At 65.3% G+C, this 51,830-nt stretch carries 41 protein-coding genes and 1 tRNA gene (1 of these 42 cut by a window edge); 21 read left to right on the forward strand and 21 right to left on the reverse strand.

The features are described 5' to 3' along the window. The 9 genes from A7X12_RS00995 to A7X12_RS01035 form a co-directional block, all read left to right on the forward strand. Nucleotides 1-1,475, forward strand: partial view of a glycoside hydrolase family 3 C-terminal domain-containing protein gene (locus A7X12_RS00995; protein WP_064309760.1) — the 3' portion only. It extends 1,087 nt beyond the left edge of the window; 1,475 of the gene's 2,562 nt are visible here — the last part of the coding sequence; its start codon lies beyond the left edge, outside the window; the stop codon is at nucleotides 1,473-1,475. Nucleotides 1,476-1,483: 8 nt separating this feature from the next. Further along, the gene (locus A7X12_RS01000; RefSeq protein WP_064309824.1) at nucleotides 1,484-2,911 is read left to right on the forward strand and encodes a glycoside hydrolase family 125 protein; all 1,428 of its coding nucleotides are present in this window, start codon (nucleotides 1,484-1,486) and stop codon (nucleotides 2,909-2,911) included. Beyond that, the gene (locus A7X12_RS01005; protein WP_064309761.1) at nucleotides 2,908-5,232 is read left to right on the forward strand and encodes a GH92 family glycosyl hydrolase; all 2,325 of its coding nucleotides are present in this window, start codon (nucleotides 2,908-2,910) and stop codon (nucleotides 5,230-5,232) included. The genes A7X12_RS01000 and A7X12_RS01005 overlap by 4 nt, the downstream gene beginning before the upstream one ends. Next, nucleotides 5,232-7,433 (forward strand): hypothetical protein, encoded by a 2,202-nt coding sequence (locus A7X12_RS01010; protein WP_064309762.1) that lies wholly within the window; start codon nucleotides 5,232-5,234, stop codon nucleotides 7,431-7,433. Before A7X12_RS01005 ends, A7X12_RS01010 begins: the two co-directional genes overlap by 1 nt. Further along, on the forward strand, nucleotides 7,430-9,352 hold the full coding sequence (locus tag A7X12_RS01015) for an alpha-L-fucosidase (protein ID WP_064309763.1): 1,923 nt from the start codon (nucleotides 7,430-7,432) through the stop codon (nucleotides 9,350-9,352). Before A7X12_RS01010 ends, A7X12_RS01015 begins: the two co-directional genes overlap by 4 nt. 257 nt (nucleotides 9,353-9,609) lie before the next feature. Beyond that, nucleotides 9,610-10,599 carry a N(4)-(beta-N-acetylglucosaminyl)-L-asparaginase gene (locus tag A7X12_RS01020; RefSeq protein WP_064309764.1) on the forward strand — a complete coding sequence of 330 codons (990 nt, stop codon included), beginning with the start codon at nucleotides 9,610-9,612 and terminating at the stop codon, nucleotides 10,597-10,599. A gap of 48 nt (nucleotides 10,600-10,647) precedes the next feature. After that, complete coding sequence (locus tag A7X12_RS01025; RefSeq protein WP_232318216.1) at nucleotides 10,648-13,398, forward strand: TonB-dependent receptor; 2,751 nt, start codon at nucleotides 10,648-10,650, stop codon at nucleotides 13,396-13,398. Between the two features lie 172 nt (nucleotides 13,399-13,570). Next, nucleotides 13,571-13,646 (forward strand) — tRNA-Thr (locus tag A7X12_RS01030). 161 nt (nucleotides 13,647-13,807) lie between these two features. Beyond that, complete coding sequence (locus A7X12_RS01035; RefSeq protein WP_064309766.1) at nucleotides 13,808-14,992, forward strand: tyrosine-type recombinase/integrase; 1,185 nt, start codon at nucleotides 13,808-13,810, stop codon at nucleotides 14,990-14,992. 462 nt (nucleotides 14,993-15,454) lie between these two features. On the opposite strand, the gene cobA is transcribed toward A7X12_RS01035, so the two are convergent. From cobA to A7X12_RS01075, 8 genes are all read right to left on the reverse strand, one after another. After that, entirely contained in the window at nucleotides 15,455-16,306 is an 852-nt protein-coding gene (gene cobA, locus A7X12_RS01040) for a uroporphyrinogen-III C-methyltransferase (RefSeq protein WP_084444936.1), read from the reverse strand. Continuing rightward, complete coding sequence (locus A7X12_RS01045; RefSeq protein WP_064309767.1) at nucleotides 16,299-18,884, reverse strand: nitrate reductase; 2,586 nt, start codon at nucleotides 18,882-18,884, stop codon at nucleotides 16,299-16,301. The genes cobA and A7X12_RS01045 overlap by 8 nt, the downstream gene beginning before the upstream one ends. Further along, a complete protein-coding gene (nirD, locus tag A7X12_RS01050; RefSeq protein WP_064309768.1) occupies nucleotides 18,881-19,207 on the reverse strand; it encodes a nitrite reductase small subunit NirD in 327 nt (108 codons plus the stop codon). The genes A7X12_RS01045 and nirD overlap by 4 nt, the downstream gene beginning before the upstream one ends. A 5-nt stretch (nucleotides 19,208-19,212) precedes the next feature. After that, entirely contained in the window at nucleotides 19,213-21,714 is a 2,502-nt protein-coding gene (gene nirB / locus A7X12_RS01055) for a nitrite reductase large subunit NirB (protein WP_064309769.1), read from the reverse strand. 191 nt (nucleotides 21,715-21,905) lie between these two features. Next, entirely contained in the window at nucleotides 21,906-23,111 is a 1,206-nt protein-coding gene (locus A7X12_RS01060) for an alginate export family protein (protein WP_064309770.1), read from the reverse strand. A gap of 58 nt (nucleotides 23,112-23,169) precedes the next feature. Next, nucleotides 23,170-24,417, reverse strand: coding sequence for a nitrate/nitrite transporter (locus A7X12_RS01065; protein WP_064309771.1), 1,248 nt, complete (start codon nucleotides 24,415-24,417; stop codon nucleotides 23,170-23,172). 230 nt (nucleotides 24,418-24,647) lie between these two features. Then, the gene (locus tag A7X12_RS01070; protein ID WP_064309772.1) at nucleotides 24,648-25,862 is read right to left on the reverse strand and encodes a CmpA/NrtA family ABC transporter substrate-binding protein; all 1,215 of its coding nucleotides are present in this window, start codon (nucleotides 25,860-25,862) and stop codon (nucleotides 24,648-24,650) included. Continuing rightward, nucleotides 25,859-26,443, reverse strand: a complete 585-nt coding sequence (locus A7X12_RS01075) for an ANTAR domain-containing response regulator (RefSeq protein WP_064309773.1) — start codon at nucleotides 26,441-26,443, stop codon at nucleotides 25,859-25,861. Before A7X12_RS01075 ends, A7X12_RS01070 begins: the two co-directional genes overlap by 4 nt. A gap of 351 nt (nucleotides 26,444-26,794) precedes the next feature. On the opposite strand from A7X12_RS01075, the gene A7X12_RS01080 reads away from it, so the two are divergent. Beyond that, nucleotides 26,795-27,427: a tyrosine-type recombinase/integrase gene (locus A7X12_RS01080; protein WP_064309825.1), complete on the forward strand. Its 633-nt coding sequence runs from the start codon at nucleotides 26,795-26,797 to the stop codon at nucleotides 27,425-27,427. Nucleotides 27,428-27,592: 165 nt separating this feature from the next. Here A7X12_RS01080 and A7X12_RS01085 read toward each other — a convergent pair whose 3' ends face one another. Then, the gene (locus A7X12_RS01085) at nucleotides 27,593-28,390 is read right to left on the reverse strand and encodes a Crp/Fnr family transcriptional regulator (protein WP_064309774.1); all 798 of its coding nucleotides are present in this window, start codon (nucleotides 28,388-28,390) and stop codon (nucleotides 27,593-27,595) included. Nucleotides 28,391-28,570: 180 nt separating this feature from the next. Between A7X12_RS01085 and A7X12_RS01090 the strand changes: the two genes are divergently transcribed. The 3 genes from A7X12_RS01090 to A7X12_RS01100 are packed head-to-tail and all read left to right on the forward strand — an operon-like array spanning nucleotide 28,571 to nucleotide 31,884. After that, complete coding sequence (locus A7X12_RS01090) at nucleotides 28,571-29,521, forward strand: ferritin-like domain-containing protein (RefSeq protein WP_064309775.1); 951 nt, start codon at nucleotides 28,571-28,573, stop codon at nucleotides 29,519-29,521. A gap of 27 nt (nucleotides 29,522-29,548) precedes the next feature. Continuing rightward, nucleotides 29,549-30,541 (forward strand): ferritin-like domain-containing protein, encoded by a 993-nt coding sequence (locus tag A7X12_RS01095; RefSeq protein WP_064309776.1) that lies wholly within the window; start codon nucleotides 29,549-29,551, stop codon nucleotides 30,539-30,541. Between the two features lie 20 nt (nucleotides 30,542-30,561). Then, complete coding sequence (locus A7X12_RS01100) at nucleotides 30,562-31,884, forward strand: Nramp family divalent metal transporter (protein WP_064309826.1); 1,323 nt, start codon at nucleotides 30,562-30,564, stop codon at nucleotides 31,882-31,884. Between the two features lie 188 nt (nucleotides 31,885-32,072). Here the strand turns inward: A7X12_RS01100 and A7X12_RS01105 are convergent, their stop codons facing one another. Continuing rightward, nucleotides 32,073-32,909: a helix-turn-helix transcriptional regulator gene (locus A7X12_RS01105; protein WP_064309777.1), complete on the reverse strand. Its 837-nt coding sequence runs from the start codon at nucleotides 32,907-32,909 to the stop codon at nucleotides 32,073-32,075. A 97-nt stretch (nucleotides 32,910-33,006) separates the two neighbouring features. Here A7X12_RS01105 and A7X12_RS01110 point away from each other — a divergent pair, with 97 nt between their 5' ends. The 3 genes from A7X12_RS01110 to A7X12_RS01120 all read left to right on the forward strand — a co-directional run bounded on the left by A7X12_RS01110 (nucleotide 33,007) and on the right by A7X12_RS01120 (nucleotide 36,621). Further along, nucleotides 33,007-33,909 carry an SDR family oxidoreductase gene (locus A7X12_RS01110; protein WP_064309778.1) on the forward strand — a complete coding sequence of 301 codons (903 nt, stop codon included), beginning with the start codon at nucleotides 33,007-33,009 and terminating at the stop codon, nucleotides 33,907-33,909. A gap of 1,082 nt (nucleotides 33,910-34,991) precedes the next feature. After that, nucleotides 34,992-35,378: a MarR family winged helix-turn-helix transcriptional regulator gene (locus tag A7X12_RS01115; RefSeq protein WP_232318218.1), complete on the forward strand. Its 387-nt coding sequence runs from the start codon at nucleotides 34,992-34,994 to the stop codon at nucleotides 35,376-35,378. A gap of 40 nt (nucleotides 35,379-35,418) precedes the next feature. Next, the gene (locus tag A7X12_RS01120) at nucleotides 35,419-36,621 is read left to right on the forward strand and encodes an FAD-dependent monooxygenase (protein ID WP_064309779.1); all 1,203 of its coding nucleotides are present in this window, start codon (nucleotides 35,419-35,421) and stop codon (nucleotides 36,619-36,621) included. A gap of 147 nt (nucleotides 36,622-36,768) precedes the next feature. On the opposite strand, the gene A7X12_RS01125 is transcribed toward A7X12_RS01120, so the two are convergent. The 3 genes from A7X12_RS01125 to A7X12_RS01135 form a co-directional block, all read right to left on the reverse strand. Next, entirely contained in the window at nucleotides 36,769-37,353 is a 585-nt protein-coding gene (locus tag A7X12_RS01125) for a class I SAM-dependent methyltransferase (RefSeq protein WP_232318220.1), read from the reverse strand. Nucleotides 37,354-37,644: 291 nt separating this feature from the next. Next, a complete protein-coding gene (locus tag A7X12_RS01130; protein ID WP_064309780.1) occupies nucleotides 37,645-38,367 on the reverse strand; it encodes an ABC transporter permease in 723 nt (240 codons plus the stop codon). A 12-nt stretch (nucleotides 38,368-38,379) separates the two neighbouring features. Continuing rightward, a complete protein-coding gene (locus A7X12_RS01135; protein WP_064309781.1) occupies nucleotides 38,380-39,264 on the reverse strand; it encodes an ATP-binding cassette domain-containing protein in 885 nt (294 codons plus the stop codon). 91 nt (nucleotides 39,265-39,355) lie between these two features. Here A7X12_RS01135 and A7X12_RS01140 point away from each other — a divergent pair, with 91 nt between their 5' ends. From A7X12_RS01140 to A7X12_RS01160, 5 genes are all read left to right on the forward strand, one after another. Continuing rightward, nucleotides 39,356-39,814: a DUF2975 domain-containing protein gene (locus A7X12_RS01140; protein ID WP_010546115.1), complete on the forward strand. Its 459-nt coding sequence runs from the start codon at nucleotides 39,356-39,358 to the stop codon at nucleotides 39,812-39,814. Then, nucleotides 39,814-40,044, forward strand: a complete 231-nt coding sequence (locus tag A7X12_RS01145; RefSeq protein ID WP_064309782.1) for a helix-turn-helix domain-containing protein — start codon at nucleotides 39,814-39,816, stop codon at nucleotides 40,042-40,044. The genes A7X12_RS01140 and A7X12_RS01145 overlap by 1 nt, the downstream gene beginning before the upstream one ends. A 451-nt stretch (nucleotides 40,045-40,495) precedes the next feature. Beyond that, nucleotides 40,496-40,768 carry a PadR family transcriptional regulator gene (locus A7X12_RS01150; RefSeq protein ID WP_064309783.1) on the forward strand — a complete coding sequence of 91 codons (273 nt, stop codon included), beginning with the start codon at nucleotides 40,496-40,498 and terminating at the stop codon, nucleotides 40,766-40,768. A gap of 17 nt (nucleotides 40,769-40,785) precedes the next feature. Further along, entirely contained in the window at nucleotides 40,786-41,403 is a 618-nt protein-coding gene (locus tag A7X12_RS01155) for a hypothetical protein (RefSeq protein WP_232318221.1), read from the forward strand. A gap of 24 nt (nucleotides 41,404-41,427) precedes the next feature. After that, on the forward strand, nucleotides 41,428-42,975 hold the full coding sequence (locus tag A7X12_RS01160; protein ID WP_064309785.1) for an alpha/beta hydrolase family protein: 1,548 nt from the start codon (nucleotides 41,428-41,430) through the stop codon (nucleotides 42,973-42,975). Between the two features lie 532 nt (nucleotides 42,976-43,507). On the opposite strand, the gene A7X12_RS01165 is transcribed toward A7X12_RS01160, so the two are convergent. From A7X12_RS01165 to rlxS, 8 genes are all read right to left on the reverse strand, one after another. Then, nucleotides 43,508-44,086 (reverse strand): NAD(P)H-dependent oxidoreductase, encoded by a 579-nt coding sequence (locus A7X12_RS01165; RefSeq protein ID WP_064309786.1) that lies wholly within the window; start codon nucleotides 44,084-44,086, stop codon nucleotides 43,508-43,510. 72 nt (nucleotides 44,087-44,158) lie between these two features. Then, on the reverse strand, nucleotides 44,159-45,970 hold the full coding sequence (locus tag A7X12_RS01170) for a glycoside hydrolase family 15 protein (protein ID WP_064309787.1): 1,812 nt from the start codon (nucleotides 45,968-45,970) through the stop codon (nucleotides 44,159-44,161). Further along, nucleotides 45,963-46,775: a glucose 1-dehydrogenase gene (locus A7X12_RS01175; RefSeq protein WP_064309788.1), complete on the reverse strand. Its 813-nt coding sequence runs from the start codon at nucleotides 46,773-46,775 to the stop codon at nucleotides 45,963-45,965. The genes A7X12_RS01170 and A7X12_RS01175 overlap by 8 nt, the downstream gene beginning before the upstream one ends. A gap of 65 nt (nucleotides 46,776-46,840) precedes the next feature. Next, nucleotides 46,841-47,698 carry an SDR family oxidoreductase gene (locus A7X12_RS01180; protein WP_064309789.1) on the reverse strand — a complete coding sequence of 286 codons (858 nt, stop codon included), beginning with the start codon at nucleotides 47,696-47,698 and terminating at the stop codon, nucleotides 46,841-46,843. A 14-nt stretch (nucleotides 47,699-47,712) separates the two neighbouring features. Further along, nucleotides 47,713-48,195, reverse strand: coding sequence for a MarR family winged helix-turn-helix transcriptional regulator (locus A7X12_RS01185; RefSeq protein WP_064309790.1), 483 nt, complete (start codon nucleotides 48,193-48,195; stop codon nucleotides 47,713-47,715). A gap of 419 nt (nucleotides 48,196-48,614) precedes the next feature. Next, nucleotides 48,615-49,049: a helix-turn-helix domain-containing protein gene (locus A7X12_RS26675; protein ID WP_064309791.1), complete on the reverse strand. Its 435-nt coding sequence runs from the start codon at nucleotides 49,047-49,049 to the stop codon at nucleotides 48,615-48,617. After that, complete coding sequence (locus A7X12_RS01195; protein WP_064309792.1) at nucleotides 49,046-49,471, reverse strand: hypothetical protein; 426 nt, start codon at nucleotides 49,469-49,471, stop codon at nucleotides 49,046-49,048. Before A7X12_RS01195 ends, A7X12_RS26675 begins: the two co-directional genes overlap by 4 nt. Nucleotides 49,472-49,546: 75 nt before the next feature. After that, nucleotides 49,547-51,508, reverse strand: coding sequence for a relaxase/mobilization nuclease RlxS (rlxS, locus tag A7X12_RS01200; RefSeq protein ID WP_064309793.1), 1,962 nt, complete (start codon nucleotides 51,506-51,508; stop codon nucleotides 49,547-49,549). Nucleotides 51,509-51,830 lie beyond the last annotated feature (322 nt).

The raw sequence follows: 51,830 nt of genomic DNA on the forward strand, positions 1-51,830 counted from the left end.
CCGGCGGCCGCATCGCGGTGATCGGCGCCAATGCCGACGATCTCGGCGTGCTGGAGGGCAATTATCACGGCACCGCCAAGGATCCGGTGACCCCGCTCGACGGCATCCGCCGCCAATTCGGCGCCGATCGCGTCGTATATGCGCAAGGCTCGCAGCTGGCCGAGGCCGGCGCGGTGATCATGCCCGAAACCGCCTTCCGCGCCGGGGGCAAGCCTGGCCTGAAGGCCGAGTATTTCGCCTCGCCGACGGTTACCGGCACTCCGGTGGCCACCCGGCAGGACCGACGCATCGACTTCAACTATACCCGCGCAGCACCGCTGCCGGGGTTGAACCCCACCGGCTTTGCGGTGCGCTGGAGCGGCGAGTTTACGCCCCCAGGCGCGGGCGAGTATGAGCTTGCGGTCGACATCCCCGCCTGCTGGAAGGACTGCACCACGCACGACGCGGTACGGCTGTGGGTCGACGGCAAACTCCTCCACGACGGTCCGCTCGGCAAGGCGCGCGTCGCGGTGAAGGTCGCCAGCGAGGGCCGCCCCGTGCCCTTCCGCATGGAGATCGACCATCGCAGCGAGGATTTTGGCGTCCGCCTGATGTGGCAGCCCCCGGCCGAGCCGATGCTCGCCCAGGCACTCGATGCCGCCAAGAACGCCGACACCATCGTCGCGGTGCTCGGCCTGTCGCCCGATCTCGAGGGCGAGGCGCTCAGCGTCTCGATCCCCGGTTTCGTCGGCGGTGACCGGACCGACATCGCGCTGCCTCGCCCGCAGCTCGAATTGCTGAAGGCGCTGCGCAAGACCGGCAAGCCGCTCGTCCTCGTCCTCACCAGCGGCAGTGCGGTGGCGGTCGACCCGAGCCTCGCCGACGCGATTCTGGAGGCCTGGTATCCCGGCGAAGAGGGCGGCACCGCGATCGCCGAGACGCTGGCGGGCAAGAACAACCCGTCGGGCCGTCTGCCGCTGACCTTCTACGCCTCGGTAGATGATCTGCCGGCGTTCGTCGATTACGGCATGAAGGAGCGCACCTATCGCTACTTCACCGGCAAGCCGCTCTGGGGCTTCGGCCATGGTCTGAGCTACACCAAGTTCGCCTATGGCGATGTGGCAGTGAAGGCCGCAGGCATCGGCCAGCCGGTGCAGGTCCGCACCACGCTCACCAACGCGGGCAACCGCAGCGGTGAGGAAGTGGCACAGGTCTATGTCGTGACGCCGGCCGCCGGCAAACCAGGCGGGTTCACGACGCCGGTCCTCCAGCGCCAGCTCGCGGGCTTTCAGCGGGCGTCGCTCGCGCCGGGCAAGTCGGCCAGCCTGTCGTTCACGCTCGATCCGCGCAGCATCAGCAGCGTCGCGCGCGACGGCACCCGCCGGGTGCTGCCGGGCAGCTATCGCGTCTGGATCGGCGGCGGCCAGCCTGGCGACGGCGCCGGCCAGTGGGCCGAATTCACGCTAACCGGGGACGCGCAGGTGCTGCCGAAATGATCGCCGAAATGATCAATCGCCGCACCCTGCTCGGCTCGGGCCTCGCGCTCGCCGCCACCCCCGCCTTTGCCGCGAACGAGGCTGCGTTCGTCAGCAAGCGGCCCGCGCCGGCCGAACGCCGCTTCGTCAGCAAGGCGGTGGAGCGCGAAATCGTGCGTGTTTCCAGCAAGATCGCCGATCCCAAGCTGCGCTGGATGTTCGGCAATTGCTATCCGAACACGCTCGACACCACCGTGAAAATGGGCGTGGTAGACGGCAAGCCCGACGCGTTCGTCATCACCGGCGACATTGATGCGCTCTGGCTGCGCGACAGCTCAGCGCAGGTACGGCCCTATCTGCATCTGGCAAAAGAGGACGCCGATCTCCGCCGCCTGTACCAGGGCCTGATCGCTCGTCAGGCCCGCTGCATCCTGCTCGATCCCTACGCCAATGCCTTCCTCTCGGATCCGCATGCCCACACCAAGCTGAGCTGGGCACTGCACGACAAGACCGAGATGAAGCCCGGCGTCGCCGAACGAAAATGGGAGATCGACAGCCTCTGCTATCCGATCCGGCTCGCCCATGACTATTGGAAGGCGACCGGCGACACCACACCGTTCGACGCGCAGTGGGCGGAGGCCGCGCGCGCCATTCTCCGCACGTTCCGCGAGCAGCAGCGCAAGGACGGCCCTGGCCCCTATCGCTTCCTGCGAAGCAGCGACCGGCCGACGGAAACGCTGATGCTCGATGGCTATGGCCCGCCCAGCCGGCCCATTGGTCTCATACATTCGGGTTTCCGCCCATCGGACGATGCCTGCGTCTATCCCTTTCTGATTCCGTCCAATTACTTTGCGGTGACGACGCTGCGTGAGCTGGCCGCGCTGGCGGCGGCGGTGCGGAACGACGTGGCGCTCGCCAACGACGCCAAGGCGCTGGCCGATGAAGTCGCGGCGGCGCTGCGCGAATACGGCACGATGCGACTGCGCGACGGGCGCGAGGTGATCGCCTTCGAAGTCGACGGCTTCGGCAACGCAATCTTCATGGACGACGCCAATGTCCCGTCGCTTTCCAGCCTCGCATATCTGCGCTGCGTCGATCGCGAGGACCCTCTGTGGCAGCGCACGGCGGCGGCGGCGTGGAGCGCGGCCAATCCCTATTGGTCCCGCGGCAGTGTCGTCGAAGGCATTGGCGGGCCGCATGTCGGCCTCGACCATGTCTGGCCGATGTCGTTGATTATGCGCGGATTTTCATACGACAGCGATCCGCGAACGCTTCGCAATATCCTGCGAATGCTTAGCAATAGCGATGCCAGGACAGGCTTCATCCATGAAGCCGTGGATCAGAACGATCCCTCCAAGTTCACGCGCGACTGGTTCGCATGGGCCAATGGCCTGTTCGGCGAACTTCTTCTCCACCTCGCGACGGTGCAACCCAAACTTCTCCAGGAAATGCTGTGACTCCTACCCGACGGCACCTTCTCGCCAGCAGCGCGGCCGGCTTGGCTGCCGCAGCCGCGCCGCGAACCGTTCTGGCAAAACCCATAGCTGAAAATGCGCCTAACCTGTTCGTCGGCACCGGCGGGACCGGCCACACCTTTCCTGGTGCCACCCTGCCCTTCGGCATGGTGCAGTTGAGCGCGGACACGGGCGTGGAGCGCTGGGAAACCTGTTCGGGTTATTATCACAGCGACGGATCGATCCTGGGCTTCTCGCACACCCATCTTTCCGGCACCGGCATCGGCGACCTGCTCGACCTGCTCGTCACCCCCGGCCGGGGCGCGGTGCTGTTGCAGCCGGGAACGCGCGAGAAGCCCGAAACGGGCTATCGCCAGCGCTACCATGACGAGCATGCGCAGCCCGGCTATTACCGTGTAGCCCTCGCCAACGGCGTGCTCGCCGAGCTTACCACGACCGAGCGAACTGGTTGGCATCGTTACACTTTCCCGGCCGGCTCCGGACATTTGCTACTTGACCTGTCGCACCTCGTCCTGGACAGTTCGGATAGCCCGCCGCTGATCGCGGACGCGCTGATGGAATTGGAACCGGACGGCACGATCACCGGTCGGCGACAAGTTTTCCGCTGGGCCAAGGGTCGAAAGATCTTCTTCGCGCTCCAGCTGTCGCGCCAGCCCGATCGGATCACATTCTACGGCGATGACGATGCGGAGCAGCCGACGGGGAGCAGCAAGGTCACCGGCCGGAGATTGAAGGCGGTCCTGCATTATGCGGATGCCGGAAATGCCCCAATTCTCGTACGTTGCGGGATCTCGGCGGTGGACGTCGCGGGGGCCCGCGCCAACCTCGTCACCGAGGCGGGACATTGGGACTTTGATCGGACGCGCCGCGATGCCACCGCCCGGTGGCAACCGGCGCTGGATGCCGTCCGTGTCGAGGGCGGCACGGCGGATCAGCGAACGATCCTCGCAAGCGCGCTCTACCACGCCCAACTCGCACCTACCCTGTTCTCGGATGTGGACGGCCGCTATGCCGGACTGGACGGTCAGATTCACACCGTTCCGAAGGGCGATGCAGCCTACAGCACCTACTCGCTTTGGGACACATATCGGGGGCTGCATCCGCTGCTCACGCTGATCGCGCCGGCGCGCGCCAAATCGCTTGTCGACGATCTGATCCGGCAAACGGCGCAATCGCGGTATGGCCCGCTTGTCTGGCCGCTGCAGGGCAAGGAAACGGGAACGATGATTGGCTGGCACGGCGTGGTGCCGCTCGCCGAAGCGCAGGCCAAAGGCATCAAGGCCGATTACGCCGCCGCCTGGCCCGCGATCCGCCGCCGCAGCTTCGATTTCACCGCGCCGGACAAGGACAACAGCAAGGGCCGCGATCTCTACGATCGCATGGGCTATGTACCTGCGGACAAATGGTTCGAGAGCGTGAGCCGCACCCAGGAATATGCCTATGACGACTGGGCATCCTCGCATCTGGCGGCCGCTATCGGCGAGAAGGGCGATGCCGAACGTCTGCGCAAGCGCTCGCGCAACTGGCGCAATGTGATCGACGGCAACATCGGCTTCGCGCGACCGCGCTTCGCGGACGGCAGCTGGTGGACACCCTATGATCCCGTCCAGCTCGGCCACATGCCCAAGCCCTGGTGGCGTGACTATACGGAGGCGAATGGCTGGCAGGCGACTTTCCTCAACCAGCACGACATCTACGGGCTGATCGCCCATATGGGCGGGGACTCGAAATTCGAGGCGAAGCTGGATGCGCTGTTCAACGCGCCTTCCACGTTGCCGGCCAATGCGCCGCCGGACATTTCGGGACTGGTCGGCCAGTACGCGCACGGCAACGAACCCGACCAGCACGCGGCCTATCTCTACGCCTATGTCGGCGCGCCGTGGAAGTCGCAGGCGATGGTGCGCCGGCTGTGCACCGAGATGTACAAGAACGATCCCGACGGGATCATCGGCAACGACGATTGCGGACAGATGAGCGCGTGGTTCGTCTTCTCGGCATTGGGGTTCTACCCGGTCGATCCCGTAGAGGCGATCTATGTGTTCGGCTCGCCGCTGTTCGAACGGGCGGAAGTCATCGTCGGCGAAGGCAAGCGGCTGGTGATTGAGGCGCCGGGCAACCGCGCCGATACACCCTATGTCGCGGCCGTCCGCTGGAACGGCAAGCCGTGGCGCAAGAGCTGGATCGCCCATGCCGATTTGGTGAAGGGCGGCACGCTGCGTTTCACCATGTCGGACAAGCCCAACCCCGCCTTCGGCCGCACGCTTGCCGATCGGCCGCCCTCCAATGGGCGCGCGCCCGGCTGATGCTGGTCGCCGGCGCGCTCCTGGCATCGGCCTCCTGCGTCACGTCCGGCGCAGGCGGTGAGGTCGCCGCCGAGCTGCTGCGCAGCCGGCTTGAGGAGCGCCATGCGCCCTGCGCGCATGTCCTGCTGGCACCGCGGCAGCGCGTGGAAGCGGCCCTGCCCGCGTCCCGACGCGCGGCGTGGCGGGACGTGGCGCCTCGGAGAGTTGCAAGCGACGGCTTTGCCGTCCGCAGGGTCGGCGACACGCTGGTGATCACAGCGCAGGGCACGCGCGGGCTGGTTTATGGCGCTGGCTGGTACCTGCGGAACGGCGCCCGGCCGCTCCGCTACGACAGCGCACCCGCGCAGCCGGTGCGACTGACGCAAATCGGATATCGCGCCAAGAACAACAGCTACGATGCCTGGACGCTGGCGATGTTCCGCCGGCGCATCGAGGACTTTGCGTTATGGGGCGCGAGCGGCGTGCAGGTTATCGCGCCGGTATCGGACGACGATGCTACAAGCCCACTGTTCCCGGCCCCACCGCTGGAGACGCTGCGCGGCATTGGCGTGCTTGCACACCGGCTGGGCATCGACTTCGCGCTCTACTATCCGAACCTGCGCGACTATGAGACGCAGGAAGAACGCAGCGCCGAGCTGGAGCGCTTCCGCGCCCTGCTCGGCGAGCTTCCGCAGGTGGATGCGCTGTACGTACCCGGCGGCGACCCGGGGCACGCCACGCCCGACCGGCTTTTCCCATTGGTCGCGGCGGAAGCCGCGGCGTTGCGCGCGCGCAATCCCGCTGCCACGGTCTGGATCTCGACCCAGGGCTTCGACGCGGCAGGGCTTGATGCCTTCTACGCCCAGTTGGCCCGCCGTCCGCGATGGCTCACCGGCATCTTCGCCGGCCCACAGACGCGGGATCCTGTGGCCGTGCAGCGGCGACATGTGCCAGTCGGATATCAGCTGCTGCTCTACCCCGACATCGCGCATACCATGCACGCGCAAGTGCCCGTCGATCGCTGGAGCCCTGCCTTTGCGCTGACCGAGGGTCGCGAGCCGATCAACCCGCGTCCGCGGGCAATGCAGGAGTTGTTCACCCGTCTGGCACCCGACAATGGCGGTTTTGTCACCTATTCGGAGGGCGTAAATGACGATGTGAACCAGTTCCTCTGGTTCCGGATGGGTTGGGATCCAACCGTGAAGCTCGATGCGTTCGCACGGGCGTATGCGACGACCTTCATCGGCGATCCCGCTGCGGCCCAGGCGCTGTTCGCACTCGAAGACAATTGGACCGGCGATCCCGCCGCGAATACCGGCATCGACGCGACGCTGAGACTGGTGGATGGCCTGGTACCCGCCGCCTGGGCCGACTGGCGGGTCGACGCACTCCGCTACCGTGCGGTCTATGACGCGATCGTTCGCCATCGCCTGATCGCGGCGCGCGCCCGCGAGGCAGCGGCGCGGGCCGCGCCGGATGCAGCGAGCGCCCGCGCGCTGCTCGCCGAGGCCGATCCGACGCCGGTTTCGGCGCTCCGCACGCGGCTGTTCACGCTCGCCGAGCGGTTGTGGAAGGGCGCCCGGCTCCAGCTCAGCGTGAAACGCTACGGTGCAACCAGTATCGAGCGCGGTGCCAATCTGGACCGAGTCGATGTCGACCTGAACGATCGCGTCTGGATCGAGCGTCAGCTCGCCACCCACTCCCCCGCCCAGCTCGCCGACTATGCGCGGGCGAAGGAAGGTGCGCTCTACGACGATCTCGGCGATCCCTGGAACGCGCCCCACCTCGTGCGCGGCAGCAGCCCGCTCGCCGATCCGCTGCGCTTCCACGGCGCGGTGGAGGGCATTGCCGACCGCACGCCGAACGACGGCTGGCGGATGTCGTGGATCAGCTATGCCGAAAGCCTCTACGACGCACCGCTGCGGCTACATTACACCGGCCTTGATCCGAAGCGGCGCTACCGACTCGTCGCCACCTATGCCGGCGAGGACTATTGGCTGCCGATGCGCCTCGTTGCCAATGGCGGCATCGAGCTCCACCCTCCGCTCGATCGCACGACCAACCCGATGACGGTGGACATCCCCATCCCCGCCGCCGCCACGCGCGGCGGCACGCTCGATCTCGCCTGGACGCGGCCCGCCGGCATGGGCGGCAGCGGCCGTGGTCATCAGGTCGCCGAGACCTGGCTCATCCCCGAACCCCTCTCCGGAGAACGCAAATGACGACCCTTTCCCGCCGCGCGCTCGTCGCCGCCGGCATCGCCACCCCGGCGCTCGCCCATGCCGCGACCGGTGGCGCCACCAGGACGCCCGCTCCCCGACCCTTTGGCGCCACGCCCAGCGAGCGCCAGTGGAAATGGCACCAGCGCGAGCAATACGCCTTCATTCATTTCTCGATGAACACCTTCACCGACAAGGAGTGGGGCTATGGCGACGAGGACCCCAAGACCTTCAACCCCAGCGACTTCAACGCCGACCAGATCGTCGCGGCAGCCAAGGCGGGCGGGTCGAGGGGCCTGATCCTGGTCTGCAAGCATCATGACGGCTTCTGCCTCTGGCCGACCAAGCTGACCGAGCATTGCATCCGCAACAGCCCCTACAAGAATGGCCAGGGCGACATCGTCCGCGAGATGTCCGATGCGTGCAAGCGCGCCGGCCTGCCCTTCGGCGTCTATCTCTCGCCCTGGGACCGCAACCATCCAGACTATGGCCGCCCGGGCTATATCGCCTATTACCGCGCCCAGCTGACCGAGCTGTGCACCCAATATGGCAAGCTGTTCGAAGTGTGGTTCGACGGCGCCAATGGTGGCGACGGCTATTATGGCGGCGCGCGCGAGACGCGGAAGATCGACGCACCGGCCTATTACAACTGGCCGTCGATCGTCGCCCTCGTCCACCAGCTCCAGCCCGATGCCTGCACCTTCGATCCGCTGGGAGCGGACATCCGTTGGGTGGGCAATGAAGATGGCGTGGCGGGGGATCCTTGCTGGCCGACGATGCCCAGCCACCCCTATGTCCAGAGCGAGGGCAATTCGGGCGTGCGCGGCGGCGCGCTGTGGTGGCCGGCGGAGACCGATGTCTCGATCCGTCCCGGCTGGTTCTATCACGCGGACGAGGACTCGCGGGTCAAAAGCCCCGAACGTCTGATCCAGCTGTACGACGAGTCGGTCGGCCGTGGGACCAATCTGAACCTCAACCTGCCGCCGGACCGCCGCGGCCGCATCGCCGACCAGGATGTGAAGATACTGAAGAGCTATGGCGATGCGATCCGCGCCACCTTTGCACGCGATCTGGCCAAGGGTGCGGTCGCCCATGCCAGTGCCACCCGCGGTACGGGCTTCGAAGCGGCCCGCGTACTCGACGGCAACCGCGAGACCTACTGGTCCACTCCGGAGAGCACGACCAAGCCGGTGCTGACGCTGGAACTCAAGCCGGGAACGCGCTTCGACGTGATCCGGCTGCGCGAATATCTGCCGCTGGGCGTGCGGGTGACACGCTTTGCGGTGGATGCGGAAATCGACGGCCGCTGGCAGCTATTGGCGGAGAAGGAATGTATTTCCGCCCAGCGAATCCTGCGCCTGCCCCAGCCGATCGCCCCGCGCCGGGTGCGGCTGCGCATCCTTGACGCGCCGGCCTGCCCCGCCATCGCAGAGTTTGCGCTGTTCCGGTCGGTCGCGCCGGTGCCGGTTGCGCCGATCGTCTCGTCGGATCCTACCGTGCTCGACACGCGCAGCTGGAAGATCGTCTCGGCGAGCGCGCCGGGCGCGGACAAAGTGATCGATCGCGATCCCGGAACGATCTGGATGGCAGCCGCGCCCACGCCGGGCGCACCCGTTGATGTGACCATCGACCTCGGCCTGGAAACCACGCTCGCCGGGTTCAGCCTCACGCCGTCGCGCCACGTCATGACCGACGCCGCCCCGCCCAAAGGCTATCAGGCCGAAACCAGCCTCGACGGAAAGCAATGGCAGCCGGCCGCGAGCGGCGAGTTCGGCAACATCGCCTATGCGCTTTCCACGCAGCGCATCGCCTTCGGCGCGCCGCGTGCTGCGCGATATCTCCGCCTTCGCTTCGCCGAGACGGCGCTGCCGGAGCCCAAGCTGGCCATTGCCGAGATCGGCGGCTTTACCGCACCGCGCTGATCGTCGGCACCTTTCCGGCGGACCGCTGCGTCGGCGCTTGCATCCGTGAGCGCCGACGCGTTGCGTTTGGGCAACATTCGGAGAGAAAAATGGTATCGAGCGCTACCATCTGCTGTCATATATAAAACCAGTTTCTCCATTTGGTATTGTATACCGATAGAACCTATGACAGCATCCCTTCCAAGCGGTGACAGACAGATGACGCGCCGCCTTTCAACCAGGAGAGCGGTGCAGCGGCGCCGCGTGGGGATGCATCGATGGGACTGGGTCGACGCGAGGCTTTGAAATTGGGGTTGGCTGGCGCGGCGGCGCTGCCGGCCGGGACGGCGCTGGCGCAGACTGACGCGTCGCGCGCGCTGATCGTCTCAACCTGGGACTTCGGCGCGGCGGCGAATGCGGCGGCCTATGCCCAGTGGAAGAAGACCGGTTCGCTGATCGATGCGGTCGAGGCCGGCGGCTGGGTGCCCGAGGCCGATCCGAAGAACCATTCCGTGGGCTTGGGCGGCTATCCCGACCGAGACGGCCATGTCACGCTCGATGCGATCATCATGGACGATCGCGGCAATGTCGGGGCCGTGGCGGCGCTGGAGGACATTCTTCACCCCGTCTCCGTGGCGCGGCGCGTCATGGAGAAGACCCCGCATACCTTCCTGGTCGGCGAAGGCGCGCGTCAGTTCGCCCTCGAACAGGGCTTTCCGAAGACGCGCCTGCTAACGCCCGAAGCGGAGGCGGCTTGGCGCGACTGGTTGAAGACCGCCAAGTACAAGCCCATCGCCAATATCGAAAACCAGCGTGGTTCAGCGCTCGATCACGATACGATTGGTATCGTCGCCTGTGATGCCAATGGACGCCTGGCAGGCGCATGCACCACCTCCGGCATGGCGTTCAAGCTGCGCGGCCGTGTGGGCGATTCGCCTCAGGCCGGATGTGGCCTGATGGTGGAGCCCGATGTCGGTGCGGCGACGTCCACCGGTGTCGGCGAGGAAGTGACGCGGATTGCCGGTTCGGCGCGCGTCGTCTCGTCGATGCGCGCGGGCATGGATCCGATGGCGGCCTGCCGCGAGGCCGTGCTGCACATCGCGAAATTGCGCGGCGATGCCGTGAAGGACGCGCAGGTCGCGTTCCTCGCCATCGACCGCAACGGCCGGGTCGGCGCCTATGCGCTCCAGCCCGGCTTTACCTATGCGGTTACCGATCTTGGGGGGGCGACGAGCGTGCTCGCCGCCGAAAGCCTGCGCAAGAAATAACAGAACTTGCAGCAGCACAATAGCAGCCTGGGGGCGAAGGAAGGAAAAATGATGAGGGGTTTTCGTACGTCTTTGATGGTTTCGTCGAGCATTACCCTTGCGCTGGGCGCAGCGGCGCTCGTCGCAGCCGCACCGGCCGCCGCGCAGACGGCCGACCAGTCCGCTCCCGCAGCGGATTCCGATCAGATCGTCGTCACCGGCTACCGCAAGTCGCTGGCGGACTCGGCCGCCACCAAGCGCAAGGCCAATGCGATCGTCGACGTGATCAGCGCCGAGGACGTGGGCAAGTTCCCCGACCGCAACATCGCTGAATCGCTGTCGCACCTGCCGGGCGTGACCGTCGACCACCAGTTCGGTGAAGGCGAGCAGGTCTCGATCGCCGGCCTTGAGCCCGCGCTCAACCGCATTCTGATCGACGGCCACTCGGTCGCCTCGGCCGATTGGGGTGGCAATCCCTCGGACCGTTCGAGCCGCAGCTTCAACTATTCGCTGCTCTCGCCCGAAATCATCAGCCAGGCGATCGTCTACAAGACGCCGGAGGCCCGTCTGCAGGAAGGCGCGATCGGCGGCACCGTCGACGTCGTGACCCGCAAGCCGCTGGACCTGAAGCCGAACACCATCACGGCCTCGGGCGGTTATGCCTATAACGACCGTTCGTCGCGCGGCAGCCCGCGCGCGTCGGTGCTCTATAGCTGGCATAACGACTCCGGCACGTTCGGCGTGCTCGGCTCGGTCGGCTATGACCGCCAGTACCTCGCCCGCGCCGGCGTGGCGGTCTATGGCTATCTGACGGGCAAGAGCTTCTTCCAGCAGGACAAGAACGGCAACGTCATCAACGATGCCAACGGCAATCCGGTGCCGACGAACCCGAACCTGCAGGTCAACGGCGGCAACTACAAGGATCTGGTCAACGCCCGCCTGCCCGCGTTCCTGGCCCACGAATATTTCCAGCAGACCCGCCAGCGGCTGAGCTTCTCGGGCGCGATGCAGTGGAAGCCTGCCGACAATCTGACGCTGACCGCCACCGGCCTCGTCATTCGCGGCAATTACGACAATTTCAGCACGTCGGAATATAGCTACAACACCCGGGGCAACCTGATCCAGCAGGCCACGATCTCCAATGGGCTGATCACCTCGGCAACCTATGGCGCGGGTACCGGCACCAACTGGACCGGCGAACTCGACACCAACTTCCGCCGCACCCGCATCAAGAACGACAGCGGCACGTTGGCGATGGACTGGGACGTCAACGGCTGGAAGGTCACCGGCAATGTCGGCTGGACCCGCGCGTCGGGCGGCAAGCAGCCGGAATATCTGCTGAACTTCCGGACGCTGCAGGGCTTCACGGTTGGTGCCAACGGCCGCAACACGCTGCTCAACTGGCAGTATCCGGCCAGCGATGCCACGCGCTGGGTCAGCACCTCGCCGGGTGAATCGAGCCTGCAGACCGAGCCCGCGGTGCTCGCGGCGACGAACGGCGCTGGCTTTTTCGGCGCTCAGATCGGCGGCATCACCAATGCCGACCAGACGCTGGACAAGGAGAAGTACGGCCAGCTCGACTTCGAGCGCGACATCGCCTTCGGTCCGTTCGTCAAGATCCTGTTCGGCGGTCGCTACAACGACCACCTGAATCGCCAGCTCACCTATGGCGGCGCGACCTTCACCAACCGTGCCTTCACCTTGGCGGATCTCGGCTCGTACACGCTTGCCAGCGACCTGTACGATGGGCTTTCGACGACCGGTAACGGCACGCCCTACGCGACGCTTAACCAGGCCAATGCGATCGCCGCGCTCACGGGCCCGGGCACGCTCAACGTCACGCGTTCGCTCGACACCGGCAGCTACTTCCGCGTGAAGGAGAAGATCTACACCGGCTACGTCCAGGCGAACTTCGAGTCCGGCAAGTTCCGCGGCAACATCGGTGGGCGCTTCGTCAGCACCAAGGATGACAGCTTCTATTATCTGAGCTCGAACGGCCAGACGATCCCGCAGACCTCGTCCAGCACCGACAACCGCTTCCTGCCTGCGTTCAACATCGCCTATGATGCCGCACCGGGCGTGGTGCTGCGCGCCGCCGCGGCGAAGGTGATGGCGCGCCCGCGCTATTCGCAGCTCGCCGGTTCGTTCTCGCTGGACGACACGCAGAGCACCGGCAGCGCAGGCAACCCGGACCTGAAGCCCTATGCCGCGACCAACTTCGGTTTGTCGGCGGAATGGTATTTCACCAAGACCGGCTATATCTCGGCGGAAATCTTCTACCGCGATATCTCGAACTACATCTCGAACAGCAACGTCACGGTTCGCCTGACCAACCCGCTGACGCAGCAGACTCGCGACTACGCGATTTCGCAGCCGATCAACGGTGGCGGGGCATCGGTAACCGGCTTCTCGCTGACTGCGCAGACGCCGATCGCCTATGGCTTCGGTATCCAGGCAAACTACACCTTCGCCGACGCGGATACCGGCGTCAGCGGCCAGGGCCTGCCCTATCTCTCGCGCGATACCTACAACATCGTGCCGTATTTCGAGAGTGGCCCGTTCCAGGCGCGCGTGAGCTACAACTATCGTTCGAAGTACTTCTATGTCTTCGGTCGACTGTCGTCGGCGGACTATACCGACTCGTACCGCCAGCTCGACTTCTCGGCATCGTACAAGGTGCTCGAGAATTTCACGCTCACGGCGAATGCGTCGAACCTGCTGGACGAGACCTATTATCAGTACAGCGCGACGCCGCAGGCGCCGACCGCCCTGTACAAGAACGGCCGGACCTTCTCGATCAGCGCGAGCTTCCGGATGTAATTTCGCATCGGGCGCCGGTGAAAGCCGGCGCAATACGTTCCCAAGCACCTGCGCCTGTCCAGTCCGCTGGGCAGGCGCTTCTTTTTGGGGTGCGCGCGACGGTGACGCCCCTTCGCGCTTGACCCGCGCAGCCAAACCGCTCAGATGCGCTTCCCACTTGCAAGCAAGTCCGGCCGGTTTAGCTCAGCTGGTAGAGCAGCGGTTTTGTAAACCGAAGGTCGCGGGTTCGATTCCTGCAACCGGCACCATCCACCTTTCCACAGACATTCAAGGGCATCCAAAACTGGCGGATTTCCGCGGGTTTTGGCGGTATCTGATCCACCCAAATCCGGGCCGATCCATTGGAACCCGCGGCCCTTGACGGTATATTTGACGGTATCAGCACTGCGCCAGCGGAGGAGATACCGTCATGCTCACCGATGCAGCCGTCCGTCGAATCAAACCGCGGGACAAAGCGTTCAAAACCCAGGACATGCACGGCATGTACCTCCTCGTTCAGCCTGGCGGTGGTCGGTACTGGCGATGGGACTATCGTCACGACGGCAAGCGCGGCACGTTGGCGCTGGGCGTATATCCTAACGTCTCCCTAAAGGAAGCGCGCGAGCGCAGAGAGAACGCTCGGAAACTGCTCGAGAAGGGCATCAACCCCTCCTCCTACGGCAAACTGACGCGCGGGGTAGGCAGCATTTCGGCCGGAGATACGTTCGCCACCGTCGCCGACGAATGGCTGAAGAAGATCGAGGCGGAAGGGCGAGCGGCGAAGACCCTCGAAAAGCTCCGCTGGCTGATCGCGTTCGCCAACCCGCTGATCGGCACTCGACCGATCGGCGACATCAGCGCGCCAGAGCTGCTCACAGTATTGAGAACCGTGGAGGTTCGGGGCCGCTATGAGACGGCACGACGCCTCCGCAGTACCTGTAGCAGCGTCATTCGCTACGCGATCGCCACCGGACGGGCGCAGAGAGATGTGACCGCCGATCTCCAGGGCGCCCTGATCACGCCCAAGGTCAAACATCATGCTGCGATCATCGAGCCCGACAAGGTCGGCGCACTCTTGCGCGCCTTAGACGGGTACGAGGGCCAGCCATCGGTTGCCTTGGCGCTTCGGATCGCCCCACACGTGTTTGTGCGTCCGGGCGAACTGCGCGCTGCTGCGTGGGCAGAGTTCGACCTGTCAGCGAAGGTCTGGACCATCCCCGGCGAGAAGATGAAGATGGGCCGCCCGCATCGGGTCCCCCTCTCCAAGCAGGTGCTTGCGCTCCTAGCGGAGCTTCGAGAGATGCGCGGCAGGTCGCAGCTTCTGTTTCCAAGCGTCCGCTCAGACGCTCGCCCGATTTCCGACAATACCATCAACGCCGCCCTGCGCCGGCTGGGGTACGACAAGGCGCAGATGACGGGCCATGGCTTCCGCGCGATGGCCAGCAGCCTTCTCAACGAGAGCAGGAAATGGCACCCCGATGCGATCGAACGGCAGCTCGCGCATGTAGAGAGAAATGACGTGCGTCGAGCCTATCTCCGCGGCGAGCATTGGGACGAGCGCGTTCGGATGATGCAATACTGGTCAGATTATCTCGAGCGCTTGAAGGCAAGCTAGGACGCTAAAAGGTCGAAGCTCACATCACTTGTTGCTGACCGTTAATCAGCCATATCGTTCCGAAGGCAGAGGCCACAGGTTCGAATCCTGTCGGGTGCACCATTTTCAATGGCTTAGCTGGCTAAGCAGCAAACTTGTCAAATACACGTCAAATATACACGGCCGGACCCCTGCGGTTGCGGGCGCACGCCTCTGTCCGACTCTGACCGGTTGCAGCTTCGACCGGTCTCAGATTCGTCAGGCGGAGCGGGTTGGGAAGCGCCAGATGATGAACTGCCAATCTGCCCTTCGGACGCCCGAATCCAGACGCCATGGCGCGGGAATGAGTACGGAACCCGAAGGGCCGGACGTGGGACTTACCTGCCGTTCCCAAGTGATATGCGGAACAGCAGCTTCGTTCAGGAGCCGTCGTTCCAACGTCCGCCCGACCCGTATCGTAAACGACGCCGTAAGCCCAATCCATCAGAGTCGCTTTGATGCAAACAAGGTGGGAGGCATATCGACTTTACGTACCGGACTCTTGCTTTGGGGTAGCCCATCGCGAGGGGAGTTCAGCCCGGACCCGGCGATTTGCATACTACCCCCGACAGCAAGTGCTTCGCCCACCAGAATGAGAGTCGGCTGATCGCTGGGGAAGGCCGATATCGCGATATGGAGCAGATCAAGGCGAGTGTGCAGGAGCCGCTCGCTGGCAAGGCTCACATCGCACGCGACCAGAACCGGCGTGGCACCCGAAAGCCCCGCGGTCGTGAGATTGCGGCTGATCTCTGCAGCCGCACTACGCCCCATGTAGAACACGGTCGTGCAATGCGGGTCCGCCAAGGCTGCCCAGTCTAGATCGAGCGGTGCATCGCCGCGCTTGTGCGCGGTGGCGAACTGCACGCGCCGCGCCAGTCCCCGCAGCGAGAGCGAGACGCCCGCCGAGGCCGCTGCCGCGCTGGCGGCGGTGATGCCGGGGCAAATTCGCACCGGCACGCCGGCCTGAACGAGGGCCGAACACTCCTCCATCGAACGGCCGAAGATCGAGGGGTCGCCGCCCTTCAGCCGGACCACCCGTTCGCCCGCCTGGGCCGCGGTGACGAGAAGCTCGTTGATCGCCCGCTGCTCCTTGGAATGCCGGCCGGCGCGCTTGCCGACCGGCACCCGGCGCGCCGTTGCGGGGATCAGCGCCAGAACAGCCTCGCCCACCAACGCGTCGTAGAACACGATCGTCGCGGTACGCAGCAGCCGCTCGGCCTTGCGGGTCAGCAGGTCGGGATCGCCGGGCCCCGCGCCGACCAGCCAAACGCTGCCTGCGGGAAATTCGTCAGCCATGTGCGGCCTCCTTCGGCATGGTGGTGAGAATGCGGGCAAGCGCCGGGCGGCACGATCCGCAATTGGTGCCGGCTCCCAGCGCCGCGCCGATCGCGGCAACGTCCTGCAGCCGCTGATCGCGGATGGCTGCAGTGATGGTGTGCAGGCCGACGTCGAAACAGGCGCAGACGATCGGCCCCCGATCGCTCCGCCGCCCCGGTGCGCGGCCGGCGAGGACCTGCGGCCCTTGGGGCTGGTCGAGTTGCGAGATCAGCCAGTCGCGGCTCGGTAACTCGCCGCTGCGGGTGACGAACAGCACCGCAGCAAGTCTGCCCTCCCGCAATACCGCCACGCGCAGGGTCCCGCGCGCAGGATCGCTCGCCTCGATCCGTTCGCCCGGCGGAAGCGCCCGGCCAACCGCGGCGGCGTCGCCGATTCCGGCAAGTTCATAGAGCGCGCCTCCCAGCACCGCCACGCGGGTCGCCCACAGACAATCCGGGGCCAGCACCTCGCCCCGCACGATCAGAAAGCCGCGCCAGTCGACCGCCACCGGCAGGATCCGCGCAGGCGAGAGCTTGAACCCTGGTTGGCCCGAATGCGGATCGGCGAGATCGCGGGCGAGCAGTCCCGTGCGGCCGGCACGCGACTGCTGGTCGGTCCAATGAATCGGCGTGAACAGCTCGCCCCGGCGCTGGCCTGGCTGATGGGCGACACGGAACAGGCTCTCGCCCTGCGGCGTCGCCACCCGTGCGAGCGCGCCATCGGCGAGCCCCAGGGCGGAGGCGTCTTCCGGGTGGATTTCGACCAGCGGCTCCTCCCGATGCCGGGCGAGCTTGGGCGACAGGCCTGTCCGCGTCATCGTGTGCCACTGGTCGCGGTACCGGCCGGTGTTGAGCGTCATTGGCCAGTCGCGCAGCGGCGGCTCCAGCGGGCGCTGCGCCACCGGGACGAGCCGCGCGCGGGCGCTCGGCGTGGGATAGTGCCCCTCGGCGAACGGCGCGGCATTCCACTGGAACGGCGCCATCGCGTCATAGGCGTGATTGCCGATCGCGGCCTGCGCCTTCAGGTCGAGCATCCGTGCGCCATCGTTGCGATAGGCGGTCAGGCGGGCGTGCTCGCGCCAGATCTCGGCAGGACGATCATAGGCGAAGGCGGTGCGGAACCCCATCCGCCGGGCGACGTGGGTGACGATCCACCAGTCGGGCTTTGCCTCGCCGAGCAGCGGCAGGAAGGCGCGCTGGCGGCTGATCGTGCGTTCGGAGTTGGTGACGGTGCCGTCCTTCTCTCCCCAGGCGGCAGCCGGCAGGCGCACATGCGCGTGGACGCTGGTGTCGGTCTCGGCGATGACGTCGGACACGACAACGAAAGGACAGTTGGCCAGTGCCTCGCGCACGCGGCCCGCATCGGGCATCGACACGGCGGGGTTGGTCGCCATAATCCACAAGGCCTTGATCCGCCCTTCGCCCACGGCGCGGAACAGGTCGACGGCCTTCAGGCCAGGCTTGGTCGCCATGCGCGCGGCGGCCCAGAAGCGACCGACATCGGCGATGTCCTCCGCCCCGAAGCCACGATGCGCCGCCAGCGTCGAGGCCAGCCCGCCCACCTCGCGCCCGCCCATCGCATTGGGCTGGCCGGTAATCGAGAAGGGCGCTGCACCGGGCGTGCCGATCCGGCCGGTAGCGAGGTGGAGATTGAGGATCGCATTCACCTGATCGGTGCCGCGGATCGACTGGTTGATGCCCTGGCTGAACAGCGTGACGGTGCGCGGATTCGCGGCGAACAGCTGATAGAAGCGCTGGAGATCGGCAGGCGCCAGATCGCAGGCCTGGGCGGTGGACCAGAGATCGTGCCCCTCGCCCAGCGCTTCCCAGAACCCTTCGGGCACATCGAGGTTCGCGGAATCGGCCAAGCCCTCTGCGCGGCAATAGGCGAGCAGGCCGTTGAACAGCGCCACATCGCTGCCGGGACGCAGGGCCAGGTGAAGGTCCGCCTCGTCGGCCGTCTCGGTACGACGAGGATCGATCACGACCAGTTTCGTCCCACGCTCGGCCCGCGCAGCCATGATCCGCTGATAGACGACCGGATGGCACCAGGCGGTGTTCGAACCCACCAGCACGATCAGATCGGCGGCGTCGATATCGGCATAGCTGCCGGCCACCACATCCTCACCGAACGCGCGCATATGCCCCGCCACCGCGCTCGACATGCACAGCCGCGAGTTGGTGTCGATATTGGCCGAGCCGATGAAGCCCTTCATCAACTTGTTGGCGACGTAATAGTCCTCGGTCAGCAGCTGGCCCGAGACGTAGAAGGCGACGCTGTCCGGGCCATGTTCGGCGATCGCCTCGCGGAAGCGGCGGGCGACGAGGTCGAGCGCCTTGTCCCAGCTGGCGCGGCGATCGCCGATCATCGGATGGAGCAGGCGTCCCTCCAGCCCTACGGTTTCCCCGAGATGCGTGCCCTTGGAGCAGAGCCTGCCGCGATTGGCCGGGTGGTCGGGATCGCCCTCGATGTGGACGGTCCGCTCGGCGGTGACGGTCGCGCGGATGCCGCAGCCGACGCCGCAATAGGCGCAGGTGGTGCGGGTGGCCGTGCTCACGCCGCCGCCCGCACCGGGCTGGCGAGCAGGATCCGCTCGCCCTCCATTCGTACCGGCACCACCGGCGTGCAGCCGGCATCCTGTTCCAAAGCGGTGCCGGTCGCGAGGGAGATTCGCAGATTGTGCAGCGGGCAGGCCACCGCATGGCCATGGACGATGCCTGCGCTCAGCGGTCCGCCCTTGTGGGGGCAGCGGTCGATCAGCGCGAAGACCTGGTCGTCATGGGTGCGGAACACCGCCACCGGTTCCCCGGCAAGGGTAAGCGTGCGGCTGCCCCGCAGCGGCAGGTCGGCGAGCGTGCCGATATCGGTCCAGTCGGTCATCCGGCTTACTCCGCGGCGGCGAGAAGGGGCTGGTGCAGGCCGGCGTCGGCGCCCGCCACGCGCTCGGCCCAGGGGTCGTCCTGGCTGAAGGACTGGGAATGCAAGAAGCGCGCGGCCAGCGCGTCGCGGCCTGCTTCGTCCTCGACGACGCGGGCCTTCAGATAGGCGAGCCCAACCCGCTCGATCCACGGCGCGGTGCGCTCGAGATAGCGCGCCTCCTCGCGGTAGAGCTGCACGAAGGCGGCGGCATAGTGCATCGCCTCGTCCTCGGTCGTTACCTTCACCAGCAGGTCGGTGGCGCGGACATGGATGCCGCCATTGCCGCCGACGTGCAGCTCATATCCAGAGTCCACGCATACCACGCCGAAGTCCTTGATCGTCGCTTCGGCGCAGTTCCGCGGGCAGCCGGAGACCGCCATCTTGAACTTGTGCGGCATCCAGCTTCCCCAGAAGCCGCGCTCCAGCTTGATGCCGAGCCCGGTCGAATCCTGCGTGCCGAAGCGGCACCATTCGGAGCCGACACAGGTCTTCACCGTCCGCAGCGCCTTGGCATAGGCATGGCCTGAGACCATTCCGGCCGCGTTCAGATCGGCCCACACCGCCGGCAGATCCTCCTTGCGGATGCCGAAGATATCCAGCCGCTGGCCGCCCGTCACCTTCACCATGGGCGCGTTGAACTTCTCCACCACATCGGCGATCGCGCGCAGCTCGGCGGGCGTGGTCACTCCGCCCCACATGCGCGGCACCACCGAATAGGTGCCGTCCTTCTGGATGTTGGCGTGCAGCCGCTCGTTGACGAAGCGGCTCTGCTGGTCGTCGACATATTCGCCCGGCCACGCGCAGAGCAGATAATAGTTGAGCGCCGGCCGGCAGGACGAACATCCGTCGGGGGTCGACCAGTGCAGCCGCTGCATCACCTCGGGGATCGCACGCATACCCTGCTCGACGATCGCCCGGCGCACTTCGTCATGGCCGTAGCTGGTGCATTTGCACATCGTCTTCGGTCCCGCCTGCACGGCTTCCTCGCCCAGCGTCAGCGCGAGCAGATGCTCGACGATGCCGGTGCACGATCCGCAACTGGCCGAGGCCTTGCAGGTTGCGCGGACGGCATCGAGGCTGCACGCGCCGCCCGTGATGCTCGCGACCACCTGCCCCTTGGAAACGCCGTTGCAGCCGCAGATCTCGGCATCGTCCGAGAGCGCCGCAACGGCGGCTTTAGGGTCCGCCTGCCCCCCTCCCGAGGCGAAGGCCTGGCCGTAGATCAGCACGTCGCGGATCGGGGCGACGTCCTCGCCCTTCTTGAGCAGGTCGAAATACCAGCCGCCGTCGCCGGTATCGCCGAACAGCACCGCGCCGATGATGCGGTCGTCCTTGAGCACCACCCGCTTGTAGATGCCGCGCGCCGCGTCGCGCAGCACGATGTCCTCGCAGCCCTCGCCGCCGGAGAAATCGCCCGCCGAGAACACGTCGAGCCCGGCGACCTTGAGCTTGGTCGAGGTCGCCGATCCGCGATAGGGATTGGCGCGCGCCACCAGCCCGTCGGCCAGACTGCGGCACATGTCCCACAAGGGCGCGACCAGGCCGTAGCACTGCCCGTCATGCTCGACGCATTCGCCCACCGCAAGCACGTCGGCATCGCTGGTCACCATGTGATCGTCGACCTGGATGCCGCGGCCCACCGCAAGCCCGGCCTCCCGCGCGAGCTTCACCGAAGGGCGGATGCCGACCGCCATCACCACCAGCTTGGCCGGGAGCACGCGCCCGTCCTTGAGCTGCACGCCCTCGACCTTGCCGTCGCCGAGGATCGCGGCGGTATCGGCGCCGGTCAGGATCGTCTGCCCGCGTGCCTCGAGCGCCGACTTGAGCAGCCAACCCGCCGCCTCGTCGAGCTGGCGTTCCATCAGCGTTGGCATCAGGTGGAGCACCGTGACCTTCATGCCGCGCAGCGTAAGGCCGTGTGCCGCTTCCAGCCCGAGCAGCCCGCCGCCGATCACCACCGCTTCGCCGCCGCCGCACGCTGCCGCCAGCATCGCGTCGACATCGGCCATGTCGCGGAAGCTGATGACGCCGGGCAGGTCGTGCCCCGGCACGGGAATGATGAACGGATCGGAGCCGGTGGCGATCAACAGCTTGTCATAGCCGGTGACGCGGCCGGACTTCGCAGTGACGGTCCGCGCGGCGCGGTCGATCGCCACCACTGGATCGCCCGCCACCAGCTCGATGCCGTGCTGCGCATACCAGGCATGATCGTTGATCACGATCTCCTGAAACGTCTTCTCGCCGGCCAGCACCGGCGACAGCATGATGCGGTTGTAGTTAACGTGCGGCTCGGCGCCGAAGATGGTGACGCGGAAGCGCGTGCCGTCGCGCGCGAGCAGCTCCCCCACCGCGCGACAGCCCGCCATGCCGTTGCCGATGACGACCAGATGCTCGCGCGCCTCGGGCGGCGAGACGGTCCCGGCGGGACTATCGTCGGCGAGGATTGCCGTGCCTTCGAGAAACTCCATCCGCTTCGCTCCAAAACGAAAAAGCCGCCATCCGGCGCCCGGAACTTGCGAACCGAGCGCTGGATGGCGGCTTTGCCATCAACAGGACCACGTTTGCCCATCTTCGGGCTGGCGTGGCTATGTGCGAAGGACGGCCTTGTCCTTCGCGTTGCAACATAAACCGATTCGCGGAACCGCTCAAGCGATTCCGCTCAATAGCTCCAATCCAGCTGCAGCCAGAATTTGCTGGTATCGGTGGCGAGGCGATCGGCCGTGTACCGCGCATAGCGCGCCGACAGCAGCGTCTTCTTCATCTTCACCGTAGCGAGCAGGTCGATCTCGTCGCCATAATGCCGCTCCAGCCGGTCGCTTTCGAACCGATGCCATGTCGCCTGCAGCGTCAGTGCATCCACCTTGCCCAGCTTCTTCCAGCCATAGCCGCCGCCGGCATAGAGGTCGCGCACGCCGTCCGGCGGCGTGGTCAGGAACTTGTCCGCCCAACCCTGGAACTTGAAGTTGGTACCGAGCGGCGTCTGGAAACTGGTGAGCGCTGCGCCCTTGTCCGCGCCCAGGACTTCATAGCCGCCGTTGAGCTTCCAGCCACGCACGTCCAGCGTCGCGTCCGCCAGCCAATAGCCGGCGGAGTAGCGATTGGGGTTGCGGTGATAGTCGGATTGCGTCGCCCAGCTGAGCTGGTAGCTCAGCTTCACCTTTGGTCCCAGGGCCCGGCCGCCCGCCAGCCGCCCGCCATAGGTCTGGCTGGCGAGACGATAGCCCTGCACTTCGGGCTCGTCCTGGTCGACCAGATAGGCGAAACCGGTCAGCGTGCCGATCGGGGTCGCTGTGGAGAGATTGGCGAACACATTGTCGCCGCCCACACCCCGCTGCCGCGCGCCGCGACCATCGGTGCCCCAGATGGTGCGGACGTCCCAGGCATAGGCGATGTCGAGCTTCACGCCCTTGAGCGGTACCAGCTCGCCGCGCACCGCGTCGAACGTCTGCGCGTTGTTGCGAAAGCCAACATTGCCGACGAAACGCTCATCGTCCAGCGCGATCCGCTGGCGCCCGGCGGTGACGGTCAGCGGCCGCGTGCGGTATTGCAATTGTGCGCGGTAGATCGCGACATCCTGCGGATCGGCGACCAGCGGCCGGGTCGCGGCACCGTGCAGCCCGTCATAATAGTTGCCGACCAGCGCCAGATTGCCCTGCGCCTCGCCCAACACCGCCCATGGGCCGCTGTGCAGCTCGGCACCGGCGCGCACGCGCAACGTCCACGTATCCGCCGTCTGGGCGAGCCCATCCTGGTCGACATGCTCATAGCGGGTGCGCGCCTCGATCAGCGGCTTCACCGCAATGTCCTGGGCACAGGCCGGCCCTGCGACGGCCAGCGCGGCCGCCGTCGTTAAGATCGTTCGCATGAAAGTCCCCCCAAAAATGGGGCGGCGCATTTGGTATCGCGCCGCCCTCCCCTCCGACTTAGATGCGCGCGCCGCTCGTCCAGCGCGCGCGCCACGAGGCCTTGACCAGCGTCAGGCCCAGCAGCGCGACCAACGCGAGTCCGGCGAAGATCAGGAAGCCCGGCGCGAAGCTGCCCGCCAGCTGCTTGGCAACGCCGAGCGACGAGGCGAGATAGAAGCCGCCGATCCCGCCGGCCATGCCGACCAACCCGGTCATCACGCCGATCTCCGCTTGGAAACGCTGGGGCACCAGCTGGAACACCGATCCGTTGCCGGTGCCCAGCGCCAGCATGGCGACGACGAAACAGCCCAGCGCCGCCGGCAGGGTCGGCGCAACGCTGACGCCCGTCAGCGCGGCGGCGGCGACCAGAAACACGACCGAGAGCGTTTTCACGCCACCGATCTTGTCGGCGAGTGCGCCACCCAGCGGCCGCACCAGCGATCCCGCGAACACGCAGGCGGCAGTGCAATAGCCGGCAACGATGGTCGTCAGCTTGAACTGATCGGTGAAATAGATCGGCAGCGACGCCGCCAGCCCGACGAACCCACCAAAGGTGACCGCATAGAAGCCCATCAGCCACCAGGCGTCGGCCGATTTCAACGGATGCAGATATTCGACGAGCGACTTTGGCGCAGGCGCGTTCGGTGCGTCCTTGGCCATCGCCAGATAGAGTATGAAGACAATGCCCAGCGGAACGCACGCCAGCCCCAGCACGGCGTTCCAGCCGAACAGCTTGGCGAGCGCGGGGGCGAACAGCGCGGCGAGCACGGTGCCCGAATTGCCCATTCCCGCCAGCCCCATCGCCTTGCCCTGATGCTCGGCCGGGTACCAGCGACTGGCGAGCGGCAGCGCGATCGCGAAGCTCGCGCCGGCAAAGCCGAGGATCACGCCCAGCGCCAGCGTGCCGCCGAAGCTGTTCACGCCGAGCAGATAGGCGGACAGCAGCCCGCCGATCACGATCATCTGGCTGATCGCGCCCGAACGTTTCGGCCCGATGCGATCGACCAGCAGCCCGTTGACCACGCGCAGCAACGCGCCGGCCAGCGTCGGCGTCGCCACCATCAGCCCCTTTTGTGCGGCGGTGAGATGCAGCGTCCTGGCGATATCGGGCGCGAGCGGGCCGAGCAGCACCCACACCATGAAGGCGAGATCGAAATAGAGAAATGCGGCGACCAGCGTCGGCCAATGCCCGCTGCGCCAGAAGCTGCCGCCGCTTGTCGTGCTGGTAGATTGGTGCACGCGTCGATCCAGAAATGCCGTTGCCATGATGACTTCCCCAATGCCGATCTGAAAAGGACAAGAAAAAAGCCGCCCGCCGGACGTTCGCGTGGGTGCGAAATCCGGTCAGCGGCTTTGCTGGGTTCAGAGGGGGAGGCAGGCCCCGGCGTTGGGGTGCCCTCCCGATGGGCGCGCATCCTTGCGCGCGACTCATGGATCATCGCCCGAAACGAGCTTTGCTGCAAGCGCGAAGTTATAGCGGGTGGAGCGCTTGCTCTTTACCCGCGCGGACCGGCGAATCCCGCCAGATACGCGTCCAGCTGCTCGGGATCGAACACGCGGCCGTCGAAAAACCGGTCCGGCCCGAGCGTCAGCGCGCCGCGATGCGCGCCGACGCCGATCGGCGAAGTTACCGCGCCTTCCAGTTTCATGCTCGCCCCCGGCATCGCTTCGCCGCTGGCGCCCAGTGCGCGACGATAGATGTCGGGCCGGAACACCGCGCCGGCCGCAGCCTCTGCCTCGGCGCTCGGCTCGGCCTGCTTCCAGCGGACGAGCTGCGAATAAATCCACAGCGCTTGGCTGCGCCACGGAAAGGCGGTCGCCTCGCGGTGGAACAGCAGGAAATCGGGTTGCTCGACCACCGGCGCATCGGCGCGCGGGAGCACCTGTCCTGCAAGCCCCGCCTCGATCAGCTCGGCCGGTTCGCCGACATAGGCGGGCCGCGCCAGCAACGCCGCCAATTCCTCTCGGTTCGCAGGGTCGTCGCACCAGCGCGACGCTGCCGCCAGCGCCAGCAGCAGTCGGTCGACCGTCTCGGCATTGGCGTCCATCCAGTCGGTGCGCAGCGCCAGCACCTTCTCCACGCCGCGCTGCCAGATCCGCGCGCCGATCGCCACCGCCTCGGCCAAGCCTTGCGCGATCGCCGCCGCCGGCCACGGATCGCCGGCGATAAACCCGTCAATCTCGCCCAGCCGCATCGCCTCCACGGTCAGCGAGGGCGGCAACACGCGCAGCACCACGTCGCGATCGGGGTCGATGCCCACGCTGCCCAGCCAGTAGCGCAGCATCAAAGCGTGGCCGGAGAAGCGGTGAACGATGCCGATGATCGGCTTGCGCTTGAACAGCCCGATCGCCGCGGCGAAATCATGCCCCGTGCCCAGCGGATCGGCGAGCCGCGCCGGCAGGTCCTGCTCCAGCGCTGCGGCGAATTCGCCCGACATCACCAGCATGTTGCCGTTGCTATTGAGCTTGAACGGCGCCGACAGCGCCGCCGGCTGCTGGCTTAGCCCCAGCGTCACCGCCACGGTGAGCGGGGCCAGCATCTGCGCTGCCTGCACCTGGCCATAGACCAGCCGGTCGCGCAGGGTCGCCCAGCTGGTCGTCCGCACTAGTTCCAGATCGATGCCCTGTGCCTCGGCGAACCCCTTTCCGCGCGCGGCGACCAACACCGCGCTGTCGGTAAGCGGCAGGAAGGCGGCGCGGATCGGTGTCATGCATTGCCTCCACCGAGCAGACTGCTGGCGGTGATCAGCGCCTCCGCCACATCGACGAGCCGGCGGCCCTGGTTCATCGCGGTTGAGCGCAGCAGCGCATAGGCGTCGGCTTCGTTCAATCCGCGCTGTGCCATCAGAATCGCCTTCGCCTTGTCGATCGTCTTGCGGTTGGCGAGCGCGGTGCGCGCCTCGTCCAGTTCGCTCTGCATCCGGGAAAAGGCGGTGAACCGCCGCACTGCCAGTTCCAGGATTGGCTTCACCCGATCCTTGCGCAATCCGTCCACGACATAGGCGGACACGCCCGCATCGATTGCTGCGCCGATCATCATATCGTCGGATTGGTCCACGAACATTGCGATCGGCTTGGCGAGCGCACGGCTCACGAGCAGCATTTCCTCCAGCGTGTCGCGGCTCGGGCTGCCCAGATCCATCAGAACGACGTCGGGCGCCATGCGCTCGATCCGCGCGACAAAAGCCCCGCGCGGCGGAACGAAATGGATATCGTCATACCCCGCCTCGCGCAGGCCCTCTTCGAGGACCGATGCGCGGGCTCCGCTGTCATCGACAATGACGATCCGCACCCCAGCGCCTTTCGCAGTTGCAAAATGAACTGGCAGCAAAGCGCAGGCGCGTCAAATGGGCACCGACCGAGCAGGACACCCGCCGAGTGCAGGCGGCGTCAAACTCAATACCGATTTATGCCGTTAAAAACGGAAACTTGACACCCACGCCTCCGCGCAACTGCTGGCGGCGGCGCGCGGCTAAACGACCGACTGGTTTGCGCGACCGGAATGGCGGCTTCCAGCCAGAGCCGCCGCTCGCATCAACGACGCTGAATGTCTTGAGTTGGTCGGTAGGTGCCTCGGGGCATTCCCGCTTCTGAGGCTCGAAAACGTTCTTCGGACGGCCGCTCTGGCCATCGGAGAATGATCATGGAGATGTCTGAAACCGAACTCACCGCGACAAAGCGCCCAGTCTGGAATGCCGGACGGACGGTCGGCGCGAAGCGCGCGCTGAAACCGAAACAGATATGGGAGATCCGATTTTACCTCAATCAGCGCCGCCGCTTGCGAGATCGGGCGCTGTTCGACCTGGCGATCGACAGCAAACTGCGGGGCTGCGACCTGGTACAGATGAAGATCCGCGACTTGGTCAGCGGCGGGCAGATCCGAACGCGTGCGATCGTGATGCAACAGAAAACCGGTCGGCCGGTTCAGTTTGAATTGCTTCCAGACGCTCGGACTAGCCTGCTGGCGTGGCTTGAACGGCGGGGCGGCGCAGTGGACGATTATGTCTTTCCGAGCAGAATTGATCATAATGGGCATCTCAGCACCCGCCAGTATGCACGGCTTGTCGATGAATGGGTGACCGGCGTCGGTCTGATGCGAAGCGAGTATGGCACGCACTCGCTTCGCCGAACGAAGGCTTCGATCATATACAGGGCGACCGGCAACCTTCGTGCAGTCCAAATTCTTCTCGGTCATAGCAAGATCGAGAACACGGTGCGCTATCTCGGCATCGACGTGGAAGACGCGCTTGCTTTTGCAGAGAACACCGAAATCTGACCCGATGGCTCCTCGCCTCCGGCGAGGGGCCTCTTCACCGTGCTGTGGGACAATCGTGCCATGGCCAGTTTGCCTGCCGAGTAGCCGGTGTTGGGTGAAAAATCGTTCGATGCCAACGTCTTCGCGCTGAGGAAGTTTAGAACGGAATCCGACGCATCGGTACAATCAAGGCAGCCAGGCGGGCGGCGAGAAGCGGACTTGACCCTGCGAGAGAGGAGGAGGCTGCAGTTCCCGCGGCCAAGGCGCAATTTCCGCAGCATACCGCGCCTCGGCAGCGCCATAGGAAAATCCTGCCAGCACCATTAGGCGCTCGCGATCACAAATGGTGACGCGCGCTCGCTCGCAGCGGAGTATCTTCTCGCCCTCAAGCACATGGAAGCATTCGGTCACGCTCGCCCGCCGTGTGTGAAGCGCGCGTGCGACGTCGTCATGCGTCAACAACAGCGTGTCGCCTTGACTGCGGTCGTGGAGCATCAATATCCATCGGGCAACGCGGCGTTCCAAGGGATCGATCGTGTTCGAACCGAGCATCGAGGCCATCTGCTCGAGAAAATTGTCGGCGTACCGCAGCAGATTGGCGCGTAGCGTCACACTCTTTGCGCAAGCCTCCAGCAGGGGCCCAGCCGCAATGGATAAAGCCGTACCGCCCTGCATCTCCACGGTTGCGAGCGTGAAGCTTTCTTCCACCCCCATCAGCAGCGACCAACCCAACACGCCCTCATGGCCGACCAAGCCCAGGGCTGGCTGGCGATCGCCGAGAAGCGTCTGACGAACACAGAAGACCGCGGTCTCGGGGAAGATCATCTGCACCGACCCGCAGGACGTGCGGCCCACGCTTTCCCGTGGGCCGAAGGGAAGGCGGGAGAGGTGCGGGATCAGCAACCACGCGTCGCTTTGCGCGAGCGATCGCAGCAGCAGATTGCCGCGGATGTCTGGCGCATAGTGGGCGTTCGGTTTCGACATCGGCGCGACCCGCTCCCTCTCCTCGTTGCGTGTAAGCTTCGGAACGTGCGGCGCCACGGATGCATGAAAACGCGTGGCAGGGGACATTTTGTACGACACCGTACCCAGCCCGTGCCGAACCGGAACTGCTTGAAAACGCCCCGGGTTCGAACCCTCGCTACCATCAGGGAGGCATGCGCCGTGAACCAGGAAGTCGAGCTTATCGAAGCTTTCCAGCAACAAGCCCAACGCCGAAAAGATCGCCGCGAATTCTTCAAGGCGTTCGCGCTAACCGCAGTGGCCGGTGGCGGGCTGGCCATGGCAACAAGCGTCCAGCGGGCTGCCGCTCAGGCAACGCTCACGGATGGCGACGTCCTCAATTTCGCACTGAACCTCGAATATCTCGAGGCGCAATTCTATGCCTATGCGGCGAACGGCGTTGGCCTTTCCGCCGACCTGTTGACCGGGTCCGGCAAGATCGGTGCCGCCGTGGGCGCACGCCAGGCGACTTTCAAGGATCCGGCGGTCGCCGCCTATGCTCAGGAAATCGCCGCGGACGAACGCGCCCATGTCGCGTTTCTGCGCAGTGCCATCGGCGCTACCGCCGTGGGGCAACCCCAAATCGACATCGGGGTTTCACCCACCAGCGCCTTTTCCAACGCGGCCCGTGCCGCGGGACTGATCGGCGCGGGTGACTCTTTCGATCCCTATGCAAGCGACGAGAACTTCCTCCTCGGCGCGTTCATCTTCGAGGATGTCGGGGTCACTGCCTATAAGGGCGCTTCGCCGCTCATTACCAACAAGGTGTTCCTCGAGGCCGCGGCAGGCATTCTTGCCGTCGAGGCCTATCATGCCGCGCTCGTCCGCACGACGCTCGACGCCAAGGGGATCGCAACCCCCAGCCTGGTGGACGCGACCGAGGCGATCTCGAACGCGCGCGACAGTCTCGACGGGGCGAGCGACGATGATCAGGGCATCCGCGCGATCGGCACCTCGAGCAACATCGCGCCGCTCGACGCCAACGGCCTCGCCTATAGCCGCTCGACGGGCCAGGTGCTCAACATCGTCTACCTGAACAAGGCGGCCGTCACTGCCGGCGGATTTTTCCCCAACGGCGTCAACGGCACCATCGTCACCAGCGCAGCGAACTGATCGCTCGGTCCTAGGGAGGCTTCAGCCATGAACCATGATATCGTTCTCCAGGTCCTGGATGCATGCGACGCTCGCCGCGCCGAGCGCCGGGCTTTCATGAAAAATGCCGGCTTTGCGGTCGCGGGCGCTACCATGCTCGCCGCGTGCAGCAGCAATGACGATGGGCCGGGATCCATGATCACGCCTACGCCTACGCCGACCCCAACCCCCAGTCCGTCCGGCGCGCTCTCCGATCAGGACGTGCTGAACTTTGCGCTAAATCTGGAATATCTGGAAGCGCAGTTCTATTCTTTCGCCGCCAATGGCGTTTCGCTGCCGGCCAGCCTGCTGTCGGGTACAGGTCAGGCCGGCGCACCGAACGGCGCGCGGCAGGTCACCTTCAAGGACGACGCCGTGGCCCGCTATGCCCGGGAGATAGCCGGCGACGAACAGGCGCACGTCGCCTTTCTGCGCAGCGCCCTTGGTAGCGTCGCGGTCGCTCAGCCCAATCTCGATCTGTCCGCCGACGTAAACGGCGCATTTTCGACCGCGGCACGCGCCGCCGGACTGGTCGGTGCCAATCAAGCATTCGATCCCTATGCGAGCGACGAGAATTTCCTGCTCGCAGCCTTTATCTTCGAAGATGTCGGGGTCAGCGCCTACAAGGGCGCTTCGCCGCTGATCACCAACAAGACCTATCTCGAGGCAGCAGCCGGCATCCTTGCCGCAGAGGCCTATCACGCCGGGCTGATCCGCACGACGCTCTATCGCAAGGGGCTGACGACGCCCTCGCTCATCGATGCCACCGAAGCCATTTCCAACGCGCGCGACAGCCTGGACGGATCGAGCGACCTTGACCAGGGTATTCGTCCGATCGGCACTGCCACCAACATCGTGCCGACCGACTCCAACGGCGTGGCGTTCAGCCGATCCGCCGGCCAGGTGCTCAACATCGCGTATCTCAACAAGGCATCGGTCGATCGTGGCGGCTTCTTCCCCACCGGCGTCAACGGCACGATCAAGCTCAGCGCTGCCAGCTGATGCCGCCGTTCGAGGGGGACATGGGCGCGTCCGGGGGCTCGACCGCAATCCGCGCGGCGAGCCTGCCCGGCGCGTTCCGGAGCGTCGTGGTTCCCGCCGGCGCGGGGTTCTGGCGCAAGCTGGGAGCCTTTGCGGGCCCCGGCTATCTCGTCGCGGTCGGCTATATGGACCCCGGAAACTGGGCGACCGGCCTCGCCGGCGGTTCCGCATTCGGCTATTCGCTGTTGTCGGTCATCTTGCTTTCGAACCTGATGGCGATGCTGCTCCAGAGCCTTTCGGCGAAACTGGGCATCGTCACCGGCCTGGACCTCGCCCAGGCATGTCGCGCCCGCTATTCGTTGGCTCCCCGGATCGGCCTCTGGCTGCTCTGCGAACTGGCCATCATCGCCTGCGATCTGGCGGAAGTAATCGGTACGGCGGTGGCGCTCAAGCTGCTGTTCGGACTTCCGCTCGTGGGCGGGATCGTCGTCACCTCGCTCGATGTGTTTCTGATCCTCATGCTGCAGCGCCACGGCTTTCGACAGCTGGAAGCTTTCATCGTCGCGCTGCTGATCGTCATCGCCCTCTGCTTTGCCGTGGAACTCCTCTGGGCGCAGCCAAGCATCGGGGCGATCGGCGCCGGGCTGCTGCCATCGCCGCAGATCGTCACCAACCCCGCGATGCTGTACGTCGCGATCGGCATCCTCGGCGCGACGGTGATGCCGCACAATCTCTACCTCCATTCCTCGATCGTACAAACCCGCGCCTTCGACCGCAGCGACCGCGGCAAGCGCGAAGCCATTCGGCTTGCCACGATCGACAGCACGGTGGCACTCAGCCTTGCACTTTTCGTCAATGCAGCGATCCTGATCCTCGCCGCAGCCGCGTTTCACGGATCAGGCCAGACCAAGGTAGCGGAAATCAGCGACGCTTATGCCTTGCTGGCGCCGGCGCTGGGCGTAGGGTTGGCAAGTACGCTTTTTGCAGTGGCGCTGCTCGCGTCCGGTCAGAACGCCACGATTACCGGGACGCTGGCCGGGCAGATCGTGATGGAGGGCTTTCTGGACCTGCGACTGCCGCAATGGCTGCGGCGCATGATCACGCGCGGGCTCGCCATCGTGCCCGCCGCTGCGGTCGCGGGCGTGTATGGAGACAGCGGCGTGGCGAAGCTCCTTGTGCTGAGCCAAGTGGTGCTAAGCCTGCAACTTCCTTTCGCCGTCGTCCCACTGGTGCGCTTCACCGGCGACCGGGCACTAATGGGGCGCTTCGCCAATGGCCGATTGATCCGAACCGGTGCGCTTCTTGTCACGACCATCGTGATCACGTTGAACGGCGTTCTGATACGCCAGATGATGGTTGGTTGATGCCGCGCGTTCGACTGACTGAGAAAAGGCTGAGCGAGCGAAGAGGCCGGCACGCTTCCGTCCTGCCGCGTCTGATCGGGTTTGACCTGAGGCGTCTTCAGAACGGTAGATTTTGAAGTGACCAGACGATCAGATGCAATAAATCAACGACGCATTCTGGTCGATTACTGCGCTGAATGCAGGCGGCTTCAGTCCCTTCGTTGGTCCAGCAGCACGCGTAGCCGCTCCGCATCCTCCGCTGAAGCGGGATTGTAGATGATCATGCCGAGCTCTGGCCTGCCTTCAACGGCAAACGATGAGTATTCCATCGCCAGCAGACCGGCGTCGGGATGGTAGATGCGCTTTACCCCCTCACCGTGCGACACCACCTCGTTGTCCTGCCACAACGCCGCGAACTCGGGGCTGAGGCGGGACAACTCTGCGACCAGCTTCGTGACTTCGGCGCTCATGCTGGCGCCAGCGCGCGCCACATCGGCGCGGAAGGCGCCCACCACGAAACGCGCGATGCTGTCGAAATCGGCATTCCGGGCACGGATGCGATCGCTGCCGAACATCAGCCGCAGGATGTTGCGTCCCTCCCGCGGAAGCTTGGCATAGTCGGTGAGAAGTACCGCGGCCGCCCGGTTCCAGCCGACGACGTCCCACATCGCGGTCTTCACGATTGCCGGGCTCAGCGCCATTCCGTCGAGCACCCGTTGCAAGCGAGGGGTTATGCCGTCGACCGGCTGGTATCGTGCCTCGGGCGGGCGGCCGAGGCCGAGCATGTAGATGTGCTCGCGCTCAGGCTCGGTAAGCATCAGGCCCCTGGCAATGCGGTCCAGCACATCCGGTGACGGCGCGCCGCCACGGCCCTGCTCGAGCCACGTATACCATGTCGGGCTGATGTTGGCGCGGCTCGCCACCTCCTCCCGGCGAAGACCCGGCGTGCGGCGCCGCCCGACAGCCAAGCCGAATGCCGCAGGGGCGAGGCGCGTACGGCGGTCCCGCAGATAGGTACCCAGCGGATTGGGTGCATCATCGACCATGGCAGATCCTGTTGCAGCTTATACTAGGATAACGTCACTACTTTAACATGTTCCATGCGGGGCGGATACGTCGTTGAGGCTATAAGGAGATTCTCCCGTGCGCGTATTCCTGACTGGTGCAACCGGCTTCATTGGCTCTCACATCATCCCCGAACTGCTTGGCCGTGGTCACCAAGTGCTCGGCCTAACGCGCTCCGAGGCGGGGGCCCAGCGGCTGAGAGCGGCGGGTGCCGAAGTCCATCATGGGGATCTGGAACAACCAGAAACGCTCGCGAAAGGCGCGGCGGCCGCGGACGCGGTCATCCACTGCGCGTTCGACCACAATTTCGATGCGTTCGTCGAGAATACCCAAAAGGACGCGCGCAATATCGCAGCGATGGGGGAGGCGCTGGCGGGCTCCAACAAGCCGATCCTGATCACGTCGGGCGTTGGCATCGGCTCGCCGCTACACGGCGGACCGGCGACCGAGGACGTCTTCAACCCCTTCCACGCCAATCCGCGCATCGCGACGGAACTAGCCGGCGCGGCACTGATGGCGCGCCGCATCGACGTGCGGACGATCCGCCTGCCACAGGTGCACGACACCACCAGGGCTGGGCTGATTACGCCGCTGGTTGCGGAGGCACGGCGTGCCGGGGCGGTGGCGTATGTGGATGCGGGGCGCACGCGCTGGGCTGCGGCGCACGTCAGCGATGTCGCCAGGCTCTACGTGCTGGCGCTCGAAAAGGGCGAGCCGGGGGCACGGTACCACGCCGCGGTCGAGGAAGGGGTTGATGCACGCGCCATCGCGGACGCAATCGGTCAGGGCACTGGCCTGCCGGTCCGGTCGATCGCGAAGCACGACGTCGCACACTATTTCGGCTGGATGGCGCCTTTCGCTGCGCTCGACATGGTTGCATCGAGTTCTTGGACGCGGGAACGGCTGGGTTGGCAGCCGGCAGGCCCCGATCTGCTTACCGACCTCGCCGCGATGGACTATGCGGTGCCCACAGCCGCGTGATCGACAGCCGTTGCGGGCTGGCCGGCGGGTCGCCGCGCTGGCTCGTATCGGTGGCGGTGCCTCCAAGACGCATCGTTCTTTACCGCGTGCATGCGCCACCCGTTTCAGGACTGCGCCGGGTACTTCGAGTGATTGACTCTGGGCCCTGACTGCCGAGGGATACATCAGCCTTGCCAATGACCGCTTCCGGCGCAAGCGGTCGTTCGCGCTAGCAAATCGGAACGACGCATTTTGGTCGACTGCTGCCGGGCAGCTTCCCTTGAGACTGTTACCCGCCTGCGCCTTCCATGCGCGCGCTCTCACGGCGAAAACACGGGTTCGAGTCCCGTAGGGGTCACCAGCCTTTTCAAAGGCTTAGCTGCTGAACGGCTGCACGAACGTGCAATTTACTGCAAATTTACTGCAAAACCGTAGCTGGAAATCGGCGGACTTTCACGGATTGTTCTAGGGCCAGTGGCGTCTGCATCCGTAGCTGCTCGAACGCTGGCGAATGCCTGATTAGCACCCCAAACTCAATCTTCCACCTTCCTTCGGCGAACTCGCCGGCATCATCATTGGGCGCATCGTTCCCGGCAGCTGGCGACCAACTCAATCCGTCCCCATCACCCGCCGGGAACGAGTGCTCGGGCCGAAAGCGGCCACAGGCAGCTCTAATCGCTCCGTCGGCGGCAGCGCCCTGAGATCGTAGTCCCGCTCTGGCGGTTCCCGCCCAAACCCGGTCGTTCAGTCTGTACGCGCACGATCCTGGAACCCGCCTTTCGAGCCATCATCAGACTCCCAGTTTTCCATGTCCGGCAGGCAATTTCGGGGAAACGCAATTGGGAGCATATTTTGAGAAAGCGGCTCGTGCGGCGACGATGAAACCACTGCCGCGCCACGCCTTTCCCGCTGGACCTTCCAATCGGGAATGCCGTCCCTGCGTCGGCGCCTAATCGGTCGTTGGATGGATTTTCAAACAGGACGGCTCAGCCTACCGTCTCCCCGTGACAGAGGCGATCAAAAATATCATCGAACCTGATGCTGAAGCCGTCCATCCGGAGGCCGCAGTAGCTCCAGGCTACCTCGCCAACCATGCTGCGCGCGTGTTCAACAGGCTGGTGGACGGCCGCCTTCGCGAGCATGGCCTTACGCTATCGCTGATCGGACCGTTGCTGCTGCTGTCGTGGAAAGGGTCGATGCTCCAGCGCGACCTCGTGCGACACTCCGCGGTAAAGCAGCCCGCGATGGTGGCGCTGCTCGATAAGCTGGAAGCGGCGGGGATGATAACACGTCTGGCGAGCGCGGCGGACAGGCGCGCCGCGACGGTCGATCTGACGGACCGCGGCCGGGACGCAGCGGCGATCGGGCGCGCCGCGCTGTTGGAGATGAACGCCAAGGCGGTGAGCGGCTTTGCACCAAAGGAAACGGCGCTGGTCGTAGACTTGCTCGCGCGCGTCATCGCCAACCTGGAAGGCCTTCACGGAACATAATATCACGCGTGATGTTCATGGCCGGGAAGGAGTTTAATCCATGTCCCGACGCATTCTCGTGACTGGCGCTAGTGTCGCCGGCTGTACCACCGCATGGTGGCTGACCCGCTTCGGCTTTGAGGTCGATGTAATCGAGAAGGCGCCTGCCTTCAGGGAAGGTGGTCAGAACGTCGACGTGCGCGGCAACGCGCGTGAGGTGCTGCGCCGCATGGGCCTTGAGAAAGCCGCGTTCGAGCGCAGCACGCCCGAACTCGGCACCGAGTGGGTTGATGAGGACAACAACACGATCGCGCGCTTCGAAGCCGGCGCCACGGGAAGCGACAACGCTCCCACGGCCGAGCTGGAGATCCGACGCGGCGATATTGCGCGGCTGATCTACGACGCCGCGCGTGAGCGCGCGTCCTTTCGGTTCGGTGACAGCGTTGCGGCCATGTCTCAGAACAACGTCGGCGCCGAGGTGATCTTCGAGAGCGGAGGGAGCTCGCGCTACGACCTGGTCCTGGTCGCCGAGGGCGTGGGATCACATACCCGCGAGCTGCTGTTCCCTGGCGAGAACCAGCCACGCTGGATGGACCTTACGATCGCGTATTTCAGCATCCCGCGGCAGCCGCACGACACCGACTATGCGCGGGTCTACAACACGGTGGGCGGGCGTGGCGCGACGCTCAAGCCGTCGCGAGACGGGCTGCTTGGGGCCTATGTCGGCATCCACAAGAAGCCCGACGGCGAGCAGGATTGGAGCCCCGCGCAGCAGCGCCAGTATATGCTCGACCAGTTCGCCGGCGATGGCTGGGAGTTTCCCCGCATCCTCGAGGTCATGAAGGGCGTCGATGACTTCTATTTCGACGTCCTAAGGCAGGTTCACATGGAGCGCTGGTCGAACAATCGTGTGGTGCTCACCGGCGATGCCGCCTGGGCTCCGACGCCGCTCTCGGGGATCGGGACGTCGCTTGCGATCGTGGGAGGTTACGTCCTCGCCGGAGAGATCGCGAGGCAGGCCGATATCGCCTCGGCCTTGGATCGCTATGAGAAGGTGATGCGCCCGTTCGTGAAGGAGGGGCAGAATATTCCTAAGATCGTGCCGCGCATGCTGTGGCCACATAACGCGCCGGAGCTGATGCTCATGCGCGGCGCGATGCGGATGGCCGGTACGCCGCTGGTGAAGAAGGTGTTCTCGAGCGCCTTTGCACGAGATTCCAACCGGATCGAGCGTCCCGATTACACAAGCCAGAGGAGCGCCTGAAGCTCATCGCAGCATTCCCATTTTCACCATCGTTTTCGGGACGGCAGCTATCGCCAACGCCCTCCCCAAAAGCGATCATGTCCGCTTCCCACCAATGCCGGCCGTTGCAGATCAGCGATTGTTTGTGGGATTTCCTATGGCGGCGGGTCAGATGGGTTTGACCGCATCGTAGTAGTTGTTGCCGCCTTCGTCGGACCGGCAGTCGTCCAGCCGCAGCCCCACGTTGTTAAGATGCGCGGCATATGCGTCTGCCCCCAGCGACATTGATGCACGGTCCGTTAGCGTATCAGTCCAACGGCAGACCTCGCGTGGGGCGCTGAACAGAAATCGTCCGCCGGGTTCCAGCACATGAGCGACACTGGTGAGAAGCCTTCGCTGGTCCTCCTCCCCAAGCAGGAAGATAAGCCCAATCGAGATTACCCCGACGAAGTTTCTGTGGAAGAAGGAGCTGTCCTGAGCCGGTTCGCAGGTGGCGGGCATGGCGGGGAGGTTTAGCCGGTATGCTGCAATGAGCGAAGGCGATGCATCGACGCCCCATACTGAGAAACCGTCGTTCACCAATGATTGAGCGATTGGCACGCCGGAGCCGCACCCGATGTCCAAGATCGCAGCCGACCGGGGCAGGCGGTCTTTGGCCCAGGATCGAACCAACGTCACGCCGATCGGTGAGCGAATGGCCATAAACTGAGCGGAGGCTGCCTCCCAGCCAGCGGAGTGGTCCGTCGTCATCATTCACCTCGCGATGATTGCTCTCATAGCGAATCAGGCTATGGCGTGCGCGATTCCCAATCCACCATCGTTTTTTGGACGGCAGCTATCGCACGCGCCTTCCCGAAAGCTGCCTGTCCGTTTCCCACCAGAATGCGATAATCGGCGCCGACGGCTCCCGACCAACATACGTCGTTCTGATGCGGCAGCGCCAATGTCTGCTTGCGTCAGAACCGCTCATTCGCTTCGATGAAGCAGACGGACACTACGCGCCCAACTTAGGCCGCCCCGCTGCTTCAGGAAGGAGAGAAGGGGTTAAGCCTCCCGCCGGCTCAAATGCGCCAGCATCGCTCCGAGTACGGCGAGCCCTCCGATCCCTCCCAACAGCAACCCCATCTGCCGGACCTCGGGCCTGGTCGCCAGCACACCCGTCGCCAGCAGCCACGGAAACCACGCCGCCTTGGCTGCGCCGATCGTGCTGATCGCCACAAACGTCCCGCCGATCCCGAACACCAAGGGCACCACAAAGCTGCGATAGGCGAGCGCCACCCAGAGCTGGAGCATCGCCACCAGTGCCGAACACACGGTCATCAACGCCAACACACGGGCAAGCCGTGCCGTATCCACCGCGCCGATCACCCCGGCCGGATGCAATGCTGTCAGTACCACCGCGCCAACCAGCATGAACGCCCACAGCAACGCCGACATCATCGCGACCAGCCCGAGCATCACGATCGCCTTGGCGAGGAACACGTTCGGCCGCGCGCGCGGCAAGGTGAGGAGATGGTTCCAGTTCCGCGAACCATGCTCCATTTGCGCCATCAGCACGCTGAGCGCCGTCACCGCCAGCGGCAGCATCACGAACGACCAGATGCCGGGGCCGCCGAGGGCAAAAGTATCGAGCTGCACCGGCGTTTTTCGGTCGAAGGCGATGACCGTTCCCAGCACGGCTACGCACGCTGGCGCGGCGACGCAAAGCATCAACGCAAGGCTGCGACGCAGCTTGAGGATTTCGGCAAACAGATAGCGGTGCAGCATGATGCGAAGCCCTCAGGCGGCCAAGGCGATGTGGCGGTGATAGATGCCCTCGAGCGAGGGACGATGGCGGGTAAGGTGTGACAATCTCTGCCCCTCGCGCATCAGCAGTGCTGCGATTTCGGCCGGGTCGGCAGCCGCGACGAGCAGCTTGTCGCTTGCCGCCGTCACCGCGAACCCGGCATCGATCAGGATCGTCGCTGCCCGCACCCGATCATCCGTATCGACCTCGACCGACGCTATCCCGCCAAGCAGCGCGTCGAGCGGCGACTCCAGCAACAGTCGCCCCCGGTGCAGCAGTCCGACATGCGTCGCCACCTGCTCGACTTCGCTGAGCAGGTGGCTCGACACGATCAGCGTCACGTCGCCGGCCTCGGGAAGCCGGCGCAGCAGCACGCGCATATCGCGTATGCCGTCGGGGTCGAGCCCGTTTGTCGGCTCGTCGAGAATCAGCAGGCGCGGATCGCCGAGCAGTGCCCGCGCAATGCCCAGCCGCTGGCGCATGCCTAGCGAATAGCTGCCGACGCGCTGGTCGGCGGCATGCGCCAGGTCGACAATCGCCAGAACCCGCCCGATCTCGCGCCTCTCCAGCCCCAACAGGATTCGGGTGATATCGAGGTTTTCCCGCCCGGTCAGATGGTCGTACGAGGAAGGGGTCTCGATCAGCGACCCAACCCGCCCGCGCTCGCGCGCGGCTTCCTGCCCGAACAGCCGAATGCTCCCTGCATCGGCGCGCAAAAGCCCGAGAACCAGCTTGAGCGTCGTTGTCTTGCCAGCGCCATTGGCCCCGAGAAAGCCATAGATCGCGCGCCGCGGCACGTTCAGCGACACTCCATTCACCGCCGGTGCGGCCTTGCCAAAGGCCTTGGTCAGGCCATGGGTTTCGAGGGCAGCGATCATTTCCGAAGCGCTCCGATTTAACTCAGGATTAAATTTGTATAGTGCTGGAATTTAAGTCAAGGTTAAATTATCGAACTGCCATGGAGCCGCTATGCCGATCGAAACTCTCCGCCGCCGCGCCCGCCTGCTGATGTGGCTGGTGACGGTCCCCTTCGTGCTGCTCTTTGCCGCCGTCGCGATACTTATCCTCGCGCCGATATGGACGGGGCGCCTCTCGGGGCCGATGCTGATCTTCCATCTGCCGATGTGCATTTACGTGTGCGCGATCTGGATGGTGCGTCAGGCGCTAAAGTCGATCGCATCGGGCGCTGCATTCGGCCAGGTGCTGCCGCGGCTGTTGTTGCGGATTGGCGCGGCTTTGTTTGCAGGGGGGCTTGCTAGCGTGTTCGGCGTAACCTTGCTGACCAGATTGCTCTACGGTCGCGGCGCCTTTGCAAATTTCGACGGCGCGGCGATCACCCTCGGCGTGGTCGGTGCCACCCTCGTCTTGCTCTCGCATCTCCTCGCCCAAGCCTCCGAGATGCGCGAAGAGCTGGACGCGTTCTTCTGATGCCGGTCAAGGTCACGTTGGACGCCGCACTCGCCAGGCGCGGCATGACGGGCAAGCAGCTCGCCGAAAAAATGGGGCTCAGCGAAACCCAGTTATCACTGTTCCGCTCGGGCAAGGTCCGAGGTATTCGCTTCGCCACTTTGGCGAAGATGTGCGCGGTGCTGGAATGTAAGCCGGGTGAATTGCTCGATTACGACGCCGACGCCTCGGACCTCGCTCTGAAGGATTGAGGTACGCGTGGAGCCACTCGACAACGAATGCCTCCAGTTGCTGGCGGCAGGGTATGGACTTTTCTCCAGAAGTTACTGGTATGCAATCGGCCCGAAGTTCGTCAATCAACGATGGCATTCCTTCAGGGCTGGAGCGTCTGTTATCGCAGAAGGCCGCTATTCAATTGGCGATTTGAACCGCGCCGGGCCTGCCGGACAAAGCCTCTTATGGTCGCTGGCGAAGGGGGCGGCCGGTTCGAGCAGCGGTGGCGCTATCCGGACGAAGATGGAGCCTATGAGGCGCCGAAGCTGGACGCTGCAGGGTTGTAGCGCACGTCCTATCCTCCGCCATTTGCGCTATCGGACGGCTGCAATTCGCCATGCGCTTCTACCGAACCAAAAGACGCTTGATCAATAACTCTACATATGTTGTTATATGGTAATGCGTCGCCTTCGCCGTCCCTCTTCGCAAATGCGCCTGCTGCTGAAAGCACTCGTGACGCGAGCCCCTGCGTGGTGCCATGGCTACGAATTGATGAAGGAAACCGGCCTGTTGTCCGGCACGCTCTATCCGCTGCTGATGCGCATGACGGATCAGGGGCTCGTCGAGGCGGTGTGGCAAGCGCCCGAACAACCCGGACGGCCGCCTAGGCATGCATATCGCCTCACCGCAGAAGGCGTGCGGCTGGCACAAGCGCAGGTCGAAACATCCGAAGCGGTCGACGGGGGTCTGGCCTCCGCATGAGACAGGCGCTGCCCCGATTGCTGCTGGCCCTGGCGATGCAACTGCTGGGATCCCACCGCCGCAACTGGGCGCTGGCGATGGCGTCCGAGTTCGAGATCGCAGCCCGCGACGGGCAGGCATTCCGCTTTGCGTTCGGCTGCCTGCTGGGTGCGTGCCGCTCCTTGCCGGACCATGCCGAGGGCCGCTTCACGCTGGCGAGCTACGCCCTGGTCTTCGGGCTGTTCCTGCCGATGGCAACGGCGCTGTCGATGGCGGCGGCGTCCGGCTTTCCCTTCGTCGAAGCGCGCGACGGCATCCATGGTTTGGTTTTGGGAAGCGGATCCCATCGCGTGCTGCTGGATGCAGGCTCCCTGGCGTTGGGGCCCGCGCTGACGCTGGTGATGCTGCTGCTCGCCACCTGCCACCTGCCGGCGGCGTGGTGGGTGCTGGAGCGCGACTGGCACCGCGTCGCAACGGCCCTGCGCCTCGCCGCAGCGATCATGGCGACGCTCGCGATCGTCACCGCCTGCGCGGCGCTGGACGCCGCGGTGTTGCTGGTGCCGTTCCTGGCGCTGGTCGCCGAGGCCGTCACCATCGCCGGCCTGGCGCGCTTCGAGGACGCGGCTCCCGCCGAGGAGACGACCGCGATTTTCTGACTGTACGGGACAAGGAGGGGACGGATGCAGCGCATGGTCGCAATTGCCGGGAGCTGGTTCTTGGAGGTCGTCCGGCCGATCGCGCGTGCCGTGCCCCTCGGCATCGCGTTGCTGGCGACAAGCCCGGCAGCGGCGCAGACGAGCGCGGCCCTGGGCGTGAATGAATGGGCTGTCTATGGCGCGCCCTACGGCCATGCGCGCGATTCCGCCGTGCCGGGATCCGCAATCCTCGTCGTGGCGCCGGGGACGCCGTCACCCACGCCATGGTCGCGCGGCGCCGTCGTTCCGATACCGGACGCGCTTGCCGCGGGCGAGCGGATCACCGTCGTCTTCTGGGCGCGCGCCGCGCGTCCGACGCACCTGACAATCGCAGTGCAGGGGCCTGCGCCGGACTATGCCCGCGTGACCGCCGCCGACGTCAACCTGACGACACGCTGGCAGCGCATCGTCCTTCGCGGCACTGCGCCGCATGCTCTCGCAGCGACGTCGCAGTCGCTTTCGGTGCCGTTAGGCCAGGCGGCCGCGCGGGTCGAACTGGGGCCCGTCGCCGTGCTTCGCGGTACCGCCGACGATACGGCGATCGCCCGTGCCTTTGCCAAGTTCCAGCCGTCCGAAATCACGACCGACGTCCGCATCGCCAGTGCCCCGGGTGTGACCCTGGCGGGCACGTTGCATTTCCCGACCGCGACCGCGCAGGCGCGCGTCCCCCTGGTCGTGGTGATCCAGGGCCATGGCCCGAACGGGCGGGGCGGCTTTACGGAAATCGTCAAGCGGCTGACCGCCCACGGCATTGCCGTGCTCGAATATGACAAGCGCGGCGTCGGCCAGTCCACCGGCACGTACGAGGAGGATGCCGAGAAGCTGACGGCGGATGCTGCCGCCGTTGTCGCCGCCATGCGCCGCCGCCCGGACATCGACGGCCGCCGTATCGCCCTGGTCGGCCACAGCCAGGGCGGCGTGATCGCGCCGGCGGTCGCTGCCGCCGATCCGAACGTCGCCGCGATTGTGATGCTGGCAGGATCGGTCGGGGACGGCTTGGCCTATCTTCGGCGGGCCATCTACAATCAGATGATCGTCGCGGGGCGCCCGCCCGAAAGGGCCGCGACGGCCGCCGATGCGGCGACGACGCTGCTGCAGGCACGGGTCGACGGCAAGGACGCGGAGACGATAGTGCGGCTCCGGGCGACGGTGATCGAGCGGTTCGAGGCCGCGGGCTTTCCGCGTCCCCAGGCGGAAGCTGCCCTGGCGATGATCGACACCGAGGAGGCCGGAAGGGCGAGCAAGCTGCGCTCCGCGTCGGACCTGCGATCGCTCGTCATCCCCGTCCTGGCCGTGTTCGGCTCCAAGGATCCGCTGGTCGTCGCGTCCGACGAGGCGGCCGAAGCTCGCAAGGCGCTGGCGAACAACCCACGGGGGCAGGTGGTGGTGCTGGAAGGGCTCAGCCACTGGTTCCAGGAAGGTACCGTGACGGGCGGCGAAGAGGAAGTGGCAAGGCTGGGGCCGAACGCCGGTTCCCCGCGCCTAGTGACGCTCGTCGGTGACTGGCTGCAGAACGTCCTGACGGCGAAGTGATGGTGGCAGGCTGGGAACCGGGCAGGCCGCGCAGAGCAATCATCGCACATGAGGACGAGGCTCTCTTGACGCAACGTGAAACGCCGCGATTATAGATCACGGCTGACAACTTGAACCATCGCGGCATTCTCTGAGCTAGCCGATAGGGAACATGCAAAGCTGAATGCCCGGTCATGGCAATACCTGACGTTCAACTTATAGCTAGGGAACGGCAGCAACGTCCCAATATCGGCTGGTTCAACCGCCACTCACAGCATCTGACGAACGGCAGGCTTCAGGACCGCCGCAAGAACGTTTGAATGACCGGGATCGGGCGCGCTGCTGCCTGGTGCCCCCACCCGCCGCCCCGTGGCCTCTCCCGACCAGATCATTCCGTAAAATTTTGAGGATACGATGCCCGCTTCTGCCGAGAGCTGCCATCCAAGCTCGCCCCCTCGAATCCATGCCAGCCTGCGACCAACATCTTTTTAGACTTCGCCGATGCATACATAGACGAACAGCACCGAGCCGGTGGCGAAGCTGGCCTCATCGCTTACATCAGCTTCTCGAGCAGAGCCTGAGCAGCGCGCTGCAGGAGCAACACCGGATCGGCGCCGTCCGTCGTCAGCAACTGCGACGTTGCGACCGGCGCGCCGCAAAAGTCGAAGATCCCTTCTTCGATCTGGATCCGCATCGCCTGGCGATATCCGCGTTTCGTGTAGGTTCGGTCGGCAGCGCCCGCGATCGCTACGAGATGCACCGTTAACCGGCCGAGCTTCTTGGCGATGCCTCCGCCTGCGTTCTCTTCGAAAGCCCATCCCGAGATGAAGACTCGATCGATCCACCCTTTCAATAGGGCAGGCATCGACCACCAATAGACCGGATAGACGAGGATCAGATGATCCGCGCGATCAAGCCGGCGCTGTTCCTGCAGGACGTCTGCCGGTGCCGGGGCGCCTGCCGCGAAGGCGGCATGATCGGCTGCGCCAAAGACCGGAACGAACCGCTCGGCGACGAGGTCGGCGATTTCCACGGTGTGCCCCTTGGCTTCCAGCGCGTCGCCAAGCGCGGTTGCCACCGATCGGGTCAGAGAGACGGCGGCGGGGTGGACCACGACTATCACGGCATGCATTCCGCCATTCTCCAGATATCGCCTGCGGGGGCTGCGTGGCATCGATGATGACGCGCGATCGTGAAGCCGCTTTCAAGGCTGCCAGAGCGGCCGGTGCGACGGGTCGAGCTTCCTGTCGAGGAAATGCGCGGCGCTGATGAAGGCCAGGTGCGTCAGCGCTTGCGGAAAATTGCCAAGTGCCAGGCCCTGGGGGTCGGTTTCTTCGGCAAACAGGCCCAGATCATTGCCGTAGGCGACCCCTTTCGCCAGGATCATCTGTGCCTCCTCCAGCCGTCCCGCGCGGGCGAGACACTCCGCATACCAAAAGGTGCAGGTGGTGAAGGCACCCTCCCGCCCTTCCAACCCGTCGTCGCTGCGGTAGCGATAGACCAGCCCGTCGTCGCAAAGCTGCGCGCCGATCGCATCGAGCGTCTTGAGCCACACGGGATCGGTGGAAGAGACGAAGCGCACGAGCGGCAGCATCAGCAGCGCCGCGTCAAGGGCGGTGCCCCCGCGCGCCTGCACGAAATAGCCATGCTCAGGGTGCCTGAAATTGCTCCAGACATCATCGACAATGGCGTCGCGCGCCTCCGCCCAGGCAACCAACGGCGCCGGCAGTGATCGTTTCTTCGCCAACCGGATGGCGCGGTCCAGCGCGACCCAGCACATCACGCGCGAATGGAGAAAGTGGCGCGGCTCCGAACGCATTTCCCAGATGCCAGCGTCGGGCGACTGCCAGTGTTCGATCACGTGCTCGACTAGCCCGCAGACATGCTGCCAGCCTTCGTGTGGAATGGCGGGGCCGTATTTGTTTGCCAAATAGGCACTGTCGAGAAGGTCGCCGAAGATGTCGAGTTGGGTCTGCTTGCTCGCCGCATTGCCGATTCGCACGGGACGGCTGTCCGCATAGCCTGCGAGATTCGGCAGCGCACGCTCCTCACCCGGCAGTGTTCCGTCAAGCGCATACAGGATTCGCAGCGGATTGTCGTGGTCGGACGCCATGATGCGGCGCCCCACCCACCGATAGAAATGTTCGGCCTCGTCGATGAACCCCAGCCGGAGAAAGGCATAGACGGTGAAGGATGCGTCGCGGATCCAGGTTGCGCGATAGTCCCAGTTGCGCTCGCCGCCCCTGGTCTCGGGAAGCGAGAAGGTTGCCGCAGCGGCGATCGAGCCATGCCGCGCGGAGGTCAGCAGCTTCAGCGTGAGGGCGGAGCGGAGCACCTGCTCGCGCCAACGGCCGCGATAGGTGGTCTTGCCCAGCCAGGATCGCCATTCCTGCGTGCTCGCCGCAATCTGGGCCAGCACCGCAGCGTCGTCCGGCGGCGACATGCCGTCATCGCCGAGCACGAACCAGGCGCTTTCGCCCTTGGATAGCGTGAATAGCGCGCTGGCGGATCCCTCCTGCCGATCAAGCTCCACCGAGGCGAAGAGGCAGAGCGAAAGATCCCGGCCGGAAAAGCGGACCCCGCCCTTTGTCGCGACAAGCTCGGGCACCTCGCGTGCATAGTCGAAGCGCGGCGCGCACCGCATGGTGAAGCGGACGGTCCCGCTGGTCACGGTCAAGCGGCGGATCAGGCAGCGCGCCTCGCTCCCGGCGCGGCGGCGCGCCTCGGGCTGCGGCATCACGTCGACCACTTCCGCGCTGCCGTCCGCGCCCATCCACCGCGTCAGCAGCACATTAGTATCCGGCACGTAAAGCTGAAGGTGACGCGGCTGATCGACTTCCGGCCGGATTTCGAAGGCGCCACCCTGTTCCGGGTCCAGCAGGTCTGCGAAGATCGTCGGACTGTCGAGCGAAGGCCAGCAGAGATAGTCGATCGTACCGTTCCGCGCGACCAGCGCCGCTGTCTCCAGATCGCCGATAATGCCGTGCTCGCCAATCGTCCGCAGCGGCCTAGCCATTGTCGCGGAATTCCGGGTAGAGCGACATGCCGCCGTCGACGAACAGGGTCGTTCCGGTCACATAGTCGGCTGCATCCGATGCCAGCCAGACCACCGCGCGCGCCACATCTTCGGGCTCGCCGATGCGGCCATAGGGGATGAGCCGCAACAGCTTCTCCAGGGCTTCCTGGCTGTCCCAGGCTTCCTTGTTGATCGGGGTCCGGATCGCGCCTGGCGCAACCGCATTGACGCGAATGCCCTCGGCGGCGACTTCCTGCGCCAGCGAGCGGGTCAGCATCCGCACGCCGCCCTTGGCCGAGGCATAGTTGATATGGCCGGCCCAGGGGATGATCTCGTGCACCGAGCTCATGGTGATGATCGCCCCGGCGCTGCGGGCGGGGCGATCCTGCTCGGGCTGCGCACGGAAACGCTTCACCGCCTCGCGCGCGCAGAGGAACTGTCCGGTCAGGTTGATCCCGATGACGGTATTCCAGTCCTCGAGCGACATCTCGGCGATCGCGGCGTCCTTCTGTACGCCGGAATTGGCGACGAGCAGGTCGATGCGGCCGAAGGCCGCGGCGGCTTCGTCGAACATGCGGACGACCTCCGCTTCCTCCGCCACATCGGCCTGCACGGCCAGCGCGCGTCCGCCCTTTGCCTGGATGCGGCTCACAAGAGCCTCGGCGGCTTCGGCGTGCGAATGGTAATTCACCGCGACGGCAGCACCGGCGTCGGCGATCGCCTCGGCGACCGAGAGACCGATGCCCGAGCTCGCACCGGTAACGATCGCGGCGTGACCCGCCAAAGGGGCATTGGTCGATTGCATGGGAGGTCTCCAGAACATCTCGGATCATCAAAGGCAGTCGGACAAGGCCCGGCCGGTGGAATCGGTTATCGGGAAAACTGTTTCCGATGGTCCTCGATGAAATCGGTGAAACTGTGCGGCGGCTTGCCGGTCAGCCGCTCGATCTCGAACGTGGGGTCGATGTCGTGATGCCCCGCGACCACGTCGTCGAACTGCACCACCAGCCCCCTGGCCATCCACTTCGAATTCCCCGTCAGGCGCAGGATGGCCCAGAAGATCGGCGAGGGCAGGTCGAGATAGCGGACCTTGTGTCCGATCGCCTTCGAGAGGCGGGCGGAGGCCTCCTTCATGTCCAGCGTCTCCGGCCCGGTCAGGAAATAGGTCGCGCCTTCGTGGCCGTCCTCGGTGAGCACGGTGGCGGCCACCCGGGCGACGTCGCGCGTATCGACCCAGGATACCGATCCGCTGCCCGTCACCTGCGGCAGGAAACCCCTGGCGATCGGATCCTTGAACCACAGGAAATTCTGCATGAAGGCCGTGGGCTTCAGGATCGTCCAGCCGATGCCCGCGGCGCGGAGATGGTGGTCGATCAGCGCATGCGCCTTCGCCCAGGGGACCGGCGACCGCACATTGCCGTCGGAGGCGGAGACCTTCACGATCCGGCCCACCCCGGCCGCTTTCGCCGCGTCGATCGCGGCGGTCTCCTGCGCCACCTGCTGCGGCGTGGGCGGGGTGATCAGGAACATCGTATCGATGCCCTGCATGGCGGCCGGCAGCGTTTCGGGCCGGTCGAAATCGCCGAGCACGGCGTCCATTCCCTGCTTGCGGAGGCTCGCGACCTGTTCTTCCTCTCGGCAGAGCGCGCGGAAGGGCGTCTGGTTCTCCTTGAGAAGTCGGCAGACTTCGCCCCCGATTCCGCCGGTTGCACCTGATACCAAGATCATGACAGCTGTTCCTTTCAAGCGTCGGGACTGGGGTTTGAAGGCGGGGCGGTCCGGTCGAGCCACTCGGCTAGAATCGCGCTTACCGCTTCAAGGGTGTGCACGGCGTCCTTGATCCGCGCGGAGCCGACCCGGTCGGCAATCTCGCTGTCGAGTGCCGCGACCGCCTGCTCGGCGTTGGCGACGGCAGCGGTGCCGGCGTCGGTGAGCACGATCAGCTTCGCCCGGCGGTGGTGCGGGTTGGCGCGCAATTCCACCAGGCCGCGCTCGGCGAGCAAGTCGACGATGCGCTGCACCGCCTGTCGGGTCAGGCCCATGTTGCGCGCGATCGACGCCGTGGGGAGAGGCACGGGCGAGTAGCGCAGCGCGCCGAGCACCTGCCACCAGGCGCTGGTGAGCCCTAGAGGAGCGACCAGTTCATTTCCTGTGGCGATCAACCGCCCGCTCGTTGCGAACACGGCGAGCGCGAGCGCGCGTGCATCCGTTATCTGGCCCGACATCTTGACAGCGCCTCACCTAATCGACAGCATGTTGTCAAAATGCCATCGGGCCGCGATGGTTCCTCTTCCCGCCGGAGTGCCTGCGACAGGTACCGCATTGCTAGGCCGTTGAGTAATTGGCTTACGTCAGGGAGCCGGTGTCAGCTTCATGATCGGCCCCGCGCTTCTCTTGAAGCTCGCTTCGCAGGCAGCACATTTGGCGTCGGCGAAGGAGAGAAGAGGATTTGCCGTGGATGAGGCCAGCCTGGATTTGCTCGAAGTGTTCGACGTCGGCTTCTGGCAAGACCTGCCGTTCAACACGTCACCACGGAACGGCCGAAAAGTCCCAAATTCAGACTGTCACGCAGGCCACTTTTAGCAAGGCCCCAAAAGCTCAGACCCTAGCCAAAGCTAGGACAGCAGAACAACATAAGATGGGATCAACGAACCACGTCGAGCTGGTCGTCTCGATCATAGAGGGCCGAAATCATACGCTCAACAACAAGTTCTTCAGCTTTTCCCCGCCTCCCCTCGTCCGCCGATGACAGATCGCATCGAACCGCCTCAGGGGTCGAGGCAAGACTCGCCGTCAAAATGGCATTGGCCAGAAACGGGTGCATCACCTCCGCTAAGTGTGGCCGGGCGCCGTTGCCCGCAATCGGGCGGCCACGCTGAAGCAGCGCGTTGATGCTGGTCATCGGCACGAGCGTGATTGCCCCCACCTTGATCACATCGATCTCACCAGCCTTGATCAGCTCGTAGAATTTCGACCGACCGATGCCGGTGATACGACAGGCGTCTGCAACCCGCAGCGTGATGGGCGACAGATCGGCATTTGGCCGGCTTGGCATAGGACGCATGGCGAGCTCCTTCATCTGTCCCTCCCCACTTCTGGGGATTGACGGTTGGCGATGCGGTTGTTGGTGTCCCCGCGCGCTATTGCGCGGCCGACGAGTTCGACGAAGGCGTCGTAGCGAAGCCGCCCGAGACGCTGAGTCTCGGTATCGAAGGTTGGCTGGTGCGCCGTAAGGGTGAGCTGGTGGCGGACGAAGAGCCCAAGAGCCTCGGTCAGATAGTCGAGCTTCTGCTCCATCCGGTCCGTGGCACGGTTCTGGCGGTCGAGCCGCGCACCGAAGCGCTGATCGAGTTCATGGCCGGCACGGCGATCGAACCAGGCGGTCAGGGCGTCGGTCAGAATTGCGGTCTTCGACGATCCCGGCTGCGCAGCCATCGCGTCGAGCTTCGCCGACAGTTCGTCGGGAAGATAGAATTGGTGGCGGGTCTTGCGGGTCTGCATGTTGTGCAGAATCCGCCTGTTCGCGCTTCCGTTACAGGTCCTCGCTGGTGACTCCCGGTACCTATTCGGGGCAACTCAGAACCCGCCGATCTCCGGACCCGAACGCTGGCGCCCAAATGTCCAGCTGATCGCGCCGCCACGATCGATGCCGGAAACGGTTCGACCGATCTGCTTTTCCAGCACCGGCCGCCAAGGCACCAGCGTGAATTCCCGCGATTTCTCGATCACCGCATATTTCGCGGCGCCGACCTGCACCGCCTTGCGATAGATACCCTCGATCGCGCCGCTGCGATGCTCCGCATAGCCAAGTCCCATCTCCTTCGAGATCTGATCCGCCACCTGCCGCAGTTCGCGACGGCGGAGCTCGGTCAGCAGATTGGCGCGGAAGCGGACGGTATCGCCGTCGCGCCAGGCGAGGTCCTCCTCGATCAGCCACTGGCGGCGAAGCACCAATGCCTGCCGTACCTGTGCCCCGAACCCGCCGCCCAGCACTTCCGGTTCCTTCGCGACATGCTGCTCGTCGAGCCAGGTCACGCCGTTGTGGCGGACCAGTTCCAGGACCGGGCGCTCGGCCAGCGTCTCGATCTCGACGGGCCGTGCCGCAGCCGCCCTCCGCTCGAAGACCAGCACCTTGTCGAGATGATCGGCGCCGATCTTCCAGCTGCCGTCCGGCATGCGCTCGACCTCGCCCCCTTCCCGTCGCAGCGCTTCCAGCCGCCGGACATGGGCTTCGGCGAAACGCTGGCTGGCACTGGCGTCATGGCGGAGATGCGCGTCGACGCTGTAGTTGCCGTTGTTGGCGGCAGCGACCTCGGCAACAGTTCGATCGACATCGCGGATGCCGGCGATGACCGGCGACACCCGCACAATCTCGGGGCGCTCGCTCACTTCCGAGAGCGACCGATTGCCAAGCTCGACATAGTGGCTGCGCCCGTCCGTCGCTGCCACGATCAGGTAGTGGCGGTCACGATGCTCGTCCGCCAGTCCCGTCGCCACAACACGGCCGATCAGCGGCTTGCCCTCGGCTGGGTCGTAGATCGCATAGTCCTGCGGATGCACTTCGGGCGCACGCGCCCTTAACTGCGCGTGCATGGTCGCGATGATGTCGCCGCGGCGGCCCATCGCACGCAGCGTCGGTTCCAGATCGTCGGCGAGCCGGTAGCGACCTTTGCCTTCGTCGCTCGCCAGTCCCATGCGCACCAGCGTGCCGAGGCGCGCGGCGCGCAGCCCCTGCTCAACGCTATCGCCATGCCAGGAGGGCACCAGCCCGTCGGCCTCGCGCGCGGCGAGCAGGCGGCGATCAATGCTGGTGAACCGCTCCCGGCCGACCTCGCGCTGACGCCCCTCGAAAATCTCGCGGTCAGTGCGCGGTCCCAGATCAAGATTGACCAGCTCCGCTGCCCGCGCGGCGAGCCCTTGGCTGATATATTCGCGGGCGATGATCAGATCCTGGCCGCGATCGTCGATTCCACGCACCAGCACATGGGAATGCGGATGACCGGTGTTGAAATGGTCGACGGCCACCCAGTCGAGCTTCGTGCCGAGGTCGTGTTCAACCTGCGCCATCCAGCGCCGCACCAGCGGCTTCAGATCTTCGTACTGCGTGCCGTCTTCGGGCGCGACGATGAAGCGAAACTGGTGCCGGTCGCCGGTACTGCGTTTGAGGAATGCTTTGCCGTCGGCGACATCGTGATCAGCAGCATAGAGCGTGCCGCGCTCCCCCTCTCGCGTGGTGCCGTCGCGTTGCAGATACCGAAGGTGTGCGACAGAGCCCTTTGTCCCCTTCCCTGCCAGCTTCACGAAGCGCGCCTTCACGACGACGCGGCGCGCGCGAATTCCAGCGAAGCGATCGGATGCCCCGAGCACCCGGCCGACGCCCGAACCGCGCCCGATCCTGCTGCCGTCGAAATGCCGGGCGCGCGCGGCCGAAAACCGCGCTGCGCCGCCAGCGAGATTGGTCGCCTTGCGAAGCTGGTGCGCGAACGAGCGATCCGTGCCGACCCGCCCCAACCATAGCTCGAATGGATCCTCGGCCATGACGCTATCCCATGCTGGAAAGCGCCAGATGAGGGTGTGCCAGCGCCGCCCATCAAGGGCCTCCATTCGGCGGAGCCGGAAAGCCGCAGAAATGCCGGCATTCCGGCGATCGCGCCTTCCCGATGGAGGCACGGCTATGGCCATGCCTCCATCAAAAACGACGTGCAGACGCCACTTCCGGGGCCGCTTGGAGGCACCGCTTTTATCTTGCCATCCCTTCTATCCCCCCGGTAACCGTCCGGTGTTCGCACGTTGTTCTCCTGAGCAAAGGTATCCCATGTGAGCTGCTTTCCAACCGGGGAGCGGATCGATGCCACGGACG

It is taken from the genome of Sphingomonas sp. TDK1, from assembly GCF_001650735.1.
Lineage (GTDB): Bacteria > Pseudomonadota > Alphaproteobacteria > Sphingomonadales > Sphingomonadaceae > Sphingomonas.

What these genes read in the sequence shown, in the direction of transcription:
- A7X12_RS01065 (WP_064309771.1), bottom strand. Translation starts at nt 24,417, where the DNA reads ATGGCAACGGCATTTCTGGATCGACGCGTGCACCAATCTACCAGCACG.
- A7X12_RS01160 (WP_064309785.1), top strand. Translation starts at nt 41,428, where the DNA reads ATGCAGCGCATGGTCGCAATTGCCGGGAGCTGGTTCTTGGAGGTCGTC.
- A7X12_RS01010 (WP_064309762.1), top strand. Translation starts at nt 5,232, where the DNA reads ATGCTGGTCGCCGGCGCGCTCCTGGCATCGGCCTCCTGCGTCACGTCC.
- A7X12_RS01025 (WP_232318216.1), top strand. Translation starts at nt 10,648, where the DNA reads ATGATGAGGGGTTTTCGTACGTCTTTGATGGTTTCGTCGAGCATTACC.
- A7X12_RS01195 (WP_064309792.1), bottom strand. Translation starts at nt 49,471, where the DNA reads ATGCAGACCCGCAAGACCCGCCACCAATTCTATCTTCCCGACGAACTG.
- cobA (WP_084444936.1), bottom strand. Translation starts at nt 16,306, where the DNA reads ATGGCTGACGAATTTCCCGCAGGCAGCGTTTGGCTGGTCGGCGCGGGG.
- A7X12_RS01035 (WP_064309766.1), top strand. Translation starts at nt 13,808, where the DNA reads ATGCTCACCGATGCAGCCGTCCGTCGAATCAAACCGCGGGACAAAGCG.
- A7X12_RS01175 (WP_064309788.1), bottom strand. Translation starts at nt 46,775, where the DNA reads ATGCAATCGACCAATGCCCCTTTGGCGGGTCACGCCGCGATCGTTACC.
- A7X12_RS01140 (WP_010546115.1), top strand. Translation starts at nt 39,356, where the DNA reads ATGCCGATCGAAACTCTCCGCCGCCGCGCCCGCCTGCTGATGTGGCTG.
- A7X12_RS01145 (WP_064309782.1), top strand. Translation starts at nt 39,814, where the DNA reads ATGCCGGTCAAGGTCACGTTGGACGCCGCACTCGCCAGGCGCGGCATG.
- A7X12_RS01015 (WP_064309763.1), top strand. Translation starts at nt 7,430, where the DNA reads ATGACGACCCTTTCCCGCCGCGCGCTCGTCGCCGCCGGCATCGCCACC.
- A7X12_RS01180 (WP_064309789.1), bottom strand. Translation starts at nt 47,698, where the DNA reads ATGATCTTGGTATCAGGTGCAACCGGCGGAATCGGGGGCGAAGTCTGC.
- A7X12_RS01085 (WP_064309774.1), bottom strand. Translation starts at nt 28,390, where the DNA reads ATGTCGAAACCGAACGCCCACTATGCGCCAGACATCCGCGGCAATCTG.
- A7X12_RS01060 (WP_064309770.1), bottom strand. Translation starts at nt 23,111, where the DNA reads ATGCGAACGATCTTAACGACGGCGGCCGCGCTGGCCGTCGCAGGGCCG.
- A7X12_RS01170 (WP_064309787.1), bottom strand. Translation starts at nt 45,970, where the DNA reads ATGGCTAGGCCGCTGCGGACGATTGGCGAGCACGGCATTATCGGCGAT.
- A7X12_RS01150 (WP_064309783.1), top strand. Translation starts at nt 40,496, where the DNA reads ATGCGCCTGCTGCTGAAAGCACTCGTGACGCGAGCCCCTGCGTGGTGC.
- A7X12_RS01130 (WP_064309780.1), bottom strand. Translation starts at nt 38,367, where the DNA reads ATGCTGCACCGCTATCTGTTTGCCGAAATCCTCAAGCTGCGTCGCAGC.
- A7X12_RS01125 (WP_232318220.1), bottom strand. Translation starts at nt 37,353, where the DNA reads ATGATGACGACGGACCACTCCGCTGGCTGGGAGGCAGCCTCCGCTCAG.
- A7X12_RS01120 (WP_064309779.1), top strand. Translation starts at nt 35,419, where the DNA reads ATGTCCCGACGCATTCTCGTGACTGGCGCTAGTGTCGCCGGCTGTACC.
- A7X12_RS01105 (WP_064309777.1), bottom strand. Translation starts at nt 32,909, where the DNA reads ATGGTCGATGATGCACCCAATCCGCTGGGTACCTATCTGCGGGACCGC.
- A7X12_RS01100 (WP_064309826.1), top strand. Translation starts at nt 30,562, where the DNA reads ATGGGCGCGTCCGGGGGCTCGACCGCAATCCGCGCGGCGAGCCTGCCC.
- A7X12_RS01135 (WP_064309781.1), bottom strand. Translation starts at nt 39,264, where the DNA reads ATGATCGCTGCCCTCGAAACCCATGGCCTGACCAAGGCCTTTGGCAAG.
- rlxS (WP_064309793.1), bottom strand. Translation starts at nt 51,508, where the DNA reads ATGGCCGAGGATCCATTCGAGCTATGGTTGGGGCGGGTCGGCACGGAT.
- A7X12_RS01165 (WP_064309786.1), bottom strand. Translation starts at nt 44,086, where the DNA reads ATGCATGCCGTGATAGTCGTGGTCCACCCCGCCGCCGTCTCTCTGACC.
- A7X12_RS01000 (WP_064309824.1), top strand. Translation starts at nt 1,484, where the DNA reads ATGATCAATCGCCGCACCCTGCTCGGCTCGGGCCTCGCGCTCGCCGCC.
- A7X12_RS01185 (WP_064309790.1), bottom strand. Translation starts at nt 48,195, where the DNA reads ATGTCGGGCCAGATAACGGATGCACGCGCGCTCGCGCTCGCCGTGTTC.
- A7X12_RS01020 (WP_064309764.1), top strand. Translation starts at nt 9,610, where the DNA reads ATGGGACTGGGTCGACGCGAGGCTTTGAAATTGGGGTTGGCTGGCGCG.
- nirB (WP_064309769.1), bottom strand. Translation starts at nt 21,714, where the DNA reads ATGGAGTTTCTCGAAGGCACGGCAATCCTCGCCGACGATAGTCCCGCC.
- A7X12_RS01080 (WP_064309825.1), top strand. Translation starts at nt 26,795, where the DNA reads ATGGAGATGTCTGAAACCGAACTCACCGCGACAAAGCGCCCAGTCTGG.
- A7X12_RS01070 (WP_064309772.1), bottom strand. Translation starts at nt 25,862, where the DNA reads ATGACACCGATCCGCGCCGCCTTCCTGCCGCTTACCGACAGCGCGGTG.
- A7X12_RS26675 (WP_064309791.1), bottom strand. Translation starts at nt 49,049, where the DNA reads ATGAAGGAGCTCGCCATGCGTCCTATGCCAAGCCGGCCAAATGCCGAT.
- A7X12_RS01095 (WP_064309776.1), top strand. Translation starts at nt 29,549, where the DNA reads ATGAACCATGATATCGTTCTCCAGGTCCTGGATGCATGCGACGCTCGC.
- nirD (WP_064309768.1), bottom strand. Translation starts at nt 19,207, where the DNA reads ATGACCGACTGGACCGATATCGGCACGCTCGCCGACCTGCCGCTGCGG.